Genomic DNA, 54,047 nt, shown 5'->3' on the forward strand with positions numbered 1-54,047 from the left:
AGGGCGATCCGGGCCTGCAGACCGCGCAGCGCACCCAGGACATCGGCAACTATCCGGTGGTCACTCCGGGCGGGGAGATCGTGCCGGTTTCGGCGCTGGCCGATGTGGTGGTCACCGCCGGCCCGACCGAGATCCGCCACCGCGACCGGCTGCGCACCGTCACACTTGAAGTGCGTCCCTCGGACGCCCTGCCCCTTGAGGCTGCGGTCGAACTGCTGGAGGCAGAGGTTGTGAGCGTTCTGACGGAACGCGGCCTGCCGGACGGCATACGGGTCAGCGTCTCCGGCACCGCCGATCAGCTGAGCCAGACCTGGGACGCCATTCAGATCAACCTCGCGGTGGCGCTTGTGATCGTCTTTCTGGTCATGGCGATCCTCTTCGAGAGCTTCGTGCTGCCGCTGGTCATCCTGATCTCGGTGCCTGTTGCGGCGGCGGGCGGCGTGGGCGGGCTTGCGCTGCTGAACACCTTCCAGACGCAACCCCTCGATATGCTGACCCTGCTCGGGTTCATCATCCTTGTAGGTATCGTGGTTAACAACGCCATCCTGATCGTGCACCAGACGCTGTACCACCTGCGCGATGAGGGTATGCCGCCCATAGAAGCCATCGAAGAGGCCACGCGCAACCGCATCCGCCCGATCTTCATGTCCACGCTGACCTCCGTTTTCGGCATGCTGCCGCTGGTCGTCTTTCCCGGAGAGGGATCGGAGCTTTACCGTGGTCTCGGCGCTGTGGTTGTTGGCGGGCTGTCGATGTCGGCATTTCTGACGCTGCTGACCGTGCCACCGCTGCTGCGGCTTTGCGTGCGGGCCCCTGTGCGCGACGATGAAGATGCGCTCTCGCCGAGCCCTGCGGAATAACTCATTTGCGCCAGTGAAACGGCACAATTATCAGCGCACCCACTGAGGCCAGTACCGCGTTCATGCCCGGGCTTCTGAACCCGATGCCGAACATCAGCGTGATGAAATAAAACACAAACGCCCCGCCCACGCAGATGATGATGCTCTGCAGGATACCGTTATGAGTAAAGCCCGTGCGTTCGGCGACATATCCGACGATGCCCGCGATGACGACTGTGCCGATCAGTGTTGGAAACATGCGCTTTCTCCTCAGAGGACCGTGCCGGGGGCCAGAAGCCGGCCCCGCAGGAATTCATCAGCGTTTTGCGGGCTGCCACCAGCACGTTGCAGGCGTATGAGCTCAACCGCATCCTCTCCACAGGCGACCCGCAGCGGGTTGTGCAGCACAGTGCCGGGAACGCCCTCGCCGTCGGCAATTCGCGAGGCCAGCAATTTGATGCGGGTTTCTCCCTGCGTCGTCCAGGCGCCGGGAAACGGCGAGAGCCCGCGGATCCGGCGGTCGTTTTCTTCTGCCGGGCAGGTCCAGTCAATGTGCGCTTCAGCTTTGTCGACCTTTGCTGCATAGGTCACGCCGGTCTCAGGTTGCGGTTGCGGCACCAGCGTCGGCAGGGCTTCCAGCGCCCGGGTGATCAGCGCTGCCCCGATCGCGCTCAGCCGGTCGTGCAGTGCGCCTGTGGTTTCTTCGGCGCCGATCGGCGTGGCCTCGCGCAGGAGCACCGGGCCGGTATCGAGCCCAGCCTCCATCTGCATAATGCAGACACCGGTCTGCATGTCTCCGGCCATAATCGCGCGGTGAATCGGAGCCGCCCCGCGCCAGCGTGGCAACAGACTGGCATGGATGTTCAGACAGCCCTGCGCGGGGGCATCCAGAACCGCCTGCGGCAGGATCAGACCATAGGCCACCACAACCGCCACATCCGCGTTCAGAGCTGCAAAGTCTTTCTGCGCCTCTTCGGATTTCAGCGAGACCGGGTGACGCACATCCAGTCCCATTTCGCGGGCGCGTGCCTCAACCGGGACCGGTCGTTCCTTTTTGCCCCGGCCTGCGGGGCGCGGCGGCTGGCAATAGACACAGACAATCTCATGGCCGGCGGCAACCAGCGCTTCCAGTACCGGCACGGAAAACTCCGGCGTTCCCATGAAAATCACACGCATAACCCGTCCCGCCCTTCAGCCGCGCAGCTTGCGCGCTTTGCGCAGCAGCATATCCCGTTTCACTTTGCTCAGGCGGTCGAAATACATTCTGCCGTTCAGGTGATCGATCTGGTGCTGCACGCTCGTGGCCTCCAGCCCGACGAAATCGCGCCGCGCCGTGGCGCCGGTCTCATCCAGAAAGCGGACAGCGACACCGCGAGGTCGTCTGATAACCGCACTGAAGCCCGGAAGGTTCGGGCTCGCCTCATCATGCTCGTTGAAGACGGAGGACGCATCAATGATCTCCGGGTTGGCCATCCTGATCCGCCGGTCACGCGCATCCGAGGCATCGACCACGGCCACCCGCAGCATCACGCCGATCTGCGGCGCGGCCAGCCCCACGCCAGGCATCGCGTCCATCGTCTCGATCATATCGTCCCACAGGGTGCGGATTTCATCCGTGACAGCCCCGACCGGTTCCGCCACGGTTCGCAGACGCGGATCGGGCCACATCACAAAAGCGCGCTGTGTCATGTCAGTGCTGCGTCCCGTAAGCGCAGCAGATTATCCCGGACCGGTTCACTCAGATGATCCAGAGTGACAACGCCGTTCAGGTGATCAAGCTCATGCTGCACACAAGCCGCCTCAAACCCCTCAAACCACGCGTGCTGCTGCGCGCCCTGCAGATCGGTCCAGCCCATCCTGACCCGTGCCGGGCGCGTTACCCCCGCCAGAACGCCGCGGATCGATAGGCAACCTTCATCTTGTGTCACTTCGTCCTCGGAGACTGAAATCAGCACAGGGTTGATAAAAACCACCGGCGCGGGCTCTGCATCTTTCCAGCGCGCATCGATCACAAAAATACGTTGCATCACACCCACTTGCGGGGCAGCCAGGCCGCGCCCGGGTGCAGCATACATCGTCTCGAGCATGTCCGCAGCGAGGCGCGCGATATCGGGTGTGACGGCAGGAATATCCGCACAAACCTGAGCCAGGCGCGGATCCGGCCACTGCACAATCGGCAGGATGCTCATGCGCGCGCCAGTTCGCGTTTCAGTTTGACCATCTTGCGGGTGATCATCTGGCGCCGGAGCGGCTTGAGATAATCGATAAAGAGTTTGCCATCGAGGTGATCGATTTCATGCTGTGCACAGGTCGCCCAGAGCCCGGAAAATGTCTCCTGCTGCTCTTTGCCATTCCGGTCGATCCAGCGCACATCTACTTCCGCCGGGCGGGTGACATCGGCAAACTGTTCAGGGATAGACAGGCAGCCTTCCTCATAGACGCTGGTCTCGTCTGAGGCCGCGATGATTTCCGGGTTGAACATAATCAGCGGGCGGGGTGTTTCATTCTCGCCTTTCACGCAATCGAGCACAATCAGACGCTCCGGCACGCCGACCTGAGGTGCCGCCAGCCCGATACCCGGTGCATCATACATCGTTTCCAGCATATCATCCGCCAGTGTGCGCAGCGCATCGCTGAGATCAGCAACAGGGGCGGCGGTCTTTTTCAGCCGCGGGTCAGGATGCAGAAGGATGTTGCGTTTCATGGCTTTCATTTAGGCGAGGAATGCCCGCGCTGCAACACACAGAGCGCAACGGCCCCTTGCAGAGGAGCACAAACCGGTTAGCTATGCAGCATCATGTTCAGGAGAAAACGATGACCGTCCAGCCCGTTACCGACCCGCGCTTTGATACCATGATTGACCGTCGCGGCACCCACAGCGGCAAATGGGACTACATGGAGCGCCTTTACGGGGTGTCGCCGGACGACGGGATTGCCATGTGGACCGCGGACAGTGACTGGCCCACAGCACCCTGCGTGATCGACGCGGTGCGGCGTGCGGCGGATCACGGGATTTTTGGCTACGTGCCGGCTTATGATGACTACCACGCCGCCATTCAGTGGTGGATGAAGAACCGGCACGGCTGGGAGATCGGGCAAAACTGGATCCTGACGGCACAGGGTCTGGGCAACGCAATTGCGGTCGTGCTCGATGTCTGCAGCGCGCCCGGAGACCATGTGGTGACATTCACGCCAGTCTATCATGAATTCCGGCTGAAGATTAATCGTGCGGGTCGGCACGTGACCGAATGTCCGCTGACGCGTGACGGTGACCGCTATGAGCTTGATCTTGAGGACGCGCAGAGCCGGCTAACCGGCAACGAAACTGTGCTGCTCTGGTGCTCGCCGCAAAACCCTTCGGGGCGGGTCTGGACGGCGGATGAACTGCGCGCGGTGGCGGATTTTGCGCGCCGCAATGATCTCATTCTCGTGTCAGACGAGGTGCATCAGGATCTTGTCTATCCGGGTCACCGGTTCGTGCCGATGCATGTGGCAGCACCCGACATCACCGACAGGCTCATCGTTGCTACGGCGGCGTCCAAGACTTTTAATATTGCGGGCCAGCGGACGGGCAACATGATTATCCCCGATGTTACTCTGCGCAAGCGTATTGCTGCACGCCTCAGCGACCTTGATTACAAACCTTCATCACTCGGGCTTATGATGATCGAAGCGGCCTACTCCGAAGAAGGTGCCGAATGGGCGGACGCCCAGGTACGGTATCTGTCGGAAAACGTAGCGCTTTTTAACTCGGCGATGGATGCCATTCCGGGCGTGCACGCGCTTCCGCTGGAAGCCACGTATCTGGCATGGGTCGACTTCTCCGGTACCGGTATGAGCTATGAGGAGATTTCGGAGCGGGTTCTGAAAACGGCCCGCATCGCACCAAGCGCAGGTCCCGACTTCGGAACCGGCGGCGAAAGCTTCCTGCGCTTTAATCTGGCGACACCAAGGGCACGGGTTCAGGAAGCCTGTGACCGTCTGACGGCCGCGTTCAGCGACCTGCAGTAGGTTCGGCCTGTCGTCCGTCGGCGATCAGGCCAACGGGCGTATCGTCGGGAAGTTCGAAATCGAGTGCGGCTTTTCCCGTGACAGCGGTGGCGCGTTTGAACTCGTACTGCATCTCGCCCGCTTCTTCTTCGGCGGCGACGATCAGACACTGAAAAAGATGGACGCTCCCGTCGTAAAGATCGACGAAGCCGCGAAGCGAAGGGCCCCCGGCCTGCGTCGTGAAGCCGGATTTCCACATACGCAGCACGGGCGTCAGTTCTCCGGCCACATCTACCCTCAGACGGGTGGATTTGCGCAAAGCCGCAAGGCGCGCCTCATTCAGACCGTCCTGAATTTCTTTGGAAAAGATCGCTTCCATACCACTGCACTCCGTTAACATACGGTCTCAGGTTGGCGTCTGATGTACAAAAATCAAGTAAAGAATTCATAGTTTTGCCACAGTTATGTGCGCGCCTGCCGCCCCGCCTGCGCATTTCTGCCGGTATGCCCTCCTGACCCGCAGGGCTAAGTTCATCAGCAAAATAAGGAGTTCAACATGGGTCTTCTCGTTGACGGCGTATGGCACGACAAGTGGTACGACACCGGGTCCACCGGTGGAAAATTCAAACGCGCGGATGCAAAATTCCGGAACTGGGTAACGCCCGATGGTGCGCCGGGGCCGTCCGGCGACGGGGGCTTCGCCGCCGATTCGGGGCGTTATCACCTCTACGTCAGCTACGCCTGTCCATGGGCTCATCGTGCGCTGATCTTTCGAAAGCTCAAAGGGCTGGAGCCGCATATCGAGGTATCGGCGGTTCACCCCGACATGCTGGGGGACGGCTGGACGTTCCGGACAGATGAATGCGGGGCGACCGGAGACCGGCTCTATGGTCTGCCATTCGCCCGCGACATCTATACCCGCGCAGACCCGGTGTTCTCCGGGCGTGTAACAGTGCCTGTCCTGTGGGACAAAGAGCGTGAAACAATTGTCTCGAATGAGAGTTCCGAGATCATCCGGATGTTCAATTCCGCATTTGACAGGGTGACGGGGAACACGGACGACTACTGGCCTGCTGGTCTTCGCGAGGCGATCGCGCCGGTCAATGACAGGATCTACGACACCCTCAACAACGGTGTTTACAAATGTGGTTTTGCCACCAGCCAGGAGGCCTATGACGGCGCGGTGCACCCGCTTTTTGACACACTGGACTGGATTGAGGCGCGCCTGACAGACAACCGTTATCTGATGGGCGACCGTCTGACCGAAGCGGACTGGCGCCTTTTCACGACGCTGATCCGGTTTGATCAGGTCTATCACCTGCATTTTAAATGCAACCGCCGGCGGATCATTGATTACCCGGCAATGCAGGGCTATCTGCGCGAGCTTTATCAGATGCCTGGTGTCGCGGAGACTGTGAACTTTGACCACATCGTCCGGCATTATCATTACAGCCACGAGACGATCAATCCGCACCGAATCATCCCGATCAACCCTGTGCCGGATTTTGACGCGCCGCACGGGCGCGGCTGATCTGCGGTTCAGGCCGGCGAGGGCCCAATGTGCTCGTCCTTGTGCCCGTGGTGCTCCACCATGGCTGTCAGGTCGTCCGGTGGCGTGCGGGTCGGAAGGAACGCACAGGCATTTGAAACCACAGAAAAGATCGATCCGTCGGAGAAAAACGAAGTATTGGTGACAAAAATGATCCGCGCTTCAGGGTGGCGGTAGCTGGCATAGTCCGCAATTGCGAGTGCTGAGCCTTCTGCAATGACCAGGTTCATGACGATCACATCGACATCGTACGAACTCAGGAAAGCGATGGCCCGCCCCTGATCTGCCACGCGCGACACGGCCATGCCGGCACGCTCAAGGTGCCCCTGCCAGAGACCTCCGAGATTATTGTCGCATTCGACGATGAGAACTTTCACGAAAATACCTACCGAATTACTAATTGTAACGCATGACACTGTCGTCGGCTTGAAAGTTTAACAAATATTTAATTTGCCGGCACCTGTACAAATACGCGGCGTCCGGCTTGCGTCGGTGGCCATAATCCGCTTTCTCAAAGCCTGCGACGCGCGGATTAACGCCTGGAAATTCACTCAACTCAAAGGTGAATATTATTTCACTCAGCTCAAATCCGCAAGTCTGCGCGTGTGGATCGCCCTGGTCGTCGAACCTGACCGGGGTTTCAGCATGATATCAGCTGCCTGCAGCCCCGGCATCCCGGACCCGGGGTCCGGAGACCCCTCTTGAGTCTGGCTGCCCTGCTCATTTTCGCGCTTTTACTGGACGCGCTTTTCGGGGAGCCGGCGTGGCTGTGGTCACGCCTGCCCCACCCTGCCGTGCTCATGGGACGGCTTGTCGGCGCGCTCGACCGCCGCCTGAACACCGGAGACAGGCGCGGGGCAGCGGGGGCCTTTGCCGCGGTGATTCTCGTGGCGACCGGCCTTGTCACGGGATTTCTGCTCTCGCTGGCGGGGCCGCTCGCCGAAATCATCATTGCGGCCGTTCTGCTCGCACAGCGCTCTCTGGTCCAGCACGTCGTGGCAGTGTCTGCGGGGCTGCGGTCTTCCTGCGATGAAGGTCGCGCCTCCGTGTCAATGATCGTCAGCCGCGACACCTCTGCGATGGATGAGAGCGCCATTGCCCGCTCCGCAATCGAAAGTGCGGCAGAGAACCTCTCGGACGGGGTAATTGCACCCGCGTTCTGGTTTCTGATCGGCGGACTGCCCGGCATTGTCACATACAAACTGATCAATACGGCTGACAGCATGATCGGCTACCGCACTGAGAAATACGAAGCGTTCGGGCGGGCTGCCGCACGGCTCGATGATCTGATGAACCTGATCCCGGCCCGTCTGACAGCGCTCCTGCTCGCTCTGGCCGGGCGCGTCACTGATCTGCGCGGCGTGCGTGCGGATGCCGGGCTGCACCGCTCGCCCAACGCGGGCTGGCCTGAAGCGGCCCTGTCGCGCGCGCTCGGGATCGCGCTCTCGGGGCCCCGCGCCTATGACGGCAGGATGCAGGATTTTGCCTTCGTCAATGAAAACGGCAGGCGCGTGCTCTCTGATGTGGACATTGACACCGCCATCGCCATGCTGTGGCGTGCCTGGGCTCTGTTTCTGGCCTTGTGTTTTGTTCTTGTCATCCTGTTCTGAACGGAGTTCCGCGATGCGTCCTGCCTCACTCATCCTCGCCCTGACCCTTGCCACAGCCCCCCTTGCAGCCCAGGCCTGTGGCGGCTCGTTTTCCGCTTTCGTCGCGGATCTCGAGCGCGAGTCAGTGTCACGCGGACATGATCCGGCGGCGGCCAGACGTTTCTTTTCCGGGATCCGGCAAAGCCCTTCTGTGCTCAAAGCCGACCGCGCCCAGGGTGTCTTTCAGAAACCCTTTATCGATTTTGCCCGCAATCTCATCTCGACCTCCCGTCTGAAACAGGGTCAGGCCAAGAGCGGACAGTATGATGCAGTTTTCGACCGGATTGAGCGCAATTACGGAGTGAACCGCGGCGTACTGCTGGCCTTTTGGGCGTTCGAGACCGATTACGGAGGTTTTCAGGGTAATTTCAACACCGCCAACGCGCTGGTGACGCTGTCGCACGATTGCCGGCGGCCTGAGCTTTTCCGCCCCCAGGTCTTTGCCGCCCTCGAGCTTTACGAGCGCGGCGCTTTTGATCCGGCCACCACCACAGGCGCCTGGGCCGGTGAGATCGGCATGGTGCAGATGCTGCCCCGCGACATCATCGAAAGCGGTGTGGACGCTGACGGCGACGGTCGTGTCTCGCTGAAAACTTCCGCGCCGGATGCACTGACCTCCGGGGCCGCAATGCTGAGCAGCTTTGGCTGGCGGGCAGGTGAGCCATGGCTGCAGGAAGTGCGCGTGCCGGCCGGCATGGACTGGTCACAAAGTGGTGTCGACGTGGCAAAGCCGGTACGCGAGTGGGAAGCCATGGGCGTTTCCGCACGCTCCGGGAACCTGTCCCGCGGGCTCACCGCGTCCCTCATCCTGCCACAGGGGCATAAGGGGCCGGCCTTTCTCGCGTATCCGAATTTCAATGTCTATTTCGACTGGAACCAGAGCTTTACCTATGTGCTGACGGCCGCCTATTTCGCCACCCGGCTGGAAGGGGCACCGGTCTTTGACGCGCGCACACCAGAGCCCGGCCTGTCTGGCGCAGACATGAAATCGTTGCAGCGCAAGCTTCAGGCGCGCGGCTATGACGTTGGAAAAATCGATGGCATCCTTGGCGCGGGGACCCGGGCCGCGGTGCAGAAAGAACAGGCCCGACTTGGTCTGCCGGCGGATGCCTGGCCCACACCTGCGCTGCTGGCGCGTCTCTGACGTACAGGCCGTTAACGTCTTTTTAGCCGCTTTTGTCTAAAACCCTACGCGAAACAATCATTCAGGTTTGTTTTCTACCTTCCGACCCTGTCCGGGCCAGCCCCGGCAGGGTCATTGTTTCTGAGCGGGCCGGACGGGATATCGTTCGCCATCTTCGGTAAGCAGCACAATGCGCCCGGCGCTCTCCACATACCTGTCACATCGCGAAAAACCATTAAAGTAAGCGATACATACCGTCCCGTCAGCGGCGATACTGTAGCGACCGGGCGCAGACTGACCGCTTACATAGGTATAGGAATAAGTATCGCCCGGTCCGTAAGCCGAGCGACCGCCGTCATAAAAGACAAGCGTCCGGCCCGCCGTAAGGGTATCGACCTGTTCGGCTGTCAGGCTTCGGTCACTGTCGCGCAGTGCCCAGTCCTGAGACAGACCAGGCCCCGCGGAAAGAGATATGCAGATAAAAAGCGCCAGATGTTTCATCGTGTCACGCTCGCACAGAAGCCGGCCCGTGCGCATACACGTTCAGGTGATCAGGCAACCATCGTTTCGGCTTTTTTCAGATCCACAGATACCAGCTGGCTCACACCCTGCTCGGCCATCGTCACACCAAAGAGCCGGTCCATCCGCGCCATCGTCACCGCGTGGTGCGTAATGATCAGGAACCTTGTATCGGTCTGACGGCACATCTCATCGAGCAGATCGCAGAAGCGCGTGACATTGGCGTCATCGAGCGGCGCGTCCACCTCGTCGAGCACGCAGATCGGCGCAGGATTGGCCAGAAACACCGCAAAGATCAGCGCCATAGCCGTAAGCGTCTGCTCACCGCCCGACAGAAGGCTCAGCGTACTGAGTTTCTTGCCCGGCGGCTGGCACATGATTTCGAGGCCGGCTTCCAGCGGATCATCGCTTTCGACCATCACCAGATTGGCCTCGCCGCCACCGAAAAGGTGTTTGAAGAGCATCGCGAAATTCGTGTTCACCTGCTCAAACGCTGTCAGCAGACGCTCGCGTCCTTCACGGTTGAGCCCGGCGATGCCGCTGCGCAGTGCCCGGATAGCCTCTTCAAGATCGGCCTTTTCGCCGGTGAGCGTGTCGTGCTCGGCCTGGACTTCTTTTGCGTCCTCTTCGGCCCGCAGGTTGACCGCGCCCAGGGCATCCCGCTGGCGTTTCAGCCGGTTCACATCTGCGTCGAGCGCGTGCACATCCGGCATGTTTTCAGGTGTCACATCAAGCTGCCCCAGAAGCTGCGCGGGTGTGACCTGCGCTTCATCTGCAATCCGTTCTGCGGCCACGGCGACAGTCTCGCGGGCGGCTTCACTGCGGGCTTCGGCACCGGCACGGGCCTCGCGCGCCTCAGAGGCGATGCGCCCGGCCTCACGCTCGACACGGGTCGCCTCGCGCAGCGACGCTTCACCTTTTGACAGCGCATCCGCACTTTCTGCTTTGCGCACTTCTGCGGTCGCAATGGCCGCGCTCAGTTCTTCGCGTTGCGTGGCCAGAGCGGCAGGTGCGGCCCCGGCTTCTTCAAGCTCTGCTTCGGCACCTGCCTTGCGCTCTGCCAGCTCCGCCGTGCGTTTCTCCGCCGTCTCAAGCCTGTGACGCCAGCCGCTGATTTCTTTTGTGACCTCCTGTGATCGACGCGTACGTGCCTCACCTTCACGGCGCAACTCGTCATGAGCCGACCGGCGCGACATCATTGTGATGCGGGCGGCCTCTACGGCGATCCGTACAGCCTCCACCGCCTCGCGCGCCTCGGTCAGATCGCCCAGCTCCTCCAGCGCGCGTTCGGCTTCTTTCAGACGTGTGCGAGCGGCCATCGCCTCTTCTTCGTGGCGCGCCACAGCGAGGCCCAGCGATTCCAGTTTACCTTCTGCAAGGTTCCGGTCAGCTTCTGCGCGGCTCAGCGCCCGGCCTGCCTCGGCCACAAGCCGGTCGGCGTCACGCCGCGCCTGGCGCGCCATCTGATCGGCGCGTGTGAGATCTGCCAGCCGGGCGGTCAGACGGTCGTGTGCGCCCTTTGCGCCCTCGGCCTTTTGCGTCGCTGTCTCAAGCCCCTGTTTGAGCTCCTCAAGCCGGTTAAGCTGCTGCAGGCGCAGTGCTGCTGCCGATGGTGCATCCTCTGCCCAGGCCCGGAACCCGTCCCAGCGCCACAGATCGCCCTCCACCGACACCAGCCGCTGACCGGGTGCCAGATCGCGCTGCAGGCGTGGCCCGTCATCGGCATCCACGAGACCGATCTGGGAAATCCGCCGCGCCAGGACGCCCGGCACCGTAACAAAAAGGGAAAGCGGCTGCGTGCCCGCAGGCAAAGCCTGATGCGCGTCATAAGCGGGCAGCACAGCCCAGCCCGAGGGGCCGTCATCGGCCACCTCTGGCGCGCGCAGATCATCCGCCAGGGCCGCCCCAAGCGCTTTTTCATAGCCCGGTCTGACATGGACATGATCAAGCACCTGCCCGCCCTCGGCTGTATCCCGGGCCACCAGTTTGGCCAGTGCACCGGCTTCTGCGCGCAGAGCATTGGCTTCTCCCTCGGCCTCCGAGCGGAGCGCCCGGGCGTCTGCCTCACGGGCCTGCGTTTCAGCGCGCGCGTCTTCGGCCTCCTGCAGGGCACTGTCGGCATCCGCGGCGGTTTTAACCGCCTGCTCTTCTGCGGCTCTGGCGGTGGCGTAATCACTGCCGGCTTTCTCCAGCGCGGCCTGGCTCACCGCAACCGCTTCGCGTGCGCGGGCTGCTTCGCCCCCGGCGCGGCTTTCGGTTTTGCGGCTGTCTTCCAGCAGGCGCTGCGCAGACTGATGGCGGGCCGCCAGCCGCGCCATATCTTCTGTCTGCTGGGACATCTCGCTCTCGCGGGTCTGCAGCACCGCAGCCGCCTCACTGGCCACGCCGGCAGCCCCGGTCAGCTTGTCCTCATGGCCGAGGGCGGCCTTCTCCAGCTCCCGCGCTTCCCATTCCAGCCGCTCGATGGTTTCGCCCGCGTCCTTATTCAACCCGCCCTCGCGCTCGATATCCCGGGTCAGCTGGGCAATCCGCCCGGTCAGCGTTTCGATCAGCTGTTCGGCGCGTGCCTCCTGATCACTCAGCGTGTCGCGCTGCACGGCAAGACGCTGCAGCACGGCGGCGGCAATCGCCTCTTCCTCGCGCAGCGGGGGCAGAGCCGCTTCGGCCGCCTCGCGGGCTTTGGCGGCCTGTTGAACGGCGCTTTCGGCCTGTGCGGCTTCGGTTACTTTCACCCGCAGTGCGTCTTCCGCACGGCTACGGGCTTCGTCGGCCTCGCGCCAGCGGCGATAGAGCAGCATCCCCTCGCTGCGGCGCAGCTCATTGCCGATTTCGCGGTAGCGCGCGGCCTGACGTGCCTGACGGGCCAGTTGCGCCAGTTGTGCCGCCAGCTGCTCGATCACATCATCCACGCGCGCGAGATTGGTCTCGGCACCCTTCAGTTTCAGCTCGGCTTCATGCCGACGCTGGTACAGGCCACTGATGCCGGCGGCTTCCTCGAGGATCCTGCGACGGCTCTTTGGCCTGGCGTTGATCAGCTCTGCAATCTGGCCCTGGCGCACCAGCGCGGGGCTGTGCGCACCCGTCGAGGCATCCGCGAAAAGCATCTGTACGTCGCGCGCCCGAACGTCCTTAACGCCGACCTTATAGGCGCTGCCTACATCGCGGGTGATGCGTCGTACGATCTCCAGCGTGTCGTTGTCATTAAACCCTGCCGGCGCCAGACGCTCGGAATTGTCGATATGCAGCGCCACTTCGGCAAAATTACGCGCCGGACGCGTCGCCGCCCCGGCAAAGATCACATCCTCCATGCCGCCGCCGCGCATCGCAGTGGGGCGGTTTTCCCCCATCACCCAGCGCAACGCCTCCAGCAAATTGGATTTCCCGCATCCATTAGGACCTACAACGCCGGTCAGCCCATCCGCGATGATCAGATCGGTCGGATCGACGAAGCTTTTGAAGCCGGTCAGTCTGAGTTTCGAAAAGCGCAAGGCGGGCCCAGTCGTGTGATTCCGTTTCTGCCCTGCAGCCTGGCGTCCGGAAGGGACGCAAGTCAACCTAAAGCCACCACTGGCTGCGGCTCCCAGACACTTATCCACAACATATTGAGACAATCCCGGCAAAACTTTGCCAGTTGATTGACAATCCCGGCCGCAAACGGTCGGATGGCACGGTATTTTTCTGTGGATCTGCGGATGCGCTTTTCGGCCCTGATTTTCTTTGCGATGACGGCGACGCCTGCTCTTGCCTTTGCGGCCGCTACTGGCGTGCCTGCTGAAACCTTTGGCTACGGATTCATGAAAGGGCTTGCCCATCCTGTCGCCGGCTTTGAGCATCTGCTCTTTGTGCTCGCTGTGGGGGCGGCAGCGGCGCTCGCCGGCCAGGCTTTGCCGGGAATTCTCAGCTGGGTTGCAGGGATGACCGCCGCGTCACTGGTCATCCTGCAGAGCGGCGAACTGCCCGTTCAGGAGGTTCTTGGCGGCGGCGCCCTTGTCCTCATCGGCGGGCTCATTGCTTCAGGGCGACGGCCCTCTGTACCGCGTCTGGCGATCGTTTTCTTTCTGGGCGGGGTGCTGCAGGGCGCCGTCTTCAGCGCGGGCATTCTCGGGCCACTGACTGCACCGGGGCCTGCCGGGCTTGCCGGATATCTCGCGGGCTTTGCTGCGACCCAGACCCTGATCGCCTGTACGGCCGCACTGCTGGCCGCGGGCGTGCGGCCGCTCTCGGTGCGCCTGGCCAGTGCCGCTATGCTAAGCGCCGGTGTGCTGCTGTGCTTTGAAATGGCCGAGGCGGCTCTGGCCGGCTGAGCCCTGTCACAAAATGAATTGCTGCGCGTCTGATCTGGTCATATAATTTGACCAATCAGGAGTATTCATGCCTTTCCGACCCGTCCAGTCAGAGAAACTATCGACCGCCGTGGTGCGCCAGATCGAAGAGCTGATCCTGCGCGGCATCCTGAGGCCTGGTGAGCGCCTGCCGTCTGAGCGCGAGCTTGCAGAACGCCTGCAGGTCTCCCGGCCCAGCCTGCGCGATGCCATCGGCGCCCTGCAGGACCAGGGTCTGCTCAGCACGAGGGCCGGTGCCGGTGTCTATGTGGCCGAGGTGCTGGGCTCCGCCTTCGCGCCCGCGCTGGTGGAGCTTTTCGCGCGCCATGACGAGGCGGTATTTGATTACATCTCCTTCCGGCGCGACATGGAGGGACTGGCCGCTGAACGCGCAGCCCGGCTGGCGTCCGCGACTGACCTGGAGGTCGTGCAGACCGTCTTTGATAAGATGGAAGCCGCCCACAGCAGGCGCAGCGCCGAGGACGAGGCACGCCTCGATGCCCAGTTCCACATGGCGATTATCGAGGCCAGCCATAACGTGGTCATGCTGCATATGATGCGTTCGATGTATGACCTGCTGCGCGGCGGCGTCTTTTATAACCGCCAGATGATGTTCCGCCAGAAATCGACGCGCTCCGAGCTGCTCGACCAGCACCGCGCGATCAATGATGCTCTGCAGACACGCGACCCGCAAGGCGCGCGCGCCGCTGTCGAGAGCCATCTGAATTATGTGGAAAGCGCGCTGCGCGATCAGGCCCGCACCGTGCGCAATGAAGAAGTCGCCCGCCAGCGGCTGGATCACGAAACTGCACAGACCTGAGTAACTCAGCGCAAAGAAAAGCCCCGGTCACAATGCTGTGCCGGGGCTGATTAATTGCGCGGGATGCCCCGCAATCTGTGCTGGATCAGTGCAGTTTTTTCTCGACCTGGCCTATGGCGTCATCGATCAGAGCGTTGGCATCTGACGCTGACAGCTGTTTGGCAATCACTTCGCGGGCTGCGGCGATCGCAATGGTCACCGACTGGTCGCGAACGTCTTTGATTGCGGCGGCCTGAGCGTTGGCGATCTGCTCTTCTGCGGCTGTCATGCGGCGCTGCAGCGACACTTCGAGATCAGCGCGGGCCTGCTCGGCGGCGAGCTTTGCGTCTTCTCTCGCAGAGGCTACGATGCGGTCCGCCTGATCCTGAACCTCCCGCTGCTTGCGCTCATAGCTGGCCAGAAGGGCCTGGGCTTCGTCACGAAGCGCACGCGCCTCATCAAGCTCAGACTGAATGCCCTCGGCACGCTTGTCGAGCATACCCATCAGCAGCGTCGGCACCTTGTAATATACAAGGATCGCGATGAAGAGCAGGAAGGCCAGCAGCACCACAAAGTCGGTGTTTGCAAGCGAGAAGAACACATCCCCCGCAGCAAAGGCCGGATTGGCAACCGCGAGGGCCGCGCCGAATGTCGTCAGGCTGGTCAGAAAACGCATGATTTTATCCTTTCAGCCGGCTGTCCACGGCAGAGGTGATGGCCTGATCGTCAGCCTTGCCCCCCAGCGCAGTAACCAGTTCCCTGGCCGTGTCCGCCGCAACGACTTTGACCGCATCGAGCGCACCGGCGCGGATCTCTGCGATGGCCTGTTCAGACCCGGCGCTTTTCGCCGCAATCTCTTCGTCGGCTTTTGCGATCGCCGCGTCCAGATCCGCCTGAATTTCTGCTTTGGTTTCGGCCACGATGCGCTGTGCTTCGGCACGGGCATCCGCGAGCGCCTTGTCATAGGCGGCCTCGGCCTCCTGCGCTTTGACCTTCAGGTCTTCGGCAGCAGCAATATCGTTGGTAATGGTGCCCTGACGTTCTGAAAGGACAGACGCGATGCGCGGCAGCGCCACGCGCGACAGAACGAAATAGATCGCCAGCAACGCGAGGATCAGCCAGAAAATCTGGTTTCCCCATGTGGAGAAATCGAGTTGCGGCATGCCCGGAGCCGTCCCGGTTGTTCCCGCAGTTTCTGTTGCGACTTCTGTTGCCATGTCGGCCTCCAAATCGTCAGTCAGCAGCCGGGCCGCGCAGGAAATCCCGCGCCGCCCGGTCGGTAAGGAGTGTCGTCGTCGTTATATCAGACGGCGAACATCAGCAGCAGGGCGACGAGGAACGCGAAGATCCCGAGCGCTTCTGCAAAAGCGATACCGATGAAAAGTGTTGCTGTCTGGGATGCGGCCGCCGAGGGGTTGCGCAGAGCGCCTGCGAGGTAGTTGCCTGCAACGTTACCAACACCGATGGCTGCTGCCCCGGAACCGATTGCTGCCAGACCTGCGCCGATGTGTGCGAGTTCGCCTTCCATGTGAATTCTCCTTACGATTGGAAGTTGAGTAGTTGAACGGTCGTTTCCGTTCGGATCAGTGATGCGGGTGAAGCGCGTCCTTCAGGTAGACGCACGTCAGAATGGTGAAAACGTAGGCCTGGATGAAGGACACCAGCACCTCAAGGCCGTACATCGCAGTAATCGCCAGCACGGAGACCGGGCTTACCAGCGTGATAACGGCAAAGCCTGCGAACACCTTAATCACCGCGTGGCCGGCCATGACGTTACCGGCAAGACGAATAGAGTGGCTGACGGGCCGTACAAAGTAGGAAATCAGCTCGATGATCGCGAGGATCGGCCGCAGTGCAAGCGGAGCAGAGGCCACCCAGAAGAGGCTCAGAAAGCCCGCGCCGTTTTTGACGAAACCGAGGATCGTCACGGTCAGGAACACAGCCAGCGCCAGTACTACCGTGACGGCGAAATGCGATGTCGGCGTAAAGGCAGTGGGGATCAGGCCCAGAAAGTTCGCACAGACGATGAACAGGAACAGCGTCATGATGTAGGGGAAATACTTCAGCCCCTCCTTGCCGCAGATGTCCTCGACCATCTTGTAGATGAAGCCATAGGCCAGTTCCGCGACTGACTGGCTGCGCGATGGCACCACCGTGCGGCGCGCGCTGCCGACGACCATCAGCAGGATTACCGCGATGACCGCAAAACCCATCCAGAGTGCCGCGTTCGTGGGCGTGTACCAGGAGATGTCGCCGCCGAACAGAGGCTTGATGATGAACTGGTCCATCGGGTGGAATACCAGGCCGCCTTCTTCCGCTTTTTCCGCCATTCTCAGGCTCCCTCGTCTTTCTCACCGGCCTCTTCGGCCATTTTCTTCTCCTGGATCTCTCTGGCGGATCGGAGCATCGTCTTCACTCCGGCCGCGAGGCCCAGCATCACAAACACGACCATGAACAGGGGCAGTGTGCCGAAGAGCACGTCAAGCCCGTATCCGATGCCGAAACCGATCCCGAGACCGGCCACCAGTTCGATCACCATCCGCCAGGCGAGCTGTGCCTGAGAGTAGTGTTCATCCGCCCGGGGCTTTGGCGCCTGCGCCGTTTTCGCGGCGTTGATCCGGGCCTCAAGCTGCTCCATCTGCTGCTTCCGATCCGGGTCTGTCATGCGTCCGTTACCCCCTGCTGGAGTTGTGTCTGTGCTATTGCGCCCGCGCGGGCGAGTCAACCGGCTCCGGCAGGGCCTCCTCTTATCTTCAACGTATTGCTTTTAAACGTATTTCAGTATCTCTGCTGTCGCCCGGCGCGATCATGTCGCAGCTACACACCCGCCACTGAGCGGTTTTTGATTATTCAACCATCCGGTTGATTTTACGCTCCAGGCTCTGCGGGACGGAAGGCGCGCGTCACCTCCAGAAGCCAGCCGCGCAGGACACGTACTGCGGTGCGACGCTGGCTTCGACTGCCGGACACCAGATAGAATGCCCCGTCGTGGATGCCGGTGTCAAAGCAGCGCACAAGCCGCCCGGTGGCAATGTCGTGAGAGGCGCATTCGGTTGATCCCAGATAGACTCCGAGCCCGTTCAGCGCCGCCTCATAGGCCAGCGGCGATTTAAGCCGCCAGGCGTTTTCGGGAAGATGCACATCCCTCACCCCTGCCGCAGCAAACCAGTCGTTCCAGATATTGTTGGACCGGTCGCGCAGCAGCGGCAGGCTGAGCAGATCACGCGGTTCCCGGATGTTTTCCCGTGCAATAAGTTCCGGCGCGGCATGGGGATAAATTGCCGCCGCACTCAGCAGATCTGCCGGTTCATCCAGCCGCCCCGTGTGGGCAAAGCGAATGGCGATATCCGCCTCATAGCGTTCGACATCTGCCAGCATCGGTGAAGCCTCCAGCCGGACGACGATCTGCGGGTAGGCCGCCTGAAAGCTGCGCAGCCGAGGCATGATGAAGCGCTCGGCAAAGAGCGGCTCGCTGTTGACGGTGACCTGCCCGCCTGGCACATCAGCAAGTTCCTCGGTTGCGCGGGCAATCATGTCGAGGGCCGGCAGCACCTGTTCGAGATAGGTCTGCCCGGCGGCGGTCAGTTCCACACCGCGCGGCAGATCGCGGAACAGCTGCACCCCCAGACGCGCTTCAAGTCCCCGAACATGACGGCTGACTGCCGAGTGGCTCACGCCAAGCTCGCCGGCGGCGCGGCTGAAGCTCTGATGGCGGCCTGCGGCATCGAAGGCGCGCAGCGCATTAAGGGGAGGCAGATTACGCGACATGAGAATACGTGACTTTTCCGCACACTTAATGTCAAGCATTGGCGTTTGATTGATAACGTCACAGCGGTCAGAATGATGCACAACCCCATCTTAAAAGGTGTGAAATGGCCGATATTCAGACGAACGTGCTTCGGCGCGCAGGAGAGATGCGTGCTAAAATCCGGCATATGCTTTCGAATGCAAGCTTTGCTTTTGACTTCTTAAGGCGGGATATGCGCCGGGACCTGCCCGATCTCGATGACCGCATGGCGCGGGACGCAGGCATTGACCGGGCGGATCTTGAGTGGCGCCGGCTGAAGCTTCCGTCACAGCACAGCCACCACCCGCGCGGATGAAGGGCTTTGCGATCGCCCCCGCGACCGGTATGACGGAGGCTATGACACGCAATCTCGATCAGGTCTTTGCAGCGCTCGCCGACCCGACCCGTCGGGAAATTCTGAATATGTTGCTGGAAGACGATATGGCCGTCACCGATGTGGCGGAGCCGTTCACGATGTCGCTGGCGGCGATCTCAAAACATCTCGGAGTGCTGACAACCGCAGGACTTATCTCGCAGGATAAGCGTGGCAGGGTCAAATGGTGCAGGCTTGAGCCGGACGCCCTGCGCTCTGCGTCCGTCTGGATGCAGAGCTTTGGCCAGTTCGAACCGGTTAATCTGGAAGCGTTTGAGAGGTTCCTCGCCGCCGAGCTGCCCGGGGCGCCCGGCAGCGGGACTCAAACTGACTAAATTTCTTTAAACAAGGCCGACCAGACTCAGGACGGCCAGGACGACCACGATAAGTCCGATGATATAAATTACGTTGCGCATTTGAGTACTCCTTAATTCATCTTGCGAAAAGTTAACTCGTCGAAACGCTTTGTGGTTCCCTGACAGTTTTTTCATCGTCCCTGAGGAGCAACGCCAGAGCCAGAATGGTCAGCAGCACACCGCCCGCCACCACGAAGCCCGGAGCACCGTTTCCAAGCGCGATTTCCCATCCGATCACCCACGAAGGCGTCAGATAAGTATAGGCCATGACCTTGGCGCTCGGCAGACGCAGGGTCGCGTATTGCAGCAGAACGAATGTCGCGGATGAGGCGAAAAAAGCAGTATAAACAATGGTGATCCAGACAATACCCGGCAGCGACGCCCAGGGGGTTGCGACCAGATCACGCCAGCCCCAGAGGGTGAGCAGCACGGCCCCTGCCACAAGCATGCCAAAGGTAAAGACGACAGCAGGTTCCCCGCGGTTCAGTTTACGCACCATCGGGGTATAGAGCGCATGCGCGACACAACCGAAAAAATAAATCACCTCACCGCGCCCGATCTCAAAAGCACGAAGCGCTGCGACATCGGCACGAAAGATGACCCAAAGCGCGCCAGCCGCCCCGATACAGAGTGCCACAGCCATGCGCGGTGTTGTGATCTGGCGCAGCAAAAGCCAGCCAAACCCCGCCGCGACCACCGGTGTCAGGGTAAATACCGCAGCGGCACTGACCGGTGGTGCGGTTTTGAGCCCCTCGAACATCAACACGAAATAAATGCTGAAAAGCCCGCCCAGTACCGCATAGCGCCAGGGCGCGCGAAACGCCCCAGCCGGAACACCTGTGGTGGCCATCATTGCTGCCCCGATCACCGCGCCCGCCAGAATGAACCGCACGGCATTGAGTGCTGCAGGTGCAATCTCATTGGCGGCCATTGATCCCAGCGAAAACGACCCTGCCACCAGCGCGGAGAAGAACAGCATGGCCGCATGTCCCCTGAGCGCCGGGGTCACGGCGTCATACCTTCCAGTCTTTCGACTGCTCTTTGAGAAAGGTCAGAAAGGTCTGCACTTTGGTTGTGCGGTGCAGATCAACATGGGTGACGAGCCAGAGCGGGCCTGACCATTCTTCCTGACGCGGATGGACTTCGATCAGGTTGCCGGAGGCTTCGGCACCGTAAACGGGCATGAACCCGATACCCGCGCCCGCAATGATCGCCGATTCCAGCGCCCGCGTATCCGAGCTGCGAAAGGTCAGCGCCGGGGCCGGCACAAGGTCGCGCAGCCAGCGTTCGAAAGGCGCGCGGGTATCGTCGGCATCGACTGCGACAAAACGGTGATGCACAAAGCTGTCGGTGCCGTTCGGCATTCCGTTCGCCTCGATGTATTCTTTGCTCGCATAGAGGCCCATTTTCTGAACGTGGAATTTCTGCACCACATTATCGGGCTGATCGGGCACGGTGCCCGCGCGGATGGCCACATGCGCCTCGCCGTATTCCAGCCGGAACAACCGCGTGCCGGTCAGATAGCGCACAATCACATCCGGATGCAGCCTTTGAAATTCAGCCAGCAGGGGCGCCATTCTGGGCGCGATGCTGATCAGCGAGGTCACGACAAGCTCGCCCGAAACATCATTGCCGCGCCCTTTGATGCGTCCGACAAGCTGGCTGAACTGATCATCGGTCGCCTGAGCCACGCGCAGCAGGTCCTGACCCGCTTCGGTCGCAGTGTATCCCCTGGCATGGCGTTGAAAGAGTTTGACGCCGAGCCGCCCCTCGAGCGCATCGATATGACGGATGACCGTCGCGTGATGCACGCCGAGCACGTCTGCTGCACCACTGACCGTGCCCATTCTGGCAACCTGAAAGGCGGTTCTGATCTCGTCCCAGTTGTCCATATTGCGCTGCACCAACGACGGTTCCGACTGTGTGCCCAGCGTTTAACGATCTGTGCGGAATTACAAGTCTGATTTCTTGAGAAGCCCGTTTCTGCTCAATGGCGCAGGGCTGCGCGCTCCACACTGACGTATCTGTTCATATTTGCACTTGAGATGTGCTTAGATCCGGATTGCGTGCGTAGAATGATAGCTTAGATCAGAGAGGCAAAGATAAACTTTTTCCAGCAAGGAAGCCCGACATGACACAGAAAATTCTCCATATCGACGCCTCTGCCCGCCTTAACGGGTCAGTTTCCCGCCAGCTCAGTGCCGGGGTTGTTGAACGCCTCGGGGGTGATGTCACCCGTCGCGATCTGGCTGAAGGCATTCCTCAGATCACCGAAACGTGGATCAATGCGACCTTCACACCCGCTGATCAGCGCACGGACGATCAGCGCGACGCTCTTAGTTTCTCCGATGAGCTTGTTGGCGAAATCATGCACGCGGATGTGCTTGTGATCGGGACACCGGTCTATAACTTTGCCCCGCCCGCCGCGCTCAAGGCATGGATCGACCAGATCGCCCGCGCCGGTGTGACATTCAGATATACCGATAAGGGACCCGTCGGCCTGCTGGAAGGCAAGCGCGCCGTGATCGTTCTGGCCACCGGCGGCACGGCAATCGGCTCAGAGATCGATTTTGCCTCCGGCTATCTTCGCCACATGATGGGTTTCATCGGGATCACTGACGTGGAGATCATCGCCGCAGACCGGCTGATGGCCGATGCGGAAACAGCCCTGTCCTCAGCAAAAAAACAGATCAGAGATCTCGCGGCCTGATCACTCACCCTCTCCGGCTCTGACGGCGTGCCTCCCGCGGCGCGCCGTTTTGCGTCCCGTCCCTGTCATATCTTTGCCGGAATGGTCCCCTAAGACTGCCTGCATGAAAATTATCGAAGACACGCCCGACCGTCTGGTTTTCGAAAGCCGGCCTTTCCTGTTTGCCCTTATGGCCACAGCGATGACCGTCACTCTGACGGCGGTGGCTCTTGGCGCGTTCACATCCGGCGCGCCAGGCAAGGCGCTGCTCCTTGCCGCATGCCTCGTGGTGCTGGCGGTCCCGATGATCCTTGCGACATTCGAGCGCGTACAGGTCATTTTCGACGCGCGCGAGGGGATTTGCACGCTTCGGCGCCGCAATCTGCGCGGCGACGGCACCCGGGTCCACAAGCTCAGCGCTGTCACCCGCGCGATGGTGCAGACCCGGAAGGGTGACAGTGACAGTGATGATGCGCACCGCGTCGCCCTCGTGATCGGTGCCGACACCGCCGGAAACCGCCACCCCCTCACCCGTTTTCACATCAGCGGGCCGGCCGCAAAACTGGCGACCGACCGCATCAACGCCTGGCTGCGCACAACGCGCAGCGACGGTTGACAACTGATGCAGGTCACGTACCGCTGTGCGACATGAAAATCGTCTCTGATACACCCGAAAAGCTGGTTATTGAATCAAGGCACGGATTCCGGCTCTTTGTTGCCCTGATTTTTGGTCTGTTGCTGGTCAAATCCGGGCTCTCCTCCTTTATGGCAGCACCCGGAGTTCTGACTGGGCTCTGGCTCGCGACACTTACGGCTGTGGCCATTGGCGCGCTGTGGATGCTCAGCGAGAGGGTCACGCTGACCCTTGAGGCTGACCAGCTGCACATCAAATCGGGCAGGCTGGGCCCCGCAGGCACCCAAAGCCTTCCTCTGGAACAGCTTACTGAGGCCCGGATCGCCGGGGGCAGCGCCAAAAAGGGCGTTCTTGAGCTCGTCCTGCGCGACGACACCGGCTCAGAGACCCTGATCCGCCCGGGCAGCGCCCCCCGTCCTTCCGGGGCGCATGAGGCCGCCGCGGCCATCAACCGCTGGCGTGCTGCCCGCCGCGACGCACCCTGACCTGTCGCGCCCTGCCGGCAACTCCGGCGCTTGACACGGCCTGCCTCGCGGCCTAGACGGTCACAAATCTCCGGAAGCGTCAGACTTCCGGTCCCGGATCCGTCCGGGATCGCCCCCCACCAGCGAGTTTCGCCCGTGGGGGAAAACCTGTTTGGCGCATTACCCTGCTCTCCGGCGCAGGACCGCAGCACACGACGCCGCCCCGCAAGGGCCGGCCCGATTGAGAATGACCCGCGGCGTCCCTTAAAACAGGGGTATCCCGCAACCGACCGAAAGGGGCATCTGCCCATGTTTGAAAACCTCAGCGAACGCCTCTCCGGTGTCTTTGACCGCCTCACCAAACAGGGCGCACTCTCTGATGAGGATGTGAAAACGGCCCTCCGGGAAGTTCGCGTGGCGCTGCTGGAAGCGGATGTCTCGCTGCCCGTGGCCCGCGATTTCGTCAAAGCCGTGCAGGACAAGGCGACCGGACAGGCGGTCACTAAATCGGTCACCCCCGGCCAGCAGGTCGTAAAGATCGTCCACGACGCGCTTATTGACGTGCTGCGCGGCGAGGGAGAGCCGGGCCATCTCAAAGTCGACAATCCCCCGGCGCCCATTCTGATGGTGGGCCTGCAGGGTGGCGGTAAAACCACCACCACTGCCAAACTCGCCAAACGCCTCAAAGAAAAAGACGGCAAGCGCGTGCTGATGGCGTCGCTCGACGTGAACCGGCCCGCAGCGATGGAACAGCTTGCGATTCTCGGTGCTCAGATCGGTGTGGATACGCTTCCCATTGTTAAAGGCGAAGATCCCGTCGCCATCGCGAAACGCGCAAAAACGCAGGCCGGCCTTGGCGGCTATGACGTCTATATGCTCGATACCGCCGGGCGCCTGTCAATCGACGAAGAGCTGATGTCCCAGGTCGAGGCCGTGCGCAACGTGGCAAACCCGCGCGAGACGCTGCTGGTCGTTGACGGCCTCACCGGTCAGGACGCGGTACACACCGCCGAAAACTTCGACGACCGTATCGGCATCACCGGCGTTGTGCTGACCCGGATGGACGGTGACGGCCGTGGCGGGGCGGCACTCTCTATGCGTGCGGTCACCGGCAAACCGATCAAATATGTGGGCCTCGGTGAAAAGATGGACGCGCTCGAAACCTTCGAGCCTGACCGCATCGCCGGCCGCATCCTCGGCATGGGCGATATCGTTTCGCTGGTGGAAAAGGCGCAGGAAACGCTCGAGCTTGAGCAGTCCGAAAAGATGGTCAAACGCATGATGAAGGGTCAGTTCTCGATGAATGACCTGCGCATGCAGCTTGAGCAGATGCAAAAAATGGGCGGCATGCAGGGGATGATGGGCATGATGCCCGGCATGGGTAAAATGGCCAGACAGATCGAAGATGCAGGGCTCGATGACAGCATCCTCAAACGTCAGATCGCTCTTATCCAGTCGATGACCAAACGCGAACGCGCCAATCCTCAGATCCTCCAGGCCAGCCGCAAAAAACGTATCGCGCGCGGCGCAGGACTCGAGGTTTCAGAGCTCAACAAACTTCTCAAAATGCACCGTCAGATGGGCGACATGATGAAGAAGATGGGCAAAACGGGCAAAGGCGGCATGCTGAAACAGGCGATGAAAGGCATGTTCGGCAAAGGCGGCCCCTCGCCCGAGGACATGGCGGCCGGCATGGATCCCAAAGCACTTGAAGCAGCCGCGAAACAGTTGGGCGGCAAACTGCCCGGCGGTATGGGTGGCATGGGCCTGCCCCCGGGCCTTTCGGGCTTCGGCAAAAAGAAATGACACCACGCTGCACGCATATACCGACCGGCTTGCCGGCAAAGCGCGCGCCGGCCGCCGCGGCCGCCGTGCCTGTGCTGCGCACGGACCGGCTGCGACTGCGGGCCGCCCCGCCTGCGTGGAATGCCCTGCTGGTGCCGGACATCGCCGGACACCTCGGCGGGCCGCATTCAGATGAAGACGCACGGAGTTCATTCTGCGTCTGTGTGGCCCGCCGGGCTCTGCACGGGCATGGTCTCCGGGCCGTGGATCACGGTGACACGGGCGCGACCACAGGTTTCGTGGAGGTGGGCCTCGAACGGGGTGATGCGGATCCTGAGCCTGACTGGATGTTCCGGCCCGCCCCCCGCAGACAGGGCTCCGCGAACGAAGCGGCGCGCGCCGCACACGACCGGGCTTTTGGTGAAGGCGGTCTCAAAACGCTGGTGAGCTATGTGCACACCGACAATTCCGCCTCCGCCGCACTGGCACAGCGCCCTGGCACACGCCCCCTCACCTTCACCCACCACCGGGAAGCGCTGCAATGACCTGCGCTTCTCTGGTTCACAAATATCCCCGCCGGAGGCTCCCGCAGTCCGCCGCGCGCGCACCCTCAAAGGGCGCGTGATGAAAGAGGTGCTGATCCCGACCATAGAGACCGACCGGCTCATCCTGCGCGCGCCCGCACCCGCGGATGTGGCACCCTTTGCTGCCTTTTACGCAAGCGATGCCGCAAAATTCGTCGGTGGCCCTCTGCGCGATTTTCAGGTCTGGCGCTACACCGCCGAAGTCATCGGCCACTGGCAGCTGCGCGGCTTTGGCCGCTGGATTGTCGCGCGCAAAAACACTCCCGGCGCAATTGGCCTTGTCGGCCTTCACGCACCACCCGACTGGCCTGAGCCTGAAGTGGGCTGGATGCTCTGGGACGGAAACGGCAAAGGCTACGCCGCCGAAGCGGCCCGTGCCGCCCGCGACTATGCTTATGAAACCGTTGGTCTCAACACGCTGATAAGCTCTATTGCCCCTGAAAACGCGGCCTCGATCCGGGTGGCCGAAGGCATGGGGGCGCGTCTCGAACCGAAAAACTTCGAGCATCCGCTCTTCGGCACCATGGCCGTCTGGCGCCATCCGGCACCGGAGGCGCTGTCATGAACACCACGATCCCCGTGATTGAGACCAGGCGGCTGGTGCTGCGCGGCCCGGAGCCGCAGGACTATCCGGATTTCAAAGCGACTTTCACCAGCTATCGCGCGCGCTTCATGGGCGGACCACTCAATGCTTATGAAGCCTGGATGCTCTATTCGGCGGAAATCGGACACTGGGAGATCCGCGGATATGGCATGTGGATGATCCACGACCGCCAGACAGACGAGACATATGGCATGGCCGGCGGCTGGAAACCGGCGAAATGGCCCGAAGCGGAGATTGCCTGGGTGATCTGGCCTGACAAAGCCGGGCACGGTTATGCGCTCGAGGCCACCCATGCGGTGCGCGACTATCTGTATCGCGAGGGCCGCTGGGAAACGGCCGTCAGCTACATTGATCCCAAGAACCTGGACAGCATCCGCCTCGCGGAACGCCTCGGCGCCGTCAAAGACCCTGAAGCGGCGACCATCGACGGCAATGACGCAGTCTACCGCCACCCCGCGCCGGCGGCCCTCGACGGCACGCAGCTTGCACACGGAATCGACATGGAGATCAACCACTACGCCGATCCGCTCTTTAAACCGAAAGGATGGGCCCTTGACTGAACCGACCGCCCTTCGCGCGCGCGCGCACCCTGCATGTGCGCATGCGCTTTCACGTGTCGGAGGCTCTGGATGACAGATCCCGTAACACTCGCCTCCGAGGTGCTCAAAGAGCACCGTGCCAGCATCGACCGGCTCGATGCTATCCTCGTCTATACGCTGGGCGAGCGGTTCAAACACACCCAGGCTGTGGGGAAACTCAAAGCCACTCACGACCTTCCCCCGTCCGATCCGTCGCGTGAAGCGGCCCAGATCGAGCGGCTCGAAGATTTGGCGCGTCAGGCCGATCTGGACCCTGAATTCGCCAGGAAGTTTCTCAACTTCATCATCGCTGAAGTCATTCAGCACCACCGAAAACACCAGCAATAGCGCCGCTCAGGTGCCTCACGACATCAAACACTGCGGGCATTCCGCCCGACACTTAAAAAGGAAAAAGATACCATGGCTATGAAAATTCGTCTCGCCCGCGGCGGCTCCAAGAAACGCCCCTTCTACCGTATTGTTGCAGCCGACAGCCGGATGCCGCGCGATGGCCGCTTTATCGAAAAGCTTGGAACGTATAATCCGCTGCTGCCCAAGGACAGCGAAGAGCGCGTCAAAATGGATGTCGAGCGCGTTCAGCACTGGATCGCTCAGGGTGCCCAGCCCACAGACCGTGTGGCCCGCATGCTGGAAGCTGCAGGTGCGACAGAGAAAACCGAGCGTAACAACCCCAACAAGGGCACGCCCGGCAAAAAAGCCCAGGAGCGCGCTCAGGAGAAAGCTGACAAGGCCGCAGCCGCAGCAGAAGCCGCAGCCGCCCCGGCAGAAGCTCCTGCCGAAGAGCCCGCAGCAGAAGAAGCCGCGGCGGAAGAGTAAGCCCCGCGCACCGTCTGTCCCCCCGGGGACAACAGGTGTTTTTGAAGACCGGTACCGCCCCCGCATCGCCCGGGGCGGTCCGTACTCCCTGAGCCGGACAAAGCATGTTCAGACCGATCCGTTCGCTGATGCTGATCTTTTTCGCCTTTCTGGCGGGAATATTCTTCGAGCGCGCCGGCTCATCGGACCGCTGCCTTGATCGGGGCGGCGCGATGTCTGAGGGTTTGTGCATCGGAGTGGATGAATGAGCGGTGACAAAATCTGTGTCGGTGCCATCGGCGGCGCGTACGGCGTGCGTGGCGAGTTGCGCGTCAAAAGTTTCTGCGCCGTGCCCGAAGATCTCGAAAGCTATTCGCCCCTGACGTCTGAAGACGGAAGCCGCACCTTTCACCTCGCGCTTGTGCGCCCGGTGAAAAACGGTTTTGTGGCTCGGATCGTCGAGGTTACCAGCAAAGAAGAGGCCGACGCGCTCAAAGGCCTGCAGCTTTTTGCAGACCGTGATCAGCTGCCTTCGCTGCCTGACGATGAATACTACCACACCGATCTGATGGGGCTCGAGGTTCTCGATACAGGCGGCACGCTGCTCGGCACCGTAAAACAGGTGCTTGATCACGGTGCCGGTGATCTGCTGGAAGTGCAGCGGCCGGGTTCATCTCAAACGGTGTTGCTGCCCTTCACGCTGGCCGCCGTGCCGACCGTGGATCTGGCCGCAAAACGCATCATCGCCGACCCGCCCGACGGGCTCTTCTGAGATGAGCGACGCGCCCCGCAGCCATGGCCGCAAGACTATACGACCGACGCTGAAACCGCGCTCTCTGATGGAGGGCGACGAGGAACTCGCCGGTGTCTGGCAGGCGCGGATCGTGACGCTTTTTCCCGATGCTTTTCCCGGCGTGCTCGGGCTCTCACTCACGGGCAAGGCTCTGAGCGAAGGCCGCTGGCAGCTGTACACCCACGATCTGCGCGATTTCGGCATCGGAAAACACCGCAATGTCGACGACACACCAGCGGGTGGCGGGGCCGGTATGGTGCTGCGTGCCGATGTGGTGGGGCCGGCCATCGAGGCCGCACAGGCCCATGCCCGCGGCCGCTGGCCCGTGCTTTATATGTCGCCGCGCGGGCGCCCCTTTGACCAGGCAATGGCCCGCGATCTGGCACGCTCAGACGGGGTCACGATGCTTTGTGGCCGCTTTGAAGGCGTGGATGAGAGGGTGTTGGAGCACTACGGGATCACCGAGGTTTCGCTGGGTGATTTTGTTATGACCGGGGGTGAACTTGCCGCTCAGGCAATGCTGGATGCGACTGTGCGACTGCTGCCCGGCGTCCTCGGCAATGCCGAAAGTACTGTGGAGGAGAGCCACGCAGCCGGACTGCTGGAGCATCCTCAATACACCCGCCCGGCAAACTGGGAAGGCAGAGAGATACCGCCCGTTCTGATGTCCGGCAACCACGGCGAGATCGAAAAATGGCGGCGCGCACAAGCTGAAGAGCTGACCCGCACCCGCCGTCCGGATCTGTGGACGCGGCGCGACCAGTCGTCGTAACATGGCCTCTGCAGCGGCCCGTCGCACCACATCTGCAGGAGGCAGAAATGTCCCGGATCATACCCGTTTTAATTTTTGCAGCACTGGCCGGCCCCGGCCTTGCGGCCCCGTCATTTGACTGTGCCAAAGCCTCGGGTACGGTCGAAGAGCTGATCTGTGCCGATACGGATCTGGCGGCACTCGACCGGGTTCTGGCAGGTCGCTACAGCGCCGCGCTGGATGTGACACGGGGTCTCGACGCTGGCGCGGAAGCCGCAGAGAATGGTCTCAGGGCTGAACAGCGCGGCTGGATCAAGGGCCGCGATGAGTGTTGGAAAGCCGACGATCCGCGCGCTTGTGTTGAGGCGGCCTATCTGATGCGTGAAGGGGATCTGGTGGCGCGCTGGATGCTGCAGGAGCCTGTTGCTACCACCGCCTGGGTCTGCGGGGCGCCGGCAAACGAGCTGGTGACGATGTTTTTTGACACGCCCCTGCCCTCTGTGCGGTTCGAGCTTGGCGACGCGGTCGACACCGGCACACTGGTGCCAGCCGGCTCCGGCAGCAGATACGCCGGCAGTTTCGGGCGGTATTTCTGGATAAAAGGCGACGAGGCCACCTGGCGCGAAGCGGATCCCGATGGCACGACATACATCTGCACTGCGGCCGGCAGCTGATCATCTGGACGGTATGCGCCGCACAGCGCATCTCCGGTCATCCCCGAAAGCAGCAGTTAAATCCGTGGTGTTTCCGGACCTCTGAGCTGCGCGCCCGGGCCGATGCCTGCACTGGCCCGGAACCACCCGCAAGGAGCAGGGCGGATCTCTATCCGGGCCCCTCGTCGCGGTCATGCCGCACCTGTACCGCATCGATCTCCCGCGGGCGCAGGATGTAGGATTTCGGTCGGTTGCGGGTGCTGATGTCACAGGCGGGTGGCTCGCCGAACTGCTGCAACGTTCCGTCCTGACCGGAAAATGCCCAGCGCCCCGCAACAAGCTGATAGGTGCGCGTTTCGTTCCCTTCGTCGTCCTGAAAAAACTGCTTGCGCCAGGAGCCTTTGATCTGCACCGGCAGGCGCATAAACTCCACCGGCGGCACAGGGCGTCTGGACGCCACCGCCGCCTGACGCACACGGCTGTCGACCCAGCGCAGATGCGCCTCGAGCGGTCCCGTTTCGCGTGCGCGGCGACCGGCGAACACCACGGCAATCTCGGTCTCTTTCTCGAAAAAGCCGCGTACGATAAGATTGGTGGCGGACAAACGGTTAAGCTGTGGGATCATCTCTACGGCAACGGGTCCTCCGTAGGTCCGGAAAAGTCCACGGTCCTCAAGTTCCGGCGAGATATCTTCAGCAGCAATTTTGCCCTTGCGCGGCATAGACCCTACCTGTTTCACAGCCCCTGGCCCCTGCCCTGCGCAGGCCGCAGGGAAAAGCCTTTCCGGCATATACCCTGGGTCTTAAGGAAACCTTTAACGCGGGAGGCCTCCCGGGGGCCGTATACGCGGCCTGCAAACCTCTTGATCCGGGCCGCATTCCCGCCTATACCGCGCAAATCCGGAATCGCCCGAGGCCTTCCGGTACGTTTTGCTGTGGCAAAACATGAACCAAGGAATGATGTTTGTATCCTCCCGGCGGACGCCCAAGGCGCATCCGATAACCCCGGAGCTCTGAAACGCGCAAAACTTCGCGGAACAACCGCGAGCAGATAGGAGACGATCAGATGGATCTGATTGCAGAAATTGAAGCGGAACAAATCGCCGCTCTGGGGAAAGAGATCCCCGATTTCCGCGCCGGCGACACCGTCCGCGTAGGTTTCAAAGTGACTGAAGGTACACGCACCCGTGTGCAGAACTATGAAGGTGTGTGCATCGCGCGCAACAACGGCAAAGGCATCGCCGGCTCCTTCACCGTTCGCAAGATTTCCTTTGGTGAAGGCGTGGAGCGTGTGTTCCCCCTGCATTCCACCAATATCGACAATATCACCGTTGTCCGCCGTGGCCGCGTGCGTCGCGCCAAGCTTTACTACCTGCGCTCGCGCCGTGGTAAATCCGCACGGATCACCGAAAACTCCAACTACAAGCCCCGCTCGGGCGCTGAAGCGTAAAGGCCGGACCGATGAAAGCAGATACACATCCCGACTATCACATCATCGACGTCAAAATGACCGATGGCACCGTCGTGCAGATGAAATCCACATGGGGCGCCGAGGGCGACCAACTGTCGCTCGACATCGACCCTTCTGTACACCCTGCCTGGACCGGTGGTTCGTCGCGTCTGATGGATACCGGCGGCCGCGTGTCCAAGTTCAAGAACAAATACGCAGGTCTTGGCTTCTGAGCCACGCCATCTGCGGATGATTACAGGGGCCTCTCAGGAAACTGAGGGGCCTCTTTCATTTTCTTCTGGTGCTGTGCAGCGAACCGGCCAGCTCAGATTTTCGAGAACACCCAGGCATGCTTTTCACGCCATTTCGGATCATCCAGCATTTTGTCAGAGATCCCGAGATCGGGATTCAGCTGGTTACCGGTATCGGTGCCGAACATCTTTTTCGGAATATCCTTTCCGGCAATGACTGCTTTGTGCCAGCGCGGGCCACGTGTCCCGCTCCCCATATCGCAGAACTGGTGGCCAATGAAGATCTCCGAGTAATACTGCCCGCCGCAGCTTTTGCCGGAAGCCGACCCCAGTTTGAAGGTCTTTTTATCAAACTTGCGTTTGCGCGCCGTCTTGGTTTTCACTGAGTTCGAAACGATGCCCCAGCGCTCAATAGAATAGCCGGTGTGCTTTGACTCCAGCTTACTCTTGATCGCGATAAGGACCCGGAACGCTTCATAATGAAAGCCCAGAGCATGGGCCCTGCGGATGTCATCCAGCTTTTTCGGCCACTGAATATCACCGGATTCGCGCAGTAAAGAGAACGCCTCGAGGTTGCCCCAGTCCCTGCAGATCGCATCATGCACATCTTCGAGCCGCAACACCGCATCGATAAAGGCCTCGTCAACTTTGAGCCCCAGATCTTTAATCGCCGCGCTGATCTTGCCCGACGGATCACCCATATTCGATTTTGTGTGGCTCCACAGATGGCCCATCATCGTGCCCAGCATCACGCCTGTCGGGCCTGCTTTGCCGGCTGCCGTCTTCATCAGCGTCATGGCAAGATCCATGAAGAACACCGCTTTGGTATCGACCTTCTGAACGAGACCGTAATTTTTGTTAACCGTGTTCAGAAAGTGGTGATCAAACACAAGGTCGTCGCGGTACATGTTCCGCAGGTGCCCACCGTCGCCGAACCAGTCTCTGGCGTAGGCGAAACAGGTCACTTCCCTTTCGAGATGTTTCAGAACGTTTTCCCAGGCTGCCTTCTTTTTCGCCGGGCGGCGGGGCGGCCTGATGTCGCTGATCATCTTCGGTGTCAGCCGGTCGCCCTGATCGTCCATCGGCGCAATACCGAGCTGCTTCACGATGGCGTCATAGGCGTCCTTTTCCAGACCTTCATACGCCAGTTCCGGGAAGGCCTGGCCGCTGGGCTTGCAGGTCATAACCCGTTTCAGCACATCCGCTACGGGCGAAGCGAGCGCCTTCAGTGGCGCACCGTCATTCATCCAGGCCAGATCGTCAGGCACCTCCGGAACCGCTTCCTCCTCCGGATCAGCAGTGCTGACAGGACCCGGTGTGATATTCCCGTCGGTCAGCTCAAACGCCGGATCGCCGATATCCCGCACTGCGGCACGGATCGCGGCATGTTCTGTCTCATCTGCATCGCTGATACACACAATAAGGCGCGGAATGCGCGTGCCCGATGGTGTGACATCAAGGATTTCCGTCCGCTCCGCCAGCCCTGCAGGTACCTGCTTTTGCAGCGCGTGCAGATACTCCACAGCGTCACCTTCACTCGTTTGTGCAATTGCCAGTTCCAAATGATCACTCCCTGAAATGCTTCCTCCGCCGGGTAAAAACGCTAACGCAGGGTAAACAGCCTGACAATCCGTACAACCCTGGGAATATCAGGTTTTCAGTCCGGTGCTTATTCGGGATGCAGTCCCGGTTACACCTGCGCCTGTTTCATCCATGCCGCGATCTGGCGCCCGATCTCAGGGCCTGAGTCTTCCTGGATAAAATGGCTGCCGGCGACCTGCACTTCGGTCTGGTTGCGCCATCTGCGGCAGAATTCCCGCGGCGCCCCTGTCAGTATGGCACCGGGCTCTGCATTCACGAACAGCTTTGGCAGCTCATTGCCGGCCATCCATTCCGCGTAAGCGGTGACCCGCGCCGTTACATCCGCGGGCTCTCCGGCAACCGGAATCTGGCGCGGCCAGGTCAGCGTGGGCCAGCGGTCGTCGCGTGCGGCAAAGGGGCGGCGCCAGGTCGCCATCTCCTGCTTTGTCAGATCGCGCAGCACCGAGCCCGGCAGCACGCGCTCGATAAAGGTATTCCTGCCCAGGATCAGATCTTCACCCGCATCCGAGCGGAAGGCCTGAAAAAGCGGCGTGGCCGCGGGTGAGAACTCTTCCCAGCCGGCAAGCGGCCGCACAATCGCCTCCATATAGACGATGCCCGCCACCGCACCGGGGTTTTTGCAGGCCCAGTCGAACCCAAGCGCCGAGCCCCAGTCGTGGAGCACGAGGACGACATCCTTTGTCAGCCCCATGGACGCCATGAACCCCGCCAGATACCGGCTGTGCACATCAAAGGTATAGGTATCCGGCCCCGGATCAGGCAGCTTGTCACTGTTGCCCATCCCAATGAGATCGGGCGCGATAAGCCGCCCCTGTCCGGCAAGCTCCGGCATCACATCGCGCCAGAGATACGACGAGGTCGGGTTGCCGTGCAGGAACACGATCGGCCTGCCGCTGCCTGCCCCTGCATAAGCCATCTCTGCGCCGTGCACGGTAATGCGTTTATCCGCGATGCTCACAGTGCTGCCCCCCGGTTATCAGAGCCGGACCACGACCTTGCCAAAGCTGCGCCCTTCAAGCACGTCATTGAGCGCTGCAGGCGCATTTTCCAGGCCCCCGACCACCTGTTCACGGTATTCGATCAGCCCCTGATCCAGCCAGTCTTTCATATCTTTGCGGAAGTCTTTGTAGGTCGACGCCGGAAAGCTGTCGAAGATGATGAAACCCTGTAGCTTCACCTTCATCTTCAGCACCGTGCTCATGATCATCGGCCCGTAGTCCGGCCCCTCTGGCAGGCCATCAAGATTGTACCACCCGGCCACACCACAGACGGGCACGCGCGCAAAGGCATTGAGAAGTGGCAGAACGCCGTAGAGCACTTTACCGCCCACATTCTCAAAATAAACATCAATGCCATCCGGGCAGGCGGCGGCCAGCTGCTCTTTGAAATCGTCCGCGCGGTGATCAATGCAGGCGTCAAAGCCGAGGGTATCCACGACATGCGCGCATTTCTCCGGCCCGCCTGCCACGCCCACGACGCGACAGCCTTTGATCTTTGCGATCTGGCCCACCGTGGCGCCCACCGGGCCCGAGGCCGCGGCGACCACAACCGTCTCGCCCTCTTTCGGCTCACCGATCAGCAACAGCCCCGCCCATGCGGTGTAGCCGGGCATACCGAGGAGCCCGAGCGACCATGAAGGGTTCTCCGGATCAGGTCCGAGGTTCATTACACCCTTCCCGTCCGAGAGCGCATAATCCTGCCAGCCGCTGCCGTTGAGGACCATATCCCCGGGCGCAAAGCCGTCGATGTCCGAGGTGATCACCTCACCCACGACCTGCCCGGTCATCACCTCTCCGATCTTTACCGGTTCGGCATAGGATTTCGCATCGTTCATCCGCCCGCGCATGTAGGGATCGAGCGAGAGATACACCGTGCGCACCAGCATCTGTCCTGGTCCGGCCGCCGGCACGGCGCTGGTTTCGAGGCGCAGCGTGTTGTCATCGGGCATCCCGCGCGGGCGTTCGGCGAGGACAATACGACGGTTCGTTTCTGATGTCTGAGGCATGGCGGTCTCCTTAAAGTGCATTCCGACCGTGCCTGTCCCACCCGCCGCGTGCAATGGCTTTCGGGCGCGCGTGCCCCTCTGCCACACTCTGCTCAAATTCGTACAAATCAGAGACTGATACCGGCCATCGTGGCTTCCCAAAAGGCTGCACCCCACATATAGTGCGGCCGATATAAAGCCGCGCAAAGCGGCAGGGGCAAAGGATCGGGCACATGGCGCACATTATCGTCGTCGGAAACGAAAAAGGCGGCGCGGGCAAATCGACCGTGTCAATGCATGTTGCGACCGCACTGGCACGCCTGGGTCATAAGGTCAGCGCGCTCGATCTTGATCTGCGGCAGCGCACCCTTGGGCGTTATGTCGAAAACCGGCAGGCGTTTCTGGCCAGCACCGGGCTGAACCTGCCTGGGCCACGGGTGCATGATCTGCCCGAAATCGCCGCCGAAACGCTGAAACCGGGCGAGAACATTTATGACCACCGGTTGTCGGCCGCTGTGGCAGAACTTGAACCGGACAATGATTTTATACTCATCGACTGCCCCGGATCGCACACCCGGCTGAGCCAGGTGGCGCACAGCCTCGCGGATACGCTGATCACCCCGCTGAATGACAGCTTTGTTGATTTCGATCTGCTGGCGCGCACCGATCCCACCGGTGAGGAAATTCTCGGACCTTCCGTTTATTCAGAGATGGTCTGGAACGCGCGACAACTGCGCGCACAGGCGGGGCTCACACCCATCGACTGGATCGTGGTGCGCAACCGCATGGGCGCACAGCGTATGGTCAACAAGGAAAAGATGGAGCGCGCGATCAGCAATCTCAGCCGTCGCATCGGATTCCGCATCGCACCGGGCTTTTCCGAGCGTGTCGTTTTCCGGGAGCTTTTCCCGCGCGGGCTGACGCTGCTCGACCTGAAAGATATCGGTGTCAAACAGCTCAATATCTCCAATGTCGCAGCCCGTCAGGAGCTGCGTGATCTGGTGAAATCCCTGAACCTGCCCGGCGTCACTGTCGATTTCTGACCCGGCGGCGCCTGAGCGCCCAGAGGTTTGACACAAACAATGCGCCAACCACGATGCTGCCACCGGCCAGCGCCCAGGAGCCGGGGTTTTCGCCAACCACGGCCCAGACCAGCAGCGGCGCCAGCACGCTCTCCAGCAGCACCAGCAGGCCCACCTCGGCCGATGTGATGTAACGCGGCCCCAGCGCCAGCAACGCCGAGCTACCCAGAATGAACCCGCCGTGCATCAGCACCAGGGGCGCCTGCTCAGGTGCCACTGAAAGCGGCGCGGCGAATGGCAGGATCACAAGGGCGGCCGCCAGATAACTCATTGCAGCCCCTGGCACCATCGAAACCCGTCGCACATGACGCGCCGCCGTGAGTGCAGCGGCAAAAAGCGCCGACACCGCGAGTGCCAGTGCATCTCCTGACCAGTGTGCGCCTTCGGTTTCGCCGGAGCCGCGCGCAATGATCGCAAGGCCCGTAGTCACCGCAAGCATCGTCAGGACCATGCGCGTGCTGACCGGCTCGCCCAGGAAGATCCGGCTGAAGAGGGCTGCGAAAACCGGCAGGGAGGCGATGATGAAGACCACATTGGCCACTGAGGTCAGGCTCACGGCAAGCACAAAGAGCACGCCGCTGCTGCCCACGCCCAGCATATAGATCGCGCCGTATCGTCCGGCACTGAGCACAGCGCGAAAGGGTTTTGTCCCCTGCATCAGCAGGATCCCGCCACTGAGCATGCCGCCTGCGAGTGCCATCCGCCAGAAGGCGATCGTCAAAGGCTCCGCCGCGATCAGACGCACAAAAAGCGCGTCCGGCACGACCAGAAGCACGCCGAGGGTGGTGATGCAGAGACCTTTGAGGTGATCATTCATGGGTACGGGTCGTGACGACTTTGCGCGCACAAGTAAAGACGCCGCCGCCCCTGAGCGGCAACGGGCTTGATCCCGCACAGGGTCACGCCATACTCTTTCTCACAGCAGAGCATCAGGGAGGTTGCAGCGCTTATGAGCAAATACGGCCCGTCCCGAAGGGATCTGAGGTATCGCGCGGGCTTTGCCGTCACAGGGCTGAGCTTGACCGCAGGTGCGCTGGCCTATCGCGGCTGGCCCACAGGCCCGGGCGGCTGGGAGGCCATAGGCATAGCGCTTGTGTTTTTCGGCGGGACACTGATCTGGGCGCTGCGCAAACTCATCCGGCAGGACTATCCCGACGAAACCTGACGCGCGCGGGTCAGGGGGCGGCAGCCCAGACTTCGACCTCGACCACAAACTCCGGGCGGGTAAAGCCCGAGACAATGAGCAGTGTCGATGTGGGCAACACGCTGACATCCTCCAGATACGCATCCCGCGCGACCATATACCCCGCCATATGCGCGCGGTCGGTGACATATGCCGTCACGTGGCAGACATCGCCCGCCCCCATATCCGCTTCCGCGAGAATTTGCGCGATATTTTCGAAACACATCCGCGCCTGGGCCTCTGACCCCTCGGGCACTGAGCCGTCGGCAGCGATGGCAAGCTGACCTGCGGTGCGCACCCGGCGCAGGCCGGCGGGAAGCTCGACCCCGTGCGAATACCGGGCGACGGGGGCGGAAATACCGGGCGGGGCGAGCGCTTTCATGGCGTGTCTCCTGTTCTCATGTCAGATCATTCTTGCGCAGGGCCACGAAATTTGAAACGGTAAGCTTACATCTCTGGCACAGATTAATTTCTCAAGGGCCGCAGTGAAGATTTCCTTTGAAGGAGGGAGATATGAACGCGCCCGTCGATGCCGTTCTGCATGACGTTCTTGTTCCACGCGCGCTGTTGCGCGATGAAGCGGGCTTTGGCGGCACGTTTGCCGGCGACTGCCTGCGCGGCGATCTGCTGATCCTGGAAGGCAGGGCCCGCGCGTTGCAGCCCGGCACTCCGGGAGAGACACCCCGCATTGTGCTGCCGGCCCTCACCGAGGCGCACTGTCATCTGGATAAATGCCACACCATCGCGCGGCTGGGCCCCGTGGGTGGCGATCTGATGGCGGCCATTGCGGCACAAAGAGAGGACAAAGCAAACTGGAGCGAAGAAGATCTGTCCCGCCGCGCACGCATCGGGCTGACCGAAGCGCAGGCCGCAGGCTGCACCGTGGTGCGCACACATGTGGACTGGGGCGATACAGCGGAGGCGCCGTTGAACTGGTCGGTTCTGACGGGTCTGGCGCGGGAGACTGCCGGTCTGACGCTGCAATGCGCGGCGCTGAACGGGATCGACCAGCACGCGGAGGATGATTTCTGTGACCGGGTGGCGCGCTGCGTGGCACGTGACAGTGGTGTTCTGGGCGCCTTTGTACTCGGCCACGAAAGGCTGCAGGACGGGCTGACTGCGATGATCAGGGCTGCTGACAAATACGGTCTCGCGCTGGATTTCCACGTCGATGAGGGACTCAGAGACTACAACGGGCTGGAAACCATCTGTGACGCCCTGATCAGCGCACAGTTCGAAGGCCCGGTGCTCTGTGGACACGCCGTCAGCCTGATAGACCGGCATGGTGATGACCTCGCCCGCATTCTCGACAAGCTTGTCCGGGCGCGGATATCGGTCTGCGCGCTGCCCACCACAAACCTCTATTTGCAGGACCGGCGGGACGGCACGCCGGACCGGCGCGGGCTGACCCGGCTGCGCGAGCTTGAGAATGCGGGCGTGCCGGTTGTGGTGGGATCAGACAATGTCGCGGATGCATTTTGCCCGGTGGGCCGGCATGACCCGATGGCTGCCCTGCACCTCGCCACACTCACCGGACACCTCGATCCGCCGATGGGCCGCTGGCTGCGGTCGGTGACGGTGGATGCCACCGCGTCCCTTGGCCTCGATCCGGTCTTCGTCGATGGCGCCGCAGCAGATGCCCTGCGCCTGAGTACCGCCCCTGATCTGGCTGGTCTAGTCGCCGGCCGCGCCCCTCTTTTTAAGCTGACAGATGTATTGCGGGAGACTGTTCAATGACCTCCATTTCCGGGAAAACGGATATTGACTGGGCCGCCTTTGCAGCCGAACTCACCCCCGTCGAGGTGATCAGCGAGACGGTACTGGTGAAAAAACGCAGCCGGGATTTTTTCTGGTACAGCCCGGTGCTGAATGCCGAGCTGAAAAAATGCTTTGGCGATCTGGTGGCCCGGCCAAAAACGCCCGGTGAAATGCGCCACTGTCTTGCCGTGGCCTGGAAATACAAAAGCCCCGTGGTGCTGCGCGGCGGCGGCACAGGCAACTACGGGCAGAGCGTGCCGATGGACGGCGGGCTGATCATCGAAACCACGGCCATGAACCGGATCCTTGAAATCGGTGACAGTTTTGTGCGGGTCGAGGCCGGGGCGCTCATGGCGGATATAAATGCCGCCCTGATCCCCGAAGGCCGGGAGATGGCGATGTTTCCCTCCACCCAGGATATCGCGACCGTGGGAGGCTTTGTGGCGGGCGGTTCGGCTGGCATCGGGTCGGTCGCCAATGGCGCGCTGCGCGACCCCGGAAACCTTATCGCTCTTAAGGCGCAGTCCGTCGAAGAAGTGCCGCAGGAGCACGTGTTCGAAGGCGAAGATGTGCTGCAGATCCACCATGCCTGGGGCCTCAACGGGGTGATCACCGAAGTAACTCTGCGCACGGTGCCCACGCGCGACTGGGTCGGGTGCCTTGCGACTTTCGGGACCTATGAGGCGGCCTATGCCGCAGGCTGTCAGCTTGCAAAATCCCCCGACATCGCGCGCAAGCTGGTTACGACGGTCGATGCGCGCATATGCTCCTATTTCCCCCGGCTCGAAGGTCATATCCGCCCGGAACATCACCTGCTGGTCTCGTTGCTGCCGTCCGAAGATATCGACAGGTTCCGGACCCTGATCGAGGCGGCCGGTGGTCATGTTGATCTGACGCTGACAGAGAGCGAACGCAAGGCTGCAAAACTGCCGCATGTCTTTGATTTCTCCTACAACCACACCACGCTGCAGGTGCTCAAAGCGGATCGCAGTGCCACCTATCAGCAGGTCGGTTGCCCCGTTCCGCCCGATCCGGCCGCCATTGCAGACCTGCGCCCGAAGCTCGGCGAAGACGTGTGGATGCACCATGAGTTTGCGCGTGTGGGCGGCGAGATCGTGACCTTTGATTTGCCGATCATCTGGTACACGACGCCGGAACGACTGGCCGAAATCAATGCGACCTATGAGGAAAACGGCTTTCCCGTCTATGACGCGCATACCTGGCGGGTCGAAGGCGGTGGGCTGAAGAACGCAGATTACCGGCATCTCGCCGTCAAAAAACGCATGGACCCGGACGGGCTGCTCAATGCCGCGAAGTCCGCCGTCTGGGAGAGCGTTAAAGATCTTTCTCCGGAAGAAATTGCAGCAAAAGGAGCGCAGTGATGCAACTCAGAACCACACCGCTCGCAGAACGCTTCGGCGTGATCGTCGAGGATTTCGACCTCAGTTCGACAGACGCGGCGGGTTACGCTGCGATCCGGGCAGCATTCGAAGAGCATTCGGTGCTGCTCTTTCGCGGCCAGAGTATCGATGATGACGCGCACCTGAGGCTTGCGCGCATGTTCGGGCCCGTGGAAGACCGCCTCGCGGATGAGCGCAAAAAGGGCGAAGCTTACAAGGTGCCTGAGGTGTCCAACATTCAGGACGACGGCAGCGTAACCTCCGAAAGCGATCTGCACACGCTGAACCTGAAGTCCAATATGCTCTGGCACTGCGACAGCACCTTTCTGCCGGTGCCGGCGCTGACCAATATCCTGATCGGACGCGTCGTAACGGAAACCGGGGGCGAAACCCAGCTAGCCTCTGCCCGCGCAGGTTGGGCGGATATGCCCGAAAAACTGCGGGCAAAGATTCGCGACAAGGGGCTCTGGCACCGATATGCGCACTCGCGTGCAAAAATTTCGCCTGAACTCGCAAAATTACCGATGTTTCACAAATGGCCCGATCAACTCTGGCGGGCAGTGTGGACCAACCCCGTGAACGGGCGGGAGGCGCTTTACATAGCCAGCCACGCATTCAGAGTGGAGGGAATGGATCAAGGTCCGGGAGCGACACTGATAGATGAGTTAGCGTCATTTGTGACCCGTCCGGCCTATGTTTACAGTCATAAATGGCGGGTCGGCGATGTTCTGATCTGGGACCAGCGTGCCGTGCTTCACCGTGCCACACCCTGGGATTACGCCCTGCCGCGCAGGCTCTCAAGCCTTTGTGTCTCCGCCGGTCCCCAAGATGGGCTTGACGCGATGCGCCTCACTGTTGAAGATCACCCCGTCCCCCGATCAGGGGTGTCTTAAAAGCAGATAAACTGCATCACCAGACCGGGAAATATCCGGCATGCGTACGGTCAGAACCGTACACAACAGAGAGGAAGAAAATGACATTTTTAACCCGCACCGGCAAACCGCTGCCGCAGTCCATCCTGGACGGCGCCGCGAAGTCCGGCACAGATGCTGTCAGCCGCCGCGAATTCCTGGCACTGGCCAGTGCATTCGGCGCCACAGCCGCGACTGCATATTCGATGCTGGGCATGGCACGCCCCGCGCAGGCCGCAGGCCACAAAATGGGTGGCACCGTCCGTATCCAGCAGGAAGTCCGCGCTCTGAAAGATCCGCGCACGTATGACTGGAGCCAGATTGCCAACTTCAGCCGCGGCTGGCTGGAGTATCTCGTGCACTATGAGAACGACGGTACCTTCACGCCCAAGCTGCTTGAAAGCTGGGAAATCAATGACGATGCGACGGTCTATACGCTTAACGTCCGTCAGGGCGTCAAGTGGAACGACGGCAGCGATTTCACCGCAGAAGATGTTGCACGCAACATCACCGGCTGGTGTGACAAGAGCCTGGAAGGCAACTCGATGGCCGGTCGTTTCGCGACGCTGATCGACCCGGAAACCGAAAAAGCACTGGACGGGGCGATCGAAGTCGTCGACAGCCACACCGTGCGCCTGAACCTGCCCGCAGCCGACATCTCGCTCATCCCCGGGATGGCAGATTATCCGGCGGCGATCGTACCGGCGTCCTATACGGCTGACACAGCGCTGTCCAACCCGGTCGGCACAGGCCCTTATCTGCCTGAGATGCTGGAAGTTGGCGTCAAAGCCGTTCTCGTGCGCAACGAAGACCACACGTGGTGGAACGAAGGCAACGGCGCTTATATGGACCGCGTCGAGTTCATCGACTATGGCACCGACCCTTCTGCTTTTGTGGCGGGTGCTGAAGCCGAAGAGATCGACATGACATATTCGATCGAAGGTGACTTCATCGACATCTTCGACACGCTCGACGGCTGGCAGCAGAACTCGGTCGTCACCGGTTCCACAATCGTAATCCGGCCCAACCAGCTGGCCGAAGTTGACGGCATGAAGCCCTATGAGGACAAACGCGTCCGGCAGGCGCTTGCCATGGCAGTGGACAACGCGGTTCTGCTTGAGCTGGGCTATGCCGGTCGCGGCGAAGTGGCTCATAACCACCACGTCGGTCCGATGCACCCTGAATATGCCGATATACCGGCACCCAAGTTCGATCCGGCAGCCGCCAAGGCGCTGATGGACGAAGCGGGCTTGGGTGATTTCGAGCATGAGCTCTTTTCTATTGATGACGCATGGCGCAAGGACACCACCGACGCGGTGGCAGCCCAGCTGCGCGACGCGGGCATTAAGGTCAAGCGGACGATCCTGCCCGGCTCCACGTTCTGGAACGACTGGACGAAATATTCCTTCTCCTCCACGAACTGGAACCACCGCCCGCTGGGCGTTCAGATCTGGGCTCTGGCCTATCGCTCCGGCGAAGCCTGGAACGAGTTTGGCTGGTCGAATGAAGAGTTCGACGGGATCCTCACTCAGGCACTGGCGACACCGGACGTGGAAAAACGCCGCGAGCTGATGAAGCAGGGCGAGATGATTATTCAGGAAGAGGGCGTAACAATCCAGCCTTACTGGCGGTCGCTTTATAACCACACCAAAGAGGGTCTGGTCGGTGGCGATCATCACATCTCGTTTGAGATCCGTCCCGAGCAGATCGCCTGGACGTGATCTGACGCCATACTGCGAAGGGCCGTGCATTGCGCGGCCCTTTTTTTGTCACGCAGACGCTTTGCCATGAAAGGACCCGGAAATGGACGTCACAATCTTACTCGCTCAACTCGTTGCGACCGGGGCCATTGCGGCCTGGCTTTCGACCGGGCTGCGCGACAACCTTCTGCATCCGGCGCTGAATGAGACCTATACAGCGGAAGTGTTCAGCATGGCCCGCATGCAAAGCGAATACCCCGAAGCCTTTGACATGGTCGCGCATCGCGCCATTACAAAACGCAGAACACAAAAGATTGCCTTCCGCGCGGTGGTCGCGGTCGAAGCGCTGGCCTGTATCCTGCTATGGGTCGGCGTTGTGGCGTTGCTCATGGCGATTGCGGGGACGGCCGGGGCTGAAACGGCGCGCGTTCTGGCCCTGCTCGGGGCCACGGCGTTTACCGCCGTCTGGGCCGGGTTTCTTGTGGTCGGCAACTACTTTTACTACTGGTTCTGCCACGAGGGTGCGCAGAATACGCACTATCAGATGACGCTCTGGGGCCTCGGCACCATGATCCTGATCAGTCTGCCGTGAACCGGCCACCGCCCGCCGCCACCGCCGCGATCAGCGGTGCCGGCACCTGCCCGGTCTGCACGGAAATCTGAGCGCAAAGTGCCCGGGCACCGGTTTCATCTGCAAGCTCAAAAAGGCGCGGCATGCCCGCAGAACTGCAGGCATCATCAATGTCTGTGATCCGGCATCTCTCCTGCGTCACGATCCGGGCGGCTGCATTTGTCAGCCCCGCAATCAGGTAAGACGCCAGCGCCCCCGCAGCCGGATCGACGCGCGTAATGCCGGCAAAACGCGCTTCTTCGCGCAACAGGTCTTCGACGAGCGGGTCAATGACCAGACCCCCGCCGCCCGGGTAGCGGTACCAGCCAACTGCGACGCTGCGCCCCAGGCGCCCCTCAGCAACCATACGCACAAGCACCGGATTGGTCTGCTGCACCGGCGTGACCGCATTGCGGCTGGCGCGGGCGAGTTCCGGTTCCAGACCGTCGTTATCCCAGGCCTCGCAGACGCCGGTGGCAAAGCCCGCGTCCAGCATTGCTTCATCCAGTTCCCAGGGGTTGGCAAAGGTCAGCAGAAGGTGCTGAGCAAGCTCGCGCAGGGCGGCGGTCAGCGCATCTGCCAGATCAGGTGCCGGATTCATGCACCGTGCACTTCCAGAAACCGTTTAGAGGCAATAACTGCCAGCAGATCGTTCAGCGAGGACGACACCGTCCGGTTAGACGTGTTCACCTGCGCGCCGGCTTTTTCATAGGCCGGCGTGCGTGCTTCCAGCAGCCCGCGCAGCTGTTGCATGGCTGCCGGATTGCCCTCCATGGGGCGCAGATCACCCTGTTCGCGGACCCGTTGCATATGTTCTGCCGGCGATGTTCTGATCCAGATTGTATGAAACCGCTCGATCAGCCGGGCATAGGTCTGCTCTCCCGCGACGATGCCTCCTGCGACGGCAAGGATCATGCGGTCATGGCGTTCAATGACGCGGGCCAGTGCCTCGGCCTCAAGGGAGCGATATCCGTCCTCACCATAGAGGGCCATCACCTCGGACAGCGGCATGCCCGTCTGCGTCTCGATCTCTGAGTTCAGCTCGACAAACGGCAGGCCCAGGGTCTCGCCGGCAAGTTTACCAAGGGTGGATTTTCCCGCGCCTCTGAGCCCTGTCAGGCAGATACGGTTTGCCCGCAGGGCTGCAGGGTTTTGAACGGCCAGAACGCGGCGCACCTCGTCCTGTACCGAGGCAGGGGCCTGGCGGTAGAGAGTCACCACCCGTTGCAGGTCGCTGTCCCAGGCCGCAGTTTCCGACATCAGCGCTTCGATACGCAGATCAAGTGCTGTGGCGATGCGTTGCAGCAAAGCGATCGAGATATTGCCTTCGCCGGCCTCAAGCTGGGCAAGATACCGCGGCGAAACACCGGACAGCTCAGACAGTTCGCGACGCGGCATGCCTTTTGACTTGCGCGCTTCGCGCACACGGGCCGCAACGCGGGCGATCAGCAAAGCAGCCGTATCAGCTACAGCGGGACTGTCTTTCATCGCAACTCCGGCGCTGAGAGGTAGAATAACGCATATTTAAGCTTCAGGGTCGGGCTTACAACGGGCGCGCCTTCACATTGCGCAATATGTCGCATATTTTTTCAATCTCAGTAGGTCTCGACATGGTACTGGCCGGCCTCGCGCAGGCTGTCGCGCAGGTTCGGCCATGACAGGCCCAGACCCGCCGCAATATCGCTGAGTGCATCATCCACCCCGACTTCCATTGCGCGCAACCCGCAGACGTAGATGTGCAGTTTGTCGCGCGTCAGCAGGTCCGCAATGTGACCCGACTGTTCGCGCAGCTTATCCTGCACATACTGCTTGGGGCTGCCGTCTTCGCGGCTGAAGGCGAACTCTTTGCGCAGGAAGCTGTCAGGTACTTTCTTGAGCGGTCCGAAGTAAGGCAGGTCGCGCGGGCTGCGCGCACCGAAAACCAGCGTCATGCTGTCGCTTGCCGAAGGCGTCTCGCGCTGGCGTCGCATGGTGAATCCGCGGAAAGGTGCCGACCCGGTGCCGGTACAGATCATCAGCAGATGCGCCTCCGGATCAGAGGGCATCAGAAAGGTCGACCCGAAAGGCCCGGTCAGTTGCACCTCGTCGCCCCTGCCCAGGTCGCAGACGTAGCCGGAGCAGACGCCGCCCTCTTCGCGTTTCACCGTCAGGGAGATATTGTTGAACCCCGGTCGCTCCCCGTCGCGCGGGCTTGAGACCGAATAGAGCCTTGGCAGGTGCGGTCTGCCCTCCGCATCCGTACCAGGCGGAATAACCCCCACACTCTGGCCTTCCAGCACCGGAAAGGGCAGCCCTGCCAGATCCAGAATGATGTGGCGAACGTCTCCCTCGCTGCCGGCATCTGTCAGCCGGTAGTTGCCCTGCACAACAGCCCGCGCAGGTTTACCGGTGTTATAGAGGTTAATGGTGGGCTTTGTTGCTGAAGCGGGCGCGCGCGATTTGCCGCCTGCCCCTTTGTGCGCATCCGCGAGCAGAGCGGCAATGGCCTCGTCATGTGCTTCGTTGCCGTCGCTGTCCGGATGCGCGTCAAGGCTGATGTCTTCCTGATCGGGGAGCTCTTCAAAGCCGTATTGCTCATCAAGGGTATAAGGTGTGTCGACGACGCGCCATTCATCAATTGATCCGGTCGGGCAGACCGGGATGCAGTCCATACAGAAGTTGCATTTATCGGGATCGACAACGACATTGTTGTCATCATGCTCGATCGCGCCGATCGGGCAGGTCATCTCGCAGGTGTAACAGCGGATGCAGATTTCAGGGTCGATAAGGTGTTGCTTTACGGGTTGGTTCATCCGGCTCCGACGGACCGGTGCAACACAGTATCGGGAACGAATATCATATCGAGAAGCGCGGAACACATGCCTTTGCAGTCTTTGCAACCGATGCAAATCGCGCTGGATTTTGTGCCTGAATTCTGTGTCTGCATGGGTCCGGTCTCCTTCTTAAGGGTCAAGGTCACGGGGGTGAGGCGTGACGCAGGCCAGTATCTTAGAGGCCCGCGCCGGGTTCTTTGATCTGGATCAAGCCATGTGGAGTTTCACATATTCGAAATCACCGGGCTTGTTGTCGATGCCCACCTTGGGTGCTGCAATCCAGGAAGCGTATTTTCCCGGCTCGAAACAGGGCACCATCAGAGACTGGATAAAATCTCCGTCGGCCTTTGTCGGCAACCATTCAGCGCGGCGTTTCTCCCATTCCTCTGACGGGATGATATTGCCATCAGGATCAACGCAAACGCTTGAAAAGACGCCGATCTGGCGGTGGAAGCCTTCGTGTGGCAGTTTCAGTTCAAATTCCACACCTGCGCGGGCAATCGCCTTGTTCCAGCGGCCGACACCACCTGCGGCATCGCGCACATAATCATCGCGCAGCCGCATGTTGATCGCCGTCAGCGCCGGCACGTCTTCGGTCAGGATCTTACCGTCCCTGATAGAGGTTACCGCATAGGTGTCATTCTGCAGTTTGTGATCATCATCGATCCTGAGTTCCATATACCGGCCCTTGATCCCTGCGTTGAAGGCATTGGCGGCATTGGTCGAGACCTCCTGCCCAAAAAGATCGAGGCTCAGCGTGTAATGCAGGTTGAGTTTTTTCTGGATCGTCGGCAGGTCAATCACACCCAGATCGCGGATTTTGTTGATGTCATAAGGATCGGTGATGCCGTTCGCATTCATCGCCTCCAGGGTCGCCTGAATGGTGCGCCCGACACCGGTCTCGCCGACGAACATGTGGTGCGCCTCTTCGGTCAGCATGAAACGGCAGGTGCGGCTCAGCGGGTCAAAGCCGGACTGCGCGAGGCTCTCAAGCTGCATCTTGCCATCACGGTCTGTGAAATAGGTGAACATAAAAAACGACAGCCAGTCAGGGGTTTCCTCGTTGAAGGCGCCCAGCATGCGCGGCGCTTCTTCGGAGCCCGACGAGCGGACCAGCAGATCGTCGGCCTCTTCACGCCCGTCACGACCAAAGTATTTCTGCAACAGATAGACCATCGCCCAGAGATGGCGGCCCTCTTCGACGTTCACCTGAAAAAGGTTGCGCATGTCATAAAGCGAGGGCGCGGTGAGACCGAGGAACCGTTGCTGTTCAACAGAGCCCGGTTCGGTGTCGCCCTGAATGACGATAAGGCGTTTGAGCATATTGCGGTACTCGCCCGGCACCTCCTGCCAGGCAGCTTCGCCGACGTGTTCCCCCATCGGAATTTTGCGGTCCTCCACCGCCGGCGCCAGCAGCACGCCCCAGCGATATTCGGGCATTTTCACATAGTCGAACTTGGCCCAGCCTTTGGGGTCAACCGAGACCGCCGTGCGCAGATAGACCATGCTGTCCTGAAAATTCTGCGGGATCAGATCGTTCCACCAGTTAATGTACCCCGGATGCCATTTCTCGAGCGCTTTCAGAACCTTGCGATCTGAGCTCAGCCCCACGTTGTTGGGGATCTGACTGTCATAGCTTACGTTGATCAGGTCTGCCATTGTCTCTTCTCCATCTTTTGTCGCAGGGCGCGCGCCCGTCGTGTCCTGTGCTGCGGGCTCACACCCGCTGTTTGTTGTAATCAGCCCTGAGACCGGTGCCATAGCGTTGCAGCGCACCCTCAGGACCAACCGCATTGGGTCTTTGAAAAATCCAGTTCTGCCAGGCGGTGAGGCGCCCGAAAATGCGCGTCTCCATCGTTTCGGGCCCGGCAAAGCGCAGGTTGGCCTCCATGCCCGTCAGCGCATCAGGGGAGAAGCTGGCACGCTCTTCCATGAAGAGGCGGACCTCGTCTTCCCAGTCGATATCGTCATAGGCATAAGTCACAAGGCCGAGTTCTTCCGCGTCAGGGGCCTCCAGCGTGTCTCCCACGCGCTGACGCAGCACCTCCACCTGTTCCGGGGTGGCCAGAAAGCGGGTCTCCAGACGGCTGAGCCCGTTGCCCATCGGGTAGCGCCCGAAGCTGGCCTCCGTCAGGGTGATCCCGGCCAGCGGCCGGTCATCGTCCTCGAATTCTTCCAGCATCATATAGCTGCGATCGACGGCCCAGAGGATTTCCGCGAGCGGCCCTGCGAAACAGGAGCCGTGCTCAACCAGTGCCACCAGGCTGCGCGATGTCATGTCGATACGCTTGAGAACGCGTTTCCAGAGCGTCAGCACCTCATTGGCCAGCCAGTGGTCCGCGTTGTTGAGGAGCAGCGCCTCGTGAGCAACCACGGCCTGCGGATCGCCTTCGGTGCGAAATGCAATGAGGCCGATCTCGTCCTCATTGCTGCGCAGGTGCAGGATGGCGTCGTCCAGTTCGCGCGCGCACCTCAGCATCCAGGCCTGCGCGCCCTGTTCTGTGAACGCGTCCATATCGGCGACCGCGGCCTCACCGGGGCCGGTGATTGTGACGTCTGCCCGGCGTCCGGCGCGGTCAACCGTCAAGGCGACGGTGGACCAGGTGACGCGGTCAGCGTCAAAGCTGCGCTCCAGCGGTGTCAGCCGGATGCCTTTCTGTGCGCCATGACCGGCGGCGTTCTGCGCCATTTCCCGGGCGCGGGTGGCGACCGTTTCATCAAAGGTCGCGTTCGGGATAAGCTCATCCACAAGACGCCATTTCAAAGCGCGGCTGCCTTTAACGCCTTCCTCGACCGAGCAGAAAACATCCGCAAGATCACGGCGGACTTTGCGCTTGTCAGTGACCCGCGTCAGCCCGCCGGTTCCCGGCAGTACGGCCAGCAGCGGCACCTCGGGCAGCGCCACCGAAGAGGTGCTGTCATCGGTCAGCATGATATGATTGCAGGCCAGCGCCAGTTCATACCCGCCCCCCGCGCAGGCCCCCCGGATCGCGCAGATATAGTTCTGATTGCTGTCCTCAAGTGCCGCCTCCAGAGTGTTGCGCGTCTCATTGGTGAACTTGCAGAAGTTGACCTTGTGCGCATGGGCAGCGCCACCAAGCATGCGGATGTTCGCGCCCGCGCAGAACACTTTGTCTTTGGCAGACCGCATCACGACCACGCGCACCTCCGGATGCTCGAACCGCATGCGCTGGACAATATCCGCAAGCTCGATATCCACGCCGAGGTCATAGGAATTGAGTTTCAGCTCATAGCCGTCAAAGAGCCCGCCTGCCTCATTGACATCCATCAGCAGTGTGGCCACCGGGCCGTCATACTCCACGCGCCAGTGACGCATGTTGTCCGGATCGGTCTGGAAATCAATTCTGTCAGCCACGGCTTATCTCCCCACCCGCCTGTCTTCGGGATTTTATCTGAAATATTGAACTATACTTCACAGAAGAGTCCATAAATCCTCGGAGTTTACGCCGGTATTATCGTTATTTTGCACTATGGTGCAGTTCGCTCTGCGCGCGGGTTTCATGAACCCAGGCACGCAGGGATCTCGGGTCAAGCCCCAGTGGCTGCTGCCCGGAGGGGCATCGCGCCAGATGCGCCTCCACCATATCGCACAGCCGGCGCGCTGCATGCGGGCGCAGCATCAGCAGTTTCAGGCGCGCATTGGCCAGCTGGATCAGCGCCTGCACAATATCGCGCTCCGGGCTGGGATCAGAAGTCTGCATCCAGACTGCTTCCAGGACTTCGTGGCACTCCCAGTAATAGCCCGCATCGAAATAGGCCCTGCCACAGCGCAGAGCGAAACTACCCGCCAGCACATCGCTGCCCGCCCTGTCCGGCACCGTCCGTCTGATTGCATCAAACCAGTCTTCCGGGTGACGCGGAGTGCGTCCGGGGATATAGGCGTGCGACGGCACCGGCACATCGCGGGGCAGATCACTCAGGCGCGACATCGGCGTTTTCGAGACGTATCAACCTTTTGGTGAAGTCACCGACGGCCGCAAGCACCGCATCCGGTGCTTCGAGATGTGGCGCGTGACCGCACTTTTCAGGAAGAAGCGTTTCCAGCGGGGAATAGATGCGGGTCTCGATCTCATCAATCTGCGCGCGGCTGCCGTAGGGGTCCTGCCCGCCCTGAACGGCGAGCACAGGCACGCGCCAGTGATCGATGCAGTCCGCCACATTCCACGTCTCAAAGCCCGGGTCGGTCCATGCATCATGCCAGCCGTTGAATGCCATCTCCGCATCGCTATGCCAGCGCGCGAGCTTTGCGTGCAGATCACCGGTGCGAAAGGCTTCACCGGCCTTGCGGATCGCATCAAGCCCCTGCGGCTCAGTAAAAAAATGTGGCGCCACCAGGATAAGGCCACGCACCCGCATATCGCTGACGGATCCCGCGTAGATCGCAGCGATCGTAGCGCCATCGGAATGCCCCAGAAGGATTACGTCCCGAAGCCCCGCTGCATCCATCACCGGGCCCAGCATTTCGACCGCTTCACGGGTCATGTAATCCGGCGGCCGCGGCAATGTCACACCTTCGGAGTTCCCATATCCTGCGCGCGACCAGACAAAGACACCCAGCCCGGTCTCAGCCGCCAGCCGCGCGGGGAAGTCCCGCCACAGTGCAGCACTGCCCAGGCCTTCGTGTAACAGCACAAGGGTCGGCGCCCCGGACCCGGGCGGCGGACCGTAGCAGGCATATTCCAGCGACTTACCGCCGGCTTTCAGGCGGCCATCCGGGTGTTCTGACCAGGCGTTGCTCACTGATCGGCTCCGCGCAGCCGGAATCGCTGGATTTTGCCGGTGGCCGTTTTGGGCAGCTCGTCCACGATGCTTATCCAGCGCGGATACTTCCATTTACCGATGCGGTTTTTGACATGCTCTTTCAGGTGCTCTGCGATCTCGCTGTCGGCTGCATCCTGCAGCACGACAAAAGCCTTTGGCTTATCGAGACCATCTTCTCCGGCGGCGGCAACGACAGCGGCTTCGAGCACCGCCGGATGGCTGGCGAGCGCCTGTTCGACCTCGAAGGGCGAGACCCAGATACCGGACACCTTGAACATATCATCCGTGCGCCCGCAGTAGACATACCGTCCGTCCGTGCGACGTTCGTATTTATCACCGGTGCGGGTCCATTCGCCCTCGAATGTTGTGCGGGACTTTTTGCGCTGGTTCCAGTAACCCGCGGCCGCTGAAGCACCGCGCACCAGCAACTCTCCGATTTCATTATCACCGACCTCAGCGCCGGTCTCATCCACAAGGCGCATATCATACCCCGGCACGGCGATACCGGAGGTGCCGTAAACATTGTCCCCGGCACGGTTGCTGAGAAAGATATGCAACATTTCAGTGGATCCGACACCGTCGAGAATGGCGACGCCGGTATGCGCCTCCCACCGCATACCGACGTCTTCGGGAAGCGCCTCCCCTGCTGAGATTGCTCTGCGAAGCGGGGTGGCGGGCGTACCCGCTTTGTCCATCCCGGCCACCATTGCGGCGTAAAGCGTTGGCACGCCGCAAAAGACTGTCGGTTGCTCAGCCGTCATGACCGCGAGCATATCCGCCGGTGTGGGACGCCCCGCAAAAAGCACAGTTGTGGCCCCTGCGGCAAGCGGAAATGTCATCGCATTGCCCAGCCCGTAAGCAAAAAACAGTTTGGCCGCAGAGAAGACCACATCGTCTTCCCGCAGGCCGAGTATATGCGCGCCATATGTATCGGCGGTAGCCTTCATGCTGGAATGTACATGTGGCACGCCTTTGGGCTGTCCGGTCGAGCCTGAGGAGTAGAGCCAGAAGGCGACCTCATCATCGGAGGCAGGCTGGGTAGCCAGAGTCCCGGCATCCCTGACAAAGGCGTCAAAAGAGGTGGTGCCCGCGGGTGCGTGATCGCCGGTGACAACGATCACGCGCAGCGTGGGGTGGCCATCGATCAAAGGCGCGACCACATCAAAGAGCGCCTCAGAGACAAAAAGAACTGCGGCGCGGCAATCGCGCAGAATTGCATCGTAGACCGGCGCAGCAAGCAGGGTGTTGAGCGGCACGGGAATGACCCCGCTCTTCAGAGCTCCAAAAAAGATCTGCGGAAATTCGATGGTATCTGTCACCAGCATCGCGGCGCGTTCTTCGGGGCGCACACCGGCGCGACGCAATGCAGCCGCAACCTGTCCGGACCCCTCTGCCAGGCCCTGATAGGTCAGCGCTCTGCCGCTGCCGGCCTCGCGGTAAGCGACTTTGTCGCCCCGCCCTTCATCAAGGTGGCGGTCGACAAACCACGTGGCCCCGTTTCCGGCAACATTCGTCACGCGTCTTTCCCTCCGATGCGACCTGCGATAGCTGCTCTATCGTGCACCTGCGACCGCCTGTCGCAAGCGGTTCTCACGGAAAAAGCATTTTAGTGCACTTTTTAGCCGATGGCTGGGAATCAACCCGGCAGGAGAAAGAGTGTAATAGCCGGGAACATGACCAGAATGATGACACGAAGGATGTCCGATCCGACAAAGAACATCACAGCCTTGTAGGTCTCAGTCATCGGCGTTTCGCGATCCATCGCGTTGATGATGAAGAGGTTCATGCCCACAGGCGGGGTGATCAGCCCGACCTCGACCACGATCAGCACGAGGATGCCGAACCAGATTGCAACGTGTTCGGGCGACATGCCGAAATCCATCGCGGAGATCACCGGAAAGAAAATCGGCACAGTGAGCAGGATCATCGACAGGCTGTCCATCAGGCAGCCGAAGATCAGATAGAACACAAGAATAATCGAGAGCACCAGCCAGGGCGAGAAGCCCTGCGTCAGCACCCAGTCGGCCATGAACTGCGGCACGCCCGAGAGGGCCAGAAAACCGTTGTAGAATGCCGCCCCCAGCACGATGAAAAAGATCATCGCCGTTGTGCGCGCGGTGCCCAGCAGGCTCTCGCGGAAGACCGGCCAGTTGAGGCTGCCGGAAAGGAGTGCGACGAGCCCCGTGCCCATCGCGCCGATGGCCGAACCTTCGGTCGGCGTAAACCAGCCGAGATAGATGCCGCCCACGACGAGGGCAAAGATCACCAGCACCGGCCAGGTGGCCCCCAGCGCCTTCCAGCGGTCGGCCATGGGCACCGGCGGGCGCGTGCCGGCCGATTTCGGAAAGAGACGCACATAAACGGAGATTGTCAGCATATAGCCCAGGGCCGCGAGGATGCCGGGAATGAAGGCGGCAAGGAAGAGCTTGGCGATGTTCTGCTCGGTGATGATCGCATAGATCACCAGAATGACAGAGGGAGGGATCAGGATGCCAAGCGTGCCGCCAGCGGCGAGGGTCGCTGTGGAAAAACCGCCCGAGTAGCCGTAGCGACGCAGTTCCGGCAGCGCCACGCGCGACATCGTGGCCGCTGTGGCAAGCGACGAACCGCATATCGCACCGAACCCCGCACAGGCGCCGACAGCCGCCATTGCAACGCCTCCGCGCCGATGGCCGAGAAAGCTCTCGGCAGCCTTAAAGAGCGCGCTGGAGAGCCCCGATAGGGTTGCGAACTGGCCCATCAGCAGAAACATCGGAATGATGCTGAGCGAGTAGCTGGAGAAGGTCGTGTATGTTTCAGATTTGAGTTTTGCCAGCAGCGGCACCGGGTTGCCGTTCATCGCATAATACCAGCCGCCAAAGCCAC

63 protein-coding genes (1 of these 63 running past the window's edge) are annotated in these 54,047 nt (G+C 61.2%); 31 read left to right on the plus strand and 32 right to left on the minus strand.

The window, feature by feature from the left end; translation table 11 throughout:
• A partial coding sequence (locus Q0M35_RS00005) for an efflux RND transporter permease subunit (protein ID WP_295310936.1) occupies positions 1 to 860 on the plus strand: 860 nt, incomplete at its 5' end.
• A gap of 1 nt (position 861) precedes the next feature.
• Here Q0M35_RS00005 and Q0M35_RS00010 read toward each other — a convergent pair.
• From Q0M35_RS00010 to def (Q0M35_RS00030), 5 genes are read right to left on the minus strand one after another with little or no spacing between them, the layout of a single operon-like run.
• On the minus strand, positions 862 to 1,098 hold the full coding sequence (locus Q0M35_RS00010; protein WP_295310938.1) for a hypothetical protein: 237 nt from the start codon (positions 1,096 to 1,098) through the stop codon (positions 862 to 864).
• A gap of 11 nt (positions 1,099 to 1,109) precedes the next feature.
• A complete protein-coding gene (gene fmt, locus Q0M35_RS00015) occupies positions 1,110 to 2,015 on the minus strand; it encodes a methionyl-tRNA formyltransferase (protein WP_295310940.1) in 906 nt (301 codons plus the stop codon).
• A 15-nt stretch (positions 2,016 to 2,030) separates the two neighbouring features.
• Positions 2,031 to 2,528 carry a peptide deformylase gene (def, locus tag Q0M35_RS00020; RefSeq protein ID WP_295310943.1) on the minus strand — a complete coding sequence of 166 codons (498 nt, stop codon included), beginning with the start codon at positions 2,526 to 2,528 and terminating at the stop codon, positions 2,031 to 2,033.
• The gene (gene def, locus Q0M35_RS00025; RefSeq protein ID WP_295310945.1) at positions 2,525 to 3,028 is read right to left on the minus strand and encodes a peptide deformylase; all 504 of its coding nucleotides are present in this window, start codon (positions 3,026 to 3,028) and stop codon (positions 2,525 to 2,527) included. The genes def (Q0M35_RS00020) and def (Q0M35_RS00025) overlap by 4 nt, the downstream gene beginning before the upstream one ends.
• Positions 3,025 to 3,543: a peptide deformylase gene (gene def / locus Q0M35_RS00030; protein WP_295310947.1), complete on the minus strand. Its 519-nt coding sequence runs from the start codon at positions 3,541 to 3,543 to the stop codon at positions 3,025 to 3,027. Before def (Q0M35_RS00030) ends, def (Q0M35_RS00025) begins: the two co-directional genes overlap by 4 nt.
• Before the next feature lie 110 nt (positions 3,544 to 3,653).
• Here def (Q0M35_RS00030) and Q0M35_RS00035 point away from each other — a divergent pair, with 110 nt between their 5' ends.
• A complete protein-coding gene (locus Q0M35_RS00035) occupies positions 3,654 to 4,850 on the plus strand; it encodes a PatB family C-S lyase (protein ID WP_295310948.1) in 1,197 nt (398 codons plus the stop codon).
• Here Q0M35_RS00035 and Q0M35_RS00040 read toward each other — a convergent pair.
• Complete coding sequence (locus Q0M35_RS00040; protein WP_295310951.1) at positions 4,834 to 5,208, minus strand: hypothetical protein; 375 nt, start codon at positions 5,206 to 5,208, stop codon at positions 4,834 to 4,836. The genes Q0M35_RS00035 and Q0M35_RS00040 overlap by 17 nt on opposite strands.
• 177 nt (positions 5,209 to 5,385) lie before the next feature.
• Here Q0M35_RS00040 and Q0M35_RS00045 point away from each other — a divergent pair, with 177 nt between their 5' ends.
• Complete coding sequence (locus Q0M35_RS00045) at positions 5,386 to 6,360, plus strand: glutathione S-transferase family protein (protein WP_295310952.1); 975 nt, start codon at positions 5,386 to 5,388, stop codon at positions 6,358 to 6,360.
• Positions 6,361 to 6,368: 8 nt separating this feature from the next.
• Here the strand turns inward: Q0M35_RS00045 and Q0M35_RS00050 are convergent, their stop codons facing one another.
• On the minus strand, positions 6,369 to 6,755 hold the full coding sequence (locus tag Q0M35_RS00050) for a hypothetical protein (protein WP_295310954.1): 387 nt from the start codon (positions 6,753 to 6,755) through the stop codon (positions 6,369 to 6,371).
• Positions 6,756 to 7,079: 324 nt separating this feature from the next.
• Here Q0M35_RS00050 and cbiB point away from each other — a divergent pair, with 324 nt between their 5' ends.
• Together cbiB and Q0M35_RS00060 are read left to right on the plus strand one after the other, a co-directional pair.
• Positions 7,080 to 7,988 (plus strand): adenosylcobinamide-phosphate synthase CbiB, encoded by a 909-nt coding sequence (gene cbiB / locus Q0M35_RS00055; RefSeq protein ID WP_295310956.1) that lies wholly within the window; start codon positions 7,080 to 7,082, stop codon positions 7,986 to 7,988.
• A gap of 13 nt (positions 7,989 to 8,001) precedes the next feature.
• The gene (locus Q0M35_RS00060) at positions 8,002 to 9,171 is read left to right on the plus strand and encodes a lytic murein transglycosylase (protein WP_295310957.1); all 1,170 of its coding nucleotides are present in this window, start codon (positions 8,002 to 8,004) and stop codon (positions 9,169 to 9,171) included.
• Positions 9,172 to 9,282: 111 nt separating this feature from the next.
• Here Q0M35_RS00060 and Q0M35_RS00065 read toward each other — a convergent pair whose 3' ends face one another.
• The gene (locus tag Q0M35_RS00065; protein ID WP_295310958.1) at positions 9,283 to 9,687 is read right to left on the minus strand and encodes a hypothetical protein; all 405 of its coding nucleotides are present in this window, start codon (positions 9,685 to 9,687) and stop codon (positions 9,283 to 9,285) included.
• Between the two features lie 14 nt (positions 9,688 to 9,701).
• Entirely contained in the window at positions 9,702 to 13,157 is a 3,456-nt protein-coding gene (gene smc / locus Q0M35_RS00070) for a chromosome segregation protein SMC (protein ID WP_295310959.1), read from the minus strand.
• 174 nt (positions 13,158 to 13,331) lie between these two features.
• On the opposite strand from smc, the gene Q0M35_RS00075 reads away from it, so the two are divergent.
• Positions 13,332 to 13,973 (plus strand): HupE/UreJ family protein, encoded by a 642-nt coding sequence (locus Q0M35_RS00075; RefSeq protein WP_295310961.1) that lies wholly within the window; start codon positions 13,332 to 13,334, stop codon positions 13,971 to 13,973.
• A 67-nt stretch (positions 13,974 to 14,040) separates the two neighbouring features.
• Positions 14,041 to 14,811, plus strand: coding sequence for an FCD domain-containing protein (locus tag Q0M35_RS00080; RefSeq protein ID WP_295310963.1), 771 nt, complete (start codon positions 14,041 to 14,043; stop codon positions 14,809 to 14,811).
• A gap of 85 nt (positions 14,812 to 14,896) precedes the next feature.
• Here the strand turns inward: Q0M35_RS00080 and Q0M35_RS00085 are convergent, their stop codons facing one another.
• From Q0M35_RS00085 to Q0M35_RS00110, 6 genes are all read right to left on the minus strand, one after another.
• Complete coding sequence (locus Q0M35_RS00085; protein ID WP_295310965.1) at positions 14,897 to 15,466, minus strand: F0F1 ATP synthase subunit B; 570 nt, start codon at positions 15,464 to 15,466, stop codon at positions 14,897 to 14,899.
• A gap of 4 nt (positions 15,467 to 15,470) precedes the next feature.
• Positions 15,471 to 16,007 carry a F0F1 ATP synthase subunit B' gene (locus tag Q0M35_RS00090; protein ID WP_295310967.1) on the minus strand — a complete coding sequence of 179 codons (537 nt, stop codon included), beginning with the start codon at positions 16,005 to 16,007 and terminating at the stop codon, positions 15,471 to 15,473.
• An 86-nt stretch (positions 16,008 to 16,093) separates the two neighbouring features.
• Positions 16,094 to 16,318 carry a F0F1 ATP synthase subunit C gene (locus Q0M35_RS00095; protein ID WP_011567586.1) on the minus strand — a complete coding sequence of 75 codons (225 nt, stop codon included), beginning with the start codon at positions 16,316 to 16,318 and terminating at the stop codon, positions 16,094 to 16,096.
• Positions 16,319 to 16,373: 55 nt separating this feature from the next.
• Positions 16,374 to 17,120: a F0F1 ATP synthase subunit A gene (locus Q0M35_RS00100; RefSeq protein ID WP_295310972.1), complete on the minus strand. Its 747-nt coding sequence runs from the start codon at positions 17,118 to 17,120 to the stop codon at positions 16,374 to 16,376.
• A 2-nt stretch (positions 17,121 to 17,122) separates the two neighbouring features.
• The gene (locus tag Q0M35_RS00105; protein ID WP_295310974.1) at positions 17,123 to 17,455 is read right to left on the minus strand and encodes an AtpZ/AtpI family protein; all 333 of its coding nucleotides are present in this window, start codon (positions 17,453 to 17,455) and stop codon (positions 17,123 to 17,125) included.
• Between the two features lie 203 nt (positions 17,456 to 17,658).
• Positions 17,659 to 18,597 (minus strand): LysR substrate-binding domain-containing protein, encoded by a 939-nt coding sequence (locus tag Q0M35_RS00110; RefSeq protein WP_295310976.1) that lies wholly within the window; start codon positions 18,595 to 18,597, stop codon positions 17,659 to 17,661.
• A gap of 65 nt (positions 18,598 to 18,662) precedes the next feature.
• Between Q0M35_RS00110 and Q0M35_RS00115 the strand changes: the two genes are divergently transcribed.
• Complete coding sequence (locus Q0M35_RS00115) at positions 18,663 to 18,893, plus strand: hypothetical protein (protein WP_295310978.1); 231 nt, start codon at positions 18,663 to 18,665, stop codon at positions 18,891 to 18,893.
• 41 nt (positions 18,894 to 18,934) lie between these two features.
• Positions 18,935 to 19,285, plus strand: coding sequence for a metalloregulator ArsR/SmtB family transcription factor (locus tag Q0M35_RS00120; RefSeq protein WP_295310980.1), 351 nt, complete (start codon positions 18,935 to 18,937; stop codon positions 19,283 to 19,285).
• 112 nt (positions 19,286 to 19,397) lie between these two features.
• Here the strand turns inward: Q0M35_RS00120 and Q0M35_RS00125 are convergent, their stop codons facing one another.
• Together Q0M35_RS00125 and Q0M35_RS00130 are read right to left on the minus strand one after the other, a co-directional pair.
• Positions 19,398 to 20,315: a DMT family transporter gene (locus Q0M35_RS00125; protein WP_295310982.1), complete on the minus strand. Its 918-nt coding sequence runs from the start codon at positions 20,313 to 20,315 to the stop codon at positions 19,398 to 19,400.
• A gap of 4 nt (positions 20,316 to 20,319) precedes the next feature.
• Complete coding sequence (locus Q0M35_RS00130; protein ID WP_295310984.1) at positions 20,320 to 21,198, minus strand: LysR family transcriptional regulator; 879 nt, start codon at positions 21,196 to 21,198, stop codon at positions 20,320 to 20,322.
• Positions 21,199 to 21,437: 239 nt separating this feature from the next.
• Between Q0M35_RS00130 and Q0M35_RS00135 the strand changes: the two genes are divergently transcribed.
• From Q0M35_RS00135 to Q0M35_RS00195, 13 genes are all read left to right on the plus strand, one after another.
• Positions 21,438 to 22,016: an NAD(P)H-dependent oxidoreductase gene (locus Q0M35_RS00135; protein WP_295310985.1), complete on the plus strand. Its 579-nt coding sequence runs from the start codon at positions 21,438 to 21,440 to the stop codon at positions 22,014 to 22,016.
• A 103-nt stretch (positions 22,017 to 22,119) separates the two neighbouring features.
• Positions 22,120 to 22,611 (plus strand): hypothetical protein, encoded by a 492-nt coding sequence (locus Q0M35_RS00140; protein WP_295310987.1) that lies wholly within the window; start codon positions 22,120 to 22,122, stop codon positions 22,609 to 22,611.
• A gap of 32 nt (positions 22,612 to 22,643) precedes the next feature.
• Complete coding sequence (locus Q0M35_RS00145; RefSeq protein WP_295310989.1) at positions 22,644 to 23,114, plus strand: hypothetical protein; 471 nt, start codon at positions 22,644 to 22,646, stop codon at positions 23,112 to 23,114.
• Positions 23,115 to 23,402: 288 nt separating this feature from the next.
• Positions 23,403 to 24,899, plus strand: coding sequence for a signal recognition particle protein (gene ffh / locus Q0M35_RS00150; protein WP_295310990.1), 1,497 nt, complete (start codon positions 23,403 to 23,405; stop codon positions 24,897 to 24,899).
• The gene (locus Q0M35_RS00155; protein WP_295310992.1) at positions 24,896 to 25,423 is read left to right on the plus strand and encodes a GNAT family N-acetyltransferase; all 528 of its coding nucleotides are present in this window, start codon (positions 24,896 to 24,898) and stop codon (positions 25,421 to 25,423) included. The genes ffh and Q0M35_RS00155 overlap by 4 nt, the downstream gene beginning before the upstream one ends.
• Before the next feature lie 79 nt (positions 25,424 to 25,502).
• Complete coding sequence (locus Q0M35_RS00160) at positions 25,503 to 26,027, plus strand: GNAT family N-acetyltransferase (protein WP_295310994.1); 525 nt, start codon at positions 25,503 to 25,505, stop codon at positions 26,025 to 26,027.
• A complete protein-coding gene (locus tag Q0M35_RS00165; protein WP_295310996.1) occupies positions 26,024 to 26,626 on the plus strand; it encodes a GNAT family N-acetyltransferase in 603 nt (200 codons plus the stop codon). The genes Q0M35_RS00160 and Q0M35_RS00165 overlap by 4 nt, the downstream gene beginning before the upstream one ends.
• A 69-nt stretch (positions 26,627 to 26,695) precedes the next feature.
• On the plus strand, positions 26,696 to 26,992 hold the full coding sequence (locus Q0M35_RS00170; protein ID WP_295310998.1) for a chorismate mutase: 297 nt from the start codon (positions 26,696 to 26,698) through the stop codon (positions 26,990 to 26,992).
• A gap of 72 nt (positions 26,993 to 27,064) precedes the next feature.
• A complete protein-coding gene (gene rpsP / locus Q0M35_RS00175; protein WP_169641874.1) occupies positions 27,065 to 27,481 on the plus strand; it encodes a 30S ribosomal protein S16 in 417 nt (138 codons plus the stop codon).
• Between the two features lie 104 nt (positions 27,482 to 27,585).
• Positions 27,586 to 27,729 (plus strand): hypothetical protein, encoded by a 144-nt coding sequence (locus tag Q0M35_RS00180; protein WP_295311002.1) that lies wholly within the window; start codon positions 27,586 to 27,588, stop codon positions 27,727 to 27,729.
• Positions 27,726 to 28,232 carry a ribosome maturation factor RimM gene (gene rimM / locus Q0M35_RS00185; protein WP_295311004.1) on the plus strand — a complete coding sequence of 169 codons (507 nt, stop codon included), beginning with the start codon at positions 27,726 to 27,728 and terminating at the stop codon, positions 28,230 to 28,232. Before Q0M35_RS00180 ends, rimM begins: the two co-directional genes overlap by 4 nt.
• A 1-nt stretch (position 28,233) precedes the next feature.
• Entirely contained in the window at positions 28,234 to 29,025 is a 792-nt protein-coding gene (gene trmD / locus Q0M35_RS00190; protein WP_295311005.1) for a tRNA (guanosine(37)-N1)-methyltransferase TrmD, read from the plus strand.
• Positions 29,026 to 29,072: 47 nt separating this feature from the next.
• On the plus strand, positions 29,073 to 29,678 hold the full coding sequence (locus Q0M35_RS00195) for an MliC family protein (protein ID WP_295311006.1): 606 nt from the start codon (positions 29,073 to 29,075) through the stop codon (positions 29,676 to 29,678).
• Positions 29,679 to 29,826: 148 nt separating this feature from the next.
• On the opposite strand, the gene Q0M35_RS00200 is transcribed toward Q0M35_RS00195, so the two are convergent.
• On the minus strand, positions 29,827 to 30,378 hold the full coding sequence (locus Q0M35_RS00200) for a hypothetical protein (RefSeq protein WP_295311008.1): 552 nt from the start codon (positions 30,376 to 30,378) through the stop codon (positions 29,827 to 29,829).
• A 344-nt stretch (positions 30,379 to 30,722) separates the two neighbouring features.
• On the opposite strand from Q0M35_RS00200, the gene rplS reads away from it, so the two are divergent.
• Positions 30,723 to 31,106 carry a 50S ribosomal protein L19 gene (gene rplS, locus Q0M35_RS00205; RefSeq protein ID WP_169641880.1) on the plus strand — a complete coding sequence of 128 codons (384 nt, stop codon included), beginning with the start codon at positions 30,723 to 30,725 and terminating at the stop codon, positions 31,104 to 31,106.
• 11 nt (positions 31,107 to 31,117) lie between these two features.
• On the plus strand, positions 31,118 to 31,339 hold the full coding sequence (rpmE, locus tag Q0M35_RS00210) for a 50S ribosomal protein L31 (protein WP_295311011.1): 222 nt from the start codon (positions 31,118 to 31,120) through the stop codon (positions 31,337 to 31,339).
• Between the two features lie 92 nt (positions 31,340 to 31,431).
• On the opposite strand, the gene Q0M35_RS00215 is transcribed toward rpmE, so the two are convergent.
• From Q0M35_RS00215 to Q0M35_RS00225, 3 genes are all read right to left on the minus strand, one after another.
• Positions 31,432 to 32,919, minus strand: a complete 1,488-nt coding sequence (locus tag Q0M35_RS00215) for a hypothetical protein (RefSeq protein ID WP_295311013.1) — start codon at positions 32,917 to 32,919, stop codon at positions 31,432 to 31,434.
• A gap of 128 nt (positions 32,920 to 33,047) precedes the next feature.
• Complete coding sequence (locus Q0M35_RS00220) at positions 33,048 to 33,917, minus strand: haloalkane dehalogenase (protein ID WP_295311015.1); 870 nt, start codon at positions 33,915 to 33,917, stop codon at positions 33,048 to 33,050.
• 18 nt (positions 33,918 to 33,935) lie between these two features.
• Entirely contained in the window at positions 33,936 to 34,964 is a 1,029-nt protein-coding gene (locus tag Q0M35_RS00225) for an NADP-dependent oxidoreductase (protein WP_295311017.1), read from the minus strand.
• Positions 34,965 to 35,176: 212 nt separating this feature from the next.
• On the opposite strand from Q0M35_RS00225, the gene Q0M35_RS00230 reads away from it, so the two are divergent.
• Positions 35,177 to 35,986: a division plane positioning ATPase MipZ gene (locus Q0M35_RS00230; RefSeq protein WP_295311019.1), complete on the plus strand. Its 810-nt coding sequence runs from the start codon at positions 35,177 to 35,179 to the stop codon at positions 35,984 to 35,986.
• Here the strand turns inward: Q0M35_RS00230 and Q0M35_RS00235 are convergent.
• The gene (locus Q0M35_RS00235; protein ID WP_295311021.1) at positions 35,970 to 36,842 is read right to left on the minus strand and encodes a DMT family transporter; all 873 of its coding nucleotides are present in this window, start codon (positions 36,840 to 36,842) and stop codon (positions 35,970 to 35,972) included. The two genes, Q0M35_RS00230 and Q0M35_RS00235, sit on opposite strands and share 17 nt — an antisense overlap.
• A gap of 132 nt (positions 36,843 to 36,974) precedes the next feature.
• Here Q0M35_RS00235 and Q0M35_RS00240 point away from each other — a divergent pair, with 132 nt between their 5' ends.
• Complete coding sequence (locus Q0M35_RS00240; RefSeq protein ID WP_295311023.1) at positions 36,975 to 37,190, plus strand: hypothetical protein; 216 nt, start codon at positions 36,975 to 36,977, stop codon at positions 37,188 to 37,190.
• A gap of 10 nt (positions 37,191 to 37,200) precedes the next feature.
• Here Q0M35_RS00240 and Q0M35_RS00245 read toward each other — a convergent pair whose 3' ends face one another.
• The gene (locus Q0M35_RS00245) at positions 37,201 to 37,590 is read right to left on the minus strand and encodes a RidA family protein (RefSeq protein ID WP_295311025.1); all 390 of its coding nucleotides are present in this window, start codon (positions 37,588 to 37,590) and stop codon (positions 37,201 to 37,203) included.
• A gap of 131 nt (positions 37,591 to 37,721) precedes the next feature.
• Here Q0M35_RS00245 and Q0M35_RS00250 point away from each other — a divergent pair, with 131 nt between their 5' ends.
• The 5 genes from Q0M35_RS00250 (at position 37,722) to Q0M35_RS00270 (ending at position 43,569) form a co-directional block, all read left to right on the plus strand.
• On the plus strand, positions 37,722 to 38,945 hold the full coding sequence (locus tag Q0M35_RS00250; protein ID WP_295311027.1) for an amidohydrolase family protein: 1,224 nt from the start codon (positions 37,722 to 37,724) through the stop codon (positions 38,943 to 38,945).
• On the plus strand, positions 38,942 to 40,348 hold the full coding sequence (locus Q0M35_RS00255; RefSeq protein ID WP_295311029.1) for an FAD-binding oxidoreductase: 1,407 nt from the start codon (positions 38,942 to 38,944) through the stop codon (positions 40,346 to 40,348). Before Q0M35_RS00250 ends, Q0M35_RS00255 begins: the two co-directional genes overlap by 4 nt.
• On the plus strand, positions 40,348 to 41,259 hold the full coding sequence (locus Q0M35_RS00260) for a TauD/TfdA family dioxygenase (protein ID WP_295311031.1): 912 nt from the start codon (positions 40,348 to 40,350) through the stop codon (positions 41,257 to 41,259). The genes Q0M35_RS00255 and Q0M35_RS00260 overlap by 1 nt, the downstream gene beginning before the upstream one ends.
• An 80-nt stretch (positions 41,260 to 41,339) precedes the next feature.
• Entirely contained in the window at positions 41,340 to 42,998 is a 1,659-nt protein-coding gene (locus Q0M35_RS00265) for an ABC transporter substrate-binding protein (protein ID WP_295311033.1), read from the plus strand.
• A gap of 82 nt (positions 42,999 to 43,080) precedes the next feature.
• Entirely contained in the window at positions 43,081 to 43,569 is a 489-nt protein-coding gene (locus tag Q0M35_RS00270) for a DUF2165 domain-containing protein (RefSeq protein ID WP_295311034.1), read from the plus strand.
• On the opposite strand, the gene Q0M35_RS00275 is transcribed toward Q0M35_RS00270, so the two are convergent.
• The 9 genes from Q0M35_RS00275 to Q0M35_RS00315 form a co-directional block, all read right to left on the minus strand.
• Positions 43,556 to 44,188, minus strand: coding sequence for a 3-hydroxyacyl-CoA dehydrogenase family protein (locus tag Q0M35_RS00275; RefSeq protein ID WP_295311037.1), 633 nt, complete (start codon positions 44,186 to 44,188; stop codon positions 43,556 to 43,558). The two genes, Q0M35_RS00270 and Q0M35_RS00275, sit on opposite strands and share 14 nt — an antisense overlap.
• On the minus strand, positions 44,185 to 45,075 hold the full coding sequence (locus tag Q0M35_RS00280; protein ID WP_295311039.1) for a helix-turn-helix transcriptional regulator: 891 nt from the start codon (positions 45,073 to 45,075) through the stop codon (positions 44,185 to 44,187). The genes Q0M35_RS00275 and Q0M35_RS00280 overlap by 4 nt, the downstream gene beginning before the upstream one ends.
• A 107-nt stretch (positions 45,076 to 45,182) precedes the next feature.
• Positions 45,183 to 46,379, minus strand: a complete 1,197-nt coding sequence (gene boxA, locus Q0M35_RS00285) for a benzoyl-CoA 2,3-epoxidase subunit BoxA (protein ID WP_295311041.1) — start codon at positions 46,377 to 46,379, stop codon at positions 45,183 to 45,185.
• Positions 46,380 to 46,607: 228 nt separating this feature from the next.
• On the minus strand, positions 46,608 to 48,059 hold the full coding sequence (gene boxB / locus Q0M35_RS00290; RefSeq protein WP_295311042.1) for a benzoyl-CoA 2,3-epoxidase subunit BoxB: 1,452 nt from the start codon (positions 48,057 to 48,059) through the stop codon (positions 46,608 to 46,610).
• Between the two features lie 58 nt (positions 48,060 to 48,117).
• Positions 48,118 to 49,776, minus strand: a complete 1,659-nt coding sequence (boxC, locus tag Q0M35_RS00295) for a 2,3-epoxybenzoyl-CoA dihydrolase (RefSeq protein ID WP_295311043.1) — start codon at positions 49,774 to 49,776, stop codon at positions 48,118 to 48,120.
• A gap of 103 nt (positions 49,777 to 49,879) precedes the next feature.
• Positions 49,880 to 50,350: a DUF309 domain-containing protein gene (locus Q0M35_RS00300; protein ID WP_295311045.1), complete on the minus strand. Its 471-nt coding sequence runs from the start codon at positions 50,348 to 50,350 to the stop codon at positions 49,880 to 49,882.
• Positions 50,334 to 51,161 (minus strand): alpha/beta hydrolase, encoded by an 828-nt coding sequence (locus tag Q0M35_RS00305; RefSeq protein WP_295311047.1) that lies wholly within the window; start codon positions 51,159 to 51,161, stop codon positions 50,334 to 50,336. Before Q0M35_RS00305 ends, Q0M35_RS00300 begins: the two co-directional genes overlap by 17 nt.
• Positions 51,158 to 52,699, minus strand: coding sequence for a benzoate-CoA ligase family protein (locus Q0M35_RS00310; RefSeq protein WP_295311049.1), 1,542 nt, complete (start codon positions 52,697 to 52,699; stop codon positions 51,158 to 51,160). The genes Q0M35_RS00305 and Q0M35_RS00310 overlap by 4 nt, the downstream gene beginning before the upstream one ends.
• A 119-nt stretch (positions 52,700 to 52,818) precedes the next feature.
• Positions 52,819 to 54,047, minus strand: partial view of a TRAP transporter large permease gene (locus Q0M35_RS00315; RefSeq protein ID WP_295311093.1) — the 3' portion only. 91 nt of this gene lie beyond the right edge of the window; the window shows 1,229 of its 1,320 coding nt (coding positions 92-1,320); its start codon lies beyond the right edge, outside the window — the gene reads right to left on this strand; its stop codon occupies positions 52,819 to 52,821.

It is taken from the genome of Roseobacter sp. (genome assembly GCF_024639605.1).
Classification (GTDB): domain Bacteria; phylum Pseudomonadota; class Alphaproteobacteria; order Rhodobacterales; family Rhodobacteraceae; genus Roseobacter.

What these genes read in the sequence shown, in the direction of transcription:
- Q0M35_RS00165 (WP_295310996.1), top strand. Translation starts at nt 26,024, where the DNA reads ATGAACACCACGATCCCCGTGATTGAGACCAGGCGGCTGGTGCTGCGC.
- boxA (WP_295311041.1), bottom strand. Translation starts at nt 46,379, where the DNA reads ATGAACCAACCCGTAAAGCAACACCTTATCGACCCTGAAATCTGCATC.
- Q0M35_RS00115 (WP_295310978.1), top strand. Translation starts at nt 18,663, where the DNA reads ATGGCCGATATTCAGACGAACGTGCTTCGGCGCGCAGGAGAGATGCGT.
- Q0M35_RS00095 (WP_011567586.1), bottom strand. Translation starts at nt 16,318, where the DNA reads ATGGAAGGCGAACTCGCACACATCGGCGCAGGTCTGGCAGCAATCGGT.
- fmt (WP_295310940.1), bottom strand. Translation starts at nt 2,015, where the DNA reads ATGCGTGTGATTTTCATGGGAACGCCGGAGTTTTCCGTGCCGGTACTG.
- Q0M35_RS00100 (WP_295310972.1), bottom strand. Translation starts at nt 17,120, where the DNA reads ATGGCGGAAAAAGCGGAAGAAGGCGGCCTGGTATTCCACCCGATGGAC.
- Q0M35_RS00235 (WP_295311021.1), bottom strand. Translation starts at nt 36,842, where the DNA reads ATGAATGATCACCTCAAAGGTCTCTGCATCACCACCCTCGGCGTGCTT.
- Q0M35_RS00300 (WP_295311045.1), bottom strand. Translation starts at nt 50,350, where the DNA reads ATGTCGCGCCTGAGTGATCTGCCCCGCGATGTGCCGGTGCCGTCGCAC.
- Q0M35_RS00170 (WP_295310998.1), top strand. Translation starts at nt 26,696, where the DNA reads ATGACAGATCCCGTAACACTCGCCTCCGAGGTGCTCAAAGAGCACCGT.
- boxB (WP_295311042.1), bottom strand. Translation starts at nt 48,059, where the DNA reads ATGGCAGACCTGATCAACGTAAGCTATGACAGTCAGATCCCCAACAAC.
- Q0M35_RS00240 (WP_295311023.1), top strand. Translation starts at nt 36,975, where the DNA reads ATGAGCAAATACGGCCCGTCCCGAAGGGATCTGAGGTATCGCGCGGGC.
- Q0M35_RS00010 (WP_295310938.1), bottom strand. Translation starts at nt 1,098, where the DNA reads ATGTTTCCAACACTGATCGGCACAGTCGTCATCGCGGGCATCGTCGGA.
- Q0M35_RS00065 (WP_295310958.1), bottom strand. Translation starts at nt 9,687, where the DNA reads ATGCGCACGGGCCGGCTTCTGTGCGAGCGTGACACGATGAAACATCTG.
- Q0M35_RS00105 (WP_295310974.1), bottom strand. Translation starts at nt 17,455, where the DNA reads ATGACAGACCCGGATCGGAAGCAGCAGATGGAGCAGCTTGAGGCCCGG.
- Q0M35_RS00035 (WP_295310948.1), top strand. Translation starts at nt 3,654, where the DNA reads ATGACCGTCCAGCCCGTTACCGACCCGCGCTTTGATACCATGATTGAC.
- Q0M35_RS00145 (WP_295310989.1), top strand. Translation starts at nt 22,644, where the DNA reads ATGAAAATCGTCTCTGATACACCCGAAAAGCTGGTTATTGAATCAAGG.
- Q0M35_RS00255 (WP_295311029.1), top strand. Translation starts at nt 38,942, where the DNA reads ATGACCTCCATTTCCGGGAAAACGGATATTGACTGGGCCGCCTTTGCA.
- Q0M35_RS00275 (WP_295311037.1), bottom strand. Translation starts at nt 44,188, where the DNA reads ATGAATCCGGCACCTGATCTGGCAGATGCGCTGACCGCCGCCCTGCGC.
- Q0M35_RS00045 (WP_295310952.1), top strand. Translation starts at nt 5,386, where the DNA reads ATGGGTCTTCTCGTTGACGGCGTATGGCACGACAAGTGGTACGACACC.
- Q0M35_RS00180 (WP_295311002.1), top strand. Translation starts at nt 27,586, where the DNA reads ATGTTCAGACCGATCCGTTCGCTGATGCTGATCTTTTTCGCCTTTCTG.
- rpmE (WP_295311011.1), top strand. Translation starts at nt 31,118, where the DNA reads ATGAAAGCAGATACACATCCCGACTATCACATCATCGACGTCAAAATG.
- Q0M35_RS00080 (WP_295310963.1), top strand. Translation starts at nt 14,041, where the DNA reads ATGCCTTTCCGACCCGTCCAGTCAGAGAAACTATCGACCGCCGTGGTG.
- Q0M35_RS00195 (WP_295311006.1), top strand. Translation starts at nt 29,073, where the DNA reads ATGTCCCGGATCATACCCGTTTTAATTTTTGCAGCACTGGCCGGCCCC.
- Q0M35_RS00245 (WP_295311025.1), bottom strand. Translation starts at nt 37,590, where the DNA reads ATGAAAGCGCTCGCCCCGCCCGGTATTTCCGCCCCCGTCGCCCGGTAT.
- Q0M35_RS00160 (WP_295310994.1), top strand. Translation starts at nt 25,503, where the DNA reads ATGAAAGAGGTGCTGATCCCGACCATAGAGACCGACCGGCTCATCCTG.
- def (WP_295310947.1), bottom strand. Translation starts at nt 3,543, where the DNA reads ATGAAACGCAACATCCTTCTGCATCCTGACCCGCGGCTGAAAAAGACC.
- Q0M35_RS00225 (WP_295311017.1), bottom strand. Translation starts at nt 34,964, where the DNA reads ATGCCTCAGACATCAGAAACGAACCGTCGTATTGTCCTCGCCGAACGC.
- Q0M35_RS00085 (WP_295310965.1), bottom strand. Translation starts at nt 15,466, where the DNA reads ATGCGTTTTCTGACCAGCCTGACGACATTCGGCGCGGCCCTCGCGGTT.
- Q0M35_RS00260 (WP_295311031.1), top strand. Translation starts at nt 40,348, where the DNA reads ATGCAACTCAGAACCACACCGCTCGCAGAACGCTTCGGCGTGATCGTC.
- Q0M35_RS00135 (WP_295310985.1), top strand. Translation starts at nt 21,438, where the DNA reads ATGACACAGAAAATTCTCCATATCGACGCCTCTGCCCGCCTTAACGGG.
- Q0M35_RS00075 (WP_295310961.1), top strand. Translation starts at nt 13,332, where the DNA reads ATGGCACGGTATTTTTCTGTGGATCTGCGGATGCGCTTTTCGGCCCTG.
- Q0M35_RS00155 (WP_295310992.1), top strand. Translation starts at nt 24,896, where the DNA reads ATGACACCACGCTGCACGCATATACCGACCGGCTTGCCGGCAAAGCGC.
- trmD (WP_295311005.1), top strand. Translation starts at nt 28,234, where the DNA reads ATGAGCGACGCGCCCCGCAGCCATGGCCGCAAGACTATACGACCGACG.
- Q0M35_RS00090 (WP_295310967.1), bottom strand. Translation starts at nt 16,007, where the DNA reads ATGGCAACAGAAGTCGCAACAGAAACTGCGGGAACAACCGGGACGGCT.
- ffh (WP_295310990.1), top strand. Translation starts at nt 23,403, where the DNA reads ATGTTTGAAAACCTCAGCGAACGCCTCTCCGGTGTCTTTGACCGCCTC.
- Q0M35_RS00120 (WP_295310980.1), top strand. Translation starts at nt 18,935, where the DNA reads ATGACACGCAATCTCGATCAGGTCTTTGCAGCGCTCGCCGACCCGACC.
- rplS (WP_169641880.1), top strand. Translation starts at nt 30,723, where the DNA reads ATGGATCTGATTGCAGAAATTGAAGCGGAACAAATCGCCGCTCTGGGG.
- Q0M35_RS00230 (WP_295311019.1), top strand. Translation starts at nt 35,177, where the DNA reads ATGGCGCACATTATCGTCGTCGGAAACGAAAAAGGCGGCGCGGGCAAA.
- rpsP (WP_169641874.1), top strand. Translation starts at nt 27,065, where the DNA reads ATGGCTATGAAAATTCGTCTCGCCCGCGGCGGCTCCAAGAAACGCCCC.
- def (WP_295310943.1), bottom strand. Translation starts at nt 2,528, where the DNA reads ATGACACAGCGCGCTTTTGTGATGTGGCCCGATCCGCGTCTGCGAACC.
- Q0M35_RS00250 (WP_295311027.1), top strand. Translation starts at nt 37,722, where the DNA reads ATGAACGCGCCCGTCGATGCCGTTCTGCATGACGTTCTTGTTCCACGC.
- Q0M35_RS00200 (WP_295311008.1), bottom strand. Translation starts at nt 30,378, where the DNA reads ATGCCGCGCAAGGGCAAAATTGCTGCTGAAGATATCTCGCCGGAACTT.
- rimM (WP_295311004.1), top strand. Translation starts at nt 27,726, where the DNA reads ATGAGCGGTGACAAAATCTGTGTCGGTGCCATCGGCGGCGCGTACGGC.
- Q0M35_RS00270 (WP_295311034.1), top strand. Translation starts at nt 43,081, where the DNA reads ATGGACGTCACAATCTTACTCGCTCAACTCGTTGCGACCGGGGCCATT.
- def (WP_295310945.1), bottom strand. Translation starts at nt 3,028, where the DNA reads ATGAGCATCCTGCCGATTGTGCAGTGGCCGGATCCGCGCCTGGCTCAG.
- Q0M35_RS00130 (WP_295310984.1), bottom strand. Translation starts at nt 21,198, where the DNA reads ATGGACAACTGGGACGAGATCAGAACCGCCTTTCAGGTTGCCAGAATG.
- Q0M35_RS00265 (WP_295311033.1), top strand. Translation starts at nt 41,340, where the DNA reads ATGACATTTTTAACCCGCACCGGCAAACCGCTGCCGCAGTCCATCCTG.
- Q0M35_RS00040 (WP_295310951.1), bottom strand. Translation starts at nt 5,208, where the DNA reads ATGGAAGCGATCTTTTCCAAAGAAATTCAGGACGGTCTGAATGAGGCG.
- Q0M35_RS00140 (WP_295310987.1), top strand. Translation starts at nt 22,120, where the DNA reads ATGAAAATTATCGAAGACACGCCCGACCGTCTGGTTTTCGAAAGCCGG.
- Q0M35_RS00060 (WP_295310957.1), top strand. Translation starts at nt 8,002, where the DNA reads ATGCGTCCTGCCTCACTCATCCTCGCCCTGACCCTTGCCACAGCCCCC.
- Q0M35_RS00110 (WP_295310976.1), bottom strand. Translation starts at nt 18,597, where the DNA reads ATGCTTGACATTAAGTGTGCGGAAAAGTCACGTATTCTCATGTCGCGT.
- Q0M35_RS00280 (WP_295311039.1), bottom strand. Translation starts at nt 45,075, where the DNA reads ATGAAAGACAGTCCCGCTGTAGCTGATACGGCTGCTTTGCTGATCGCC.